The 57,671-nt window shown below is 26.9% G+C and carries 59 protein-coding genes; 34 read left to right on the top strand and 25 right to left on the bottom strand.

Annotation, left to right across the window (positions count from 1 at the left end; all coding sequences use genetic code 11):
- Nucleotides 1–113 precede the first annotated feature (113 nt).
- The 3 genes from Q0H31_RS02245 to Q0H31_RS02255 all read right to left on the bottom strand — a co-directional run bounded on the left by Q0H31_RS02245 (nucleotide 114) and on the right by Q0H31_RS02255 (nucleotide 3,683).
- Nucleotides 114–1,073, bottom strand: coding sequence for a M28 family peptidase (locus tag Q0H31_RS02245; RefSeq protein WP_295295546.1), 960 nt, complete (start codon nucleotides 1,071–1,073; stop codon nucleotides 114–116).
- Between the two features lie 591 nt (nucleotides 1,074–1,664).
- Nucleotides 1,665–2,765 (bottom strand): aspartate-semialdehyde dehydrogenase, encoded by a 1,101-nt coding sequence (locus Q0H31_RS02250; protein ID WP_295295548.1) that lies wholly within the window; start codon nucleotides 2,763–2,765, stop codon nucleotides 1,665–1,667.
- A gap of 114 nt (nucleotides 2,766–2,879) precedes the next feature.
- Nucleotides 2,880–3,683: a M55 family metallopeptidase gene (locus tag Q0H31_RS02255; RefSeq protein WP_295295550.1), complete on the bottom strand. Its 804-nt coding sequence runs from the start codon at nucleotides 3,681–3,683 to the stop codon at nucleotides 2,880–2,882.
- Nucleotides 3,684–4,265: 582 nt separating this feature from the next.
- Between Q0H31_RS02255 and Q0H31_RS02260 the strand changes: the two genes are divergently transcribed.
- From Q0H31_RS02260 to Q0H31_RS02280, 5 genes are all read left to right on the top strand, one after another.
- Entirely contained in the window at nucleotides 4,266–5,573 is a 1,308-nt protein-coding gene (locus tag Q0H31_RS02260; RefSeq protein WP_295295552.1) for a CHAT domain-containing protein, read from the top strand.
- Nucleotides 5,566–6,609 carry an N-acetylmuramoyl-L-alanine amidase gene (locus tag Q0H31_RS02265; protein ID WP_295295553.1) on the top strand — a complete coding sequence of 348 codons (1,044 nt, stop codon included), beginning with the start codon at nucleotides 5,566–5,568 and terminating at the stop codon, nucleotides 6,607–6,609. Before Q0H31_RS02260 ends, Q0H31_RS02265 begins: the two co-directional genes overlap by 8 nt.
- Before the next feature lie 4 nt (nucleotides 6,610–6,613).
- Nucleotides 6,614–7,288: an SAM-dependent methyltransferase gene (locus Q0H31_RS02270; RefSeq protein WP_295295555.1), complete on the top strand. Its 675-nt coding sequence runs from the start codon at nucleotides 6,614–6,616 to the stop codon at nucleotides 7,286–7,288.
- 64 nt (nucleotides 7,289–7,352) lie between these two features.
- A complete protein-coding gene (locus Q0H31_RS02275) occupies nucleotides 7,353–8,492 on the top strand; it encodes an HD domain-containing phosphohydrolase (RefSeq protein WP_295295557.1) in 1,140 nt (379 codons plus the stop codon).
- Between the two features lie 88 nt (nucleotides 8,493–8,580).
- The gene (locus tag Q0H31_RS02280) at nucleotides 8,581–9,489 is read left to right on the top strand and encodes an Rpn family recombination-promoting nuclease/putative transposase (protein WP_295295558.1); all 909 of its coding nucleotides are present in this window, start codon (nucleotides 8,581–8,583) and stop codon (nucleotides 9,487–9,489) included.
- Between the two features lie 20 nt (nucleotides 9,490–9,509).
- Here the strand turns inward: Q0H31_RS02280 and ruvC are convergent, their stop codons facing one another.
- From ruvC to Q0H31_RS02300, 4 genes are all read right to left on the bottom strand, one after another.
- Complete coding sequence (gene ruvC, locus Q0H31_RS02285; protein WP_295295559.1) at nucleotides 9,510–9,983, bottom strand: crossover junction endodeoxyribonuclease RuvC; 474 nt, start codon at nucleotides 9,981–9,983, stop codon at nucleotides 9,510–9,512.
- Nucleotides 9,984–9,998: 15 nt separating this feature from the next.
- Nucleotides 9,999–10,745 (bottom strand): YebC/PmpR family DNA-binding transcriptional regulator, encoded by a 747-nt coding sequence (locus Q0H31_RS02290; RefSeq protein ID WP_295295561.1) that lies wholly within the window; start codon nucleotides 10,743–10,745, stop codon nucleotides 9,999–10,001.
- Nucleotides 10,746–10,893: 148 nt separating this feature from the next.
- Entirely contained in the window at nucleotides 10,894–11,826 is a 933-nt protein-coding gene (locus Q0H31_RS02295) for a hypothetical protein (protein ID WP_278774765.1), read from the bottom strand.
- Between the two features lie 233 nt (nucleotides 11,827–12,059).
- On the bottom strand, nucleotides 12,060–12,896 hold the full coding sequence (locus tag Q0H31_RS02300) for a flagellin (protein ID WP_295295564.1): 837 nt from the start codon (nucleotides 12,894–12,896) through the stop codon (nucleotides 12,060–12,062).
- A 329-nt stretch (nucleotides 12,897–13,225) separates the two neighbouring features.
- On the opposite strand from Q0H31_RS02300, the gene xth reads away from it, so the two are divergent.
- The 5 genes from xth (at nucleotide 13,226) to Q0H31_RS02325 (ending at nucleotide 17,437) form a co-directional block, all read left to right on the top strand.
- Nucleotides 13,226–14,008 carry an exodeoxyribonuclease III gene (gene xth, locus Q0H31_RS02305; protein WP_295295566.1) on the top strand — a complete coding sequence of 261 codons (783 nt, stop codon included), beginning with the start codon at nucleotides 13,226–13,228 and terminating at the stop codon, nucleotides 14,006–14,008.
- A 93-nt stretch (nucleotides 14,009–14,101) separates the two neighbouring features.
- On the top strand, nucleotides 14,102–14,434 hold the full coding sequence (locus tag Q0H31_RS02310) for an STAS domain-containing protein (protein ID WP_295295568.1): 333 nt from the start codon (nucleotides 14,102–14,104) through the stop codon (nucleotides 14,432–14,434).
- A gap of 16 nt (nucleotides 14,435–14,450) precedes the next feature.
- Nucleotides 14,451–14,771 (top strand): YggT family protein, encoded by a 321-nt coding sequence (locus Q0H31_RS02315; protein ID WP_295295570.1) that lies wholly within the window; start codon nucleotides 14,451–14,453, stop codon nucleotides 14,769–14,771.
- Between the two features lie 260 nt (nucleotides 14,772–15,031).
- Nucleotides 15,032–17,152 carry a tetratricopeptide repeat protein gene (locus tag Q0H31_RS02320; protein ID WP_295295572.1) on the top strand — a complete coding sequence of 707 codons (2,121 nt, stop codon included), beginning with the start codon at nucleotides 15,032–15,034 and terminating at the stop codon, nucleotides 17,150–17,152.
- A gap of 78 nt (nucleotides 17,153–17,230) precedes the next feature.
- Complete coding sequence (locus Q0H31_RS02325) at nucleotides 17,231–17,437, top strand: DUF1858 domain-containing protein (RefSeq protein ID WP_013244247.1); 207 nt, start codon at nucleotides 17,231–17,233, stop codon at nucleotides 17,435–17,437.
- 92 nt (nucleotides 17,438–17,529) lie between these two features.
- On the opposite strand, the gene flgN is transcribed toward Q0H31_RS02325, so the two are convergent.
- The 3 genes from flgN to Q0H31_RS02340 form a co-directional block, all read right to left on the bottom strand.
- Nucleotides 17,530–18,039, bottom strand: a complete 510-nt coding sequence (flgN, locus tag Q0H31_RS02330) for a flagellar export chaperone FlgN (protein WP_295295575.1) — start codon at nucleotides 18,037–18,039, stop codon at nucleotides 17,530–17,532.
- A 200-nt stretch (nucleotides 18,040–18,239) separates the two neighbouring features.
- The gene (ruvX, locus tag Q0H31_RS02335; protein WP_295295626.1) at nucleotides 18,240–18,650 is read right to left on the bottom strand and encodes a Holliday junction resolvase RuvX; all 411 of its coding nucleotides are present in this window, start codon (nucleotides 18,648–18,650) and stop codon (nucleotides 18,240–18,242) included.
- 22 nt (nucleotides 18,651–18,672) lie between these two features.
- The gene (locus Q0H31_RS02340) at nucleotides 18,673–19,905 is read right to left on the bottom strand and encodes a peptidase U32 family protein (RefSeq protein ID WP_295295577.1); all 1,233 of its coding nucleotides are present in this window, start codon (nucleotides 19,903–19,905) and stop codon (nucleotides 18,673–18,675) included.
- 227 nt (nucleotides 19,906–20,132) lie between these two features.
- On the opposite strand from Q0H31_RS02340, the gene Q0H31_RS02345 reads away from it, so the two are divergent.
- Entirely contained in the window at nucleotides 20,133–21,401 is a 1,269-nt protein-coding gene (locus Q0H31_RS02345) for a DNA methyltransferase (RefSeq protein ID WP_295295579.1), read from the top strand.
- On the opposite strand, the gene Q0H31_RS02350 is transcribed toward Q0H31_RS02345, so the two are convergent.
- The gene (locus Q0H31_RS02350) at nucleotides 21,398–21,988 is read right to left on the bottom strand and encodes an MjaI family restriction endonuclease (protein ID WP_295295581.1); all 591 of its coding nucleotides are present in this window, start codon (nucleotides 21,986–21,988) and stop codon (nucleotides 21,398–21,400) included. The genes Q0H31_RS02345 and Q0H31_RS02350 overlap by 4 nt on opposite strands.
- A 101-nt stretch (nucleotides 21,989–22,089) precedes the next feature.
- Here Q0H31_RS02350 and Q0H31_RS02355 point away from each other — a divergent pair, with 101 nt between their 5' ends.
- Complete coding sequence (locus tag Q0H31_RS02355; protein ID WP_295295583.1) at nucleotides 22,090–23,757, top strand: SWIM zinc finger family protein; 1,668 nt, start codon at nucleotides 22,090–22,092, stop codon at nucleotides 23,755–23,757.
- A 313-nt stretch (nucleotides 23,758–24,070) separates the two neighbouring features.
- Here Q0H31_RS02355 and Q0H31_RS02360 read toward each other — a convergent pair whose 3' ends face one another.
- Complete coding sequence (locus tag Q0H31_RS02360) at nucleotides 24,071–25,231, bottom strand: peptidase M30, hyicolysin (protein ID WP_295295585.1); 1,161 nt, start codon at nucleotides 25,229–25,231, stop codon at nucleotides 24,071–24,073.
- Nucleotides 25,232–25,701: 470 nt separating this feature from the next.
- Here Q0H31_RS02360 and Q0H31_RS02365 point away from each other — a divergent pair, with 470 nt between their 5' ends.
- Nucleotides 25,702–26,592: a nicotinamidase gene (locus tag Q0H31_RS02365; RefSeq protein WP_295295587.1), complete on the top strand. Its 891-nt coding sequence runs from the start codon at nucleotides 25,702–25,704 to the stop codon at nucleotides 26,590–26,592.
- Between the two features lie 316 nt (nucleotides 26,593–26,908).
- On the opposite strand, the gene Q0H31_RS02370 is transcribed toward Q0H31_RS02365, so the two are convergent.
- On the bottom strand, nucleotides 26,909–27,640 hold the full coding sequence (locus Q0H31_RS02370; protein WP_295295589.1) for an NAD-dependent deacylase: 732 nt from the start codon (nucleotides 27,638–27,640) through the stop codon (nucleotides 26,909–26,911).
- Between the two features lie 273 nt (nucleotides 27,641–27,913).
- Between Q0H31_RS02370 and Q0H31_RS02375 the strand changes: the two genes are divergently transcribed.
- The 10 genes from Q0H31_RS02375 to Q0H31_RS02420 all read left to right on the top strand — a co-directional run bounded on the left by Q0H31_RS02375 (nucleotide 27,914) and on the right by Q0H31_RS02420 (nucleotide 35,749).
- A complete protein-coding gene (locus tag Q0H31_RS02375) occupies nucleotides 27,914–28,561 on the top strand; it encodes a redox-sensing transcriptional repressor Rex (RefSeq protein ID WP_295295591.1) in 648 nt (215 codons plus the stop codon).
- Between the two features lie 13 nt (nucleotides 28,562–28,574).
- On the top strand, nucleotides 28,575–29,282 hold the full coding sequence (locus Q0H31_RS02380) for a phosphatase PAP2 family protein (protein ID WP_295295592.1): 708 nt from the start codon (nucleotides 28,575–28,577) through the stop codon (nucleotides 29,280–29,282).
- 13 nt (nucleotides 29,283–29,295) lie between these two features.
- Nucleotides 29,296–30,456, top strand: a complete 1,161-nt coding sequence (locus tag Q0H31_RS02385) for a hypothetical protein (protein ID WP_295295593.1) — start codon at nucleotides 29,296–29,298, stop codon at nucleotides 30,454–30,456.
- A gap of 94 nt (nucleotides 30,457–30,550) precedes the next feature.
- Nucleotides 30,551–31,405 carry a DMT family transporter gene (locus tag Q0H31_RS02390; protein ID WP_295295594.1) on the top strand — a complete coding sequence of 285 codons (855 nt, stop codon included), beginning with the start codon at nucleotides 30,551–30,553 and terminating at the stop codon, nucleotides 31,403–31,405.
- A 169-nt stretch (nucleotides 31,406–31,574) separates the two neighbouring features.
- Complete coding sequence (locus Q0H31_RS02395) at nucleotides 31,575–31,754, top strand: hypothetical protein (RefSeq protein ID WP_295295595.1); 180 nt, start codon at nucleotides 31,575–31,577, stop codon at nucleotides 31,752–31,754.
- A 20-nt stretch (nucleotides 31,755–31,774) separates the two neighbouring features.
- Nucleotides 31,775–32,050, top strand: coding sequence for a hypothetical protein (locus Q0H31_RS02400; protein WP_295295596.1), 276 nt, complete (start codon nucleotides 31,775–31,777; stop codon nucleotides 32,048–32,050).
- Nucleotides 32,051–32,103: 53 nt separating this feature from the next.
- The gene (locus tag Q0H31_RS02405; RefSeq protein ID WP_295295597.1) at nucleotides 32,104–32,316 is read left to right on the top strand and encodes a hypothetical protein; all 213 of its coding nucleotides are present in this window, start codon (nucleotides 32,104–32,106) and stop codon (nucleotides 32,314–32,316) included.
- Nucleotides 32,317–32,401: 85 nt separating this feature from the next.
- On the top strand, nucleotides 32,402–34,336 hold the full coding sequence (locus Q0H31_RS02410) for an ankyrin repeat domain-containing protein (protein WP_295295598.1): 1,935 nt from the start codon (nucleotides 32,402–32,404) through the stop codon (nucleotides 34,334–34,336).
- Nucleotides 34,337–34,498: 162 nt separating this feature from the next.
- Nucleotides 34,499–35,437, top strand: coding sequence for a UDP-glucuronic acid decarboxylase family protein (locus tag Q0H31_RS02415; RefSeq protein WP_295295599.1), 939 nt, complete (start codon nucleotides 34,499–34,501; stop codon nucleotides 35,435–35,437).
- Nucleotides 35,438–35,506: 69 nt separating this feature from the next.
- The gene (locus Q0H31_RS02420) at nucleotides 35,507–35,749 is read left to right on the top strand and encodes a (2Fe-2S)-binding protein (protein ID WP_295295600.1); all 243 of its coding nucleotides are present in this window, start codon (nucleotides 35,507–35,509) and stop codon (nucleotides 35,747–35,749) included.
- Here the strand turns inward: Q0H31_RS02420 and Q0H31_RS02425 are convergent.
- Nucleotides 35,746–36,936: an MFS transporter gene (locus Q0H31_RS02425; RefSeq protein WP_295295601.1), complete on the bottom strand. Its 1,191-nt coding sequence runs from the start codon at nucleotides 36,934–36,936 to the stop codon at nucleotides 35,746–35,748. The genes Q0H31_RS02420 and Q0H31_RS02425 overlap by 4 nt on opposite strands.
- A 237-nt stretch (nucleotides 36,937–37,173) precedes the next feature.
- Here Q0H31_RS02425 and Q0H31_RS02430 point away from each other — a divergent pair, with 237 nt between their 5' ends.
- The 5 genes from Q0H31_RS02430 (at nucleotide 37,174) to Q0H31_RS02450 (ending at nucleotide 41,088) form a co-directional block, all read left to right on the top strand.
- On the top strand, nucleotides 37,174–37,848 hold the full coding sequence (locus Q0H31_RS02430; protein WP_295295602.1) for a hypothetical protein: 675 nt from the start codon (nucleotides 37,174–37,176) through the stop codon (nucleotides 37,846–37,848).
- Nucleotides 37,849–37,869: 21 nt separating this feature from the next.
- Nucleotides 37,870–38,406, top strand: a complete 537-nt coding sequence (gene rsmD / locus Q0H31_RS02435) for a 16S rRNA (guanine(966)-N(2))-methyltransferase RsmD (RefSeq protein WP_295295603.1) — start codon at nucleotides 37,870–37,872, stop codon at nucleotides 38,404–38,406.
- Nucleotides 38,407–38,457: 51 nt separating this feature from the next.
- Complete coding sequence (locus Q0H31_RS02440; protein WP_295295604.1) at nucleotides 38,458–39,549, top strand: DUF3810 domain-containing protein; 1,092 nt, start codon at nucleotides 38,458–38,460, stop codon at nucleotides 39,547–39,549.
- A gap of 469 nt (nucleotides 39,550–40,018) precedes the next feature.
- Nucleotides 40,019–40,384: a CidA/LrgA family protein gene (locus tag Q0H31_RS02445; protein WP_295295605.1), complete on the top strand. Its 366-nt coding sequence runs from the start codon at nucleotides 40,019–40,021 to the stop codon at nucleotides 40,382–40,384.
- Nucleotides 40,381–41,088, top strand: coding sequence for an LrgB family protein (locus Q0H31_RS02450; protein ID WP_295295606.1), 708 nt, complete (start codon nucleotides 40,381–40,383; stop codon nucleotides 41,086–41,088). The genes Q0H31_RS02445 and Q0H31_RS02450 overlap by 4 nt, the downstream gene beginning before the upstream one ends.
- 333 nt (nucleotides 41,089–41,421) lie before the next feature.
- Here the strand turns inward: Q0H31_RS02450 and Q0H31_RS02455 are convergent, their stop codons facing one another.
- The 7 genes from Q0H31_RS02455 to alaS all read right to left on the bottom strand — a co-directional run bounded on the left by Q0H31_RS02455 (nucleotide 41,422) and on the right by alaS (nucleotide 48,488).
- Entirely contained in the window at nucleotides 41,422–42,267 is an 846-nt protein-coding gene (locus Q0H31_RS02455) for a bifunctional 5,10-methylenetetrahydrofolate dehydrogenase/5,10-methenyltetrahydrofolate cyclohydrolase (RefSeq protein ID WP_295295607.1), read from the bottom strand.
- A 401-nt stretch (nucleotides 42,268–42,668) separates the two neighbouring features.
- Complete coding sequence (locus tag Q0H31_RS02460) at nucleotides 42,669–43,055, bottom strand: Fur family transcriptional regulator (RefSeq protein WP_295295608.1); 387 nt, start codon at nucleotides 43,053–43,055, stop codon at nucleotides 42,669–42,671.
- Nucleotides 43,056–43,150: 95 nt separating this feature from the next.
- Nucleotides 43,151–44,122 (bottom strand): D-alanine--D-alanine ligase, encoded by a 972-nt coding sequence (locus Q0H31_RS02465; protein ID WP_295295609.1) that lies wholly within the window; start codon nucleotides 44,120–44,122, stop codon nucleotides 43,151–43,153.
- A 59-nt stretch (nucleotides 44,123–44,181) separates the two neighbouring features.
- Nucleotides 44,182–44,472 (bottom strand): hypothetical protein, encoded by a 291-nt coding sequence (locus Q0H31_RS02470; RefSeq protein WP_295295610.1) that lies wholly within the window; start codon nucleotides 44,470–44,472, stop codon nucleotides 44,182–44,184.
- On the bottom strand, nucleotides 44,472–45,269 hold the full coding sequence (locus tag Q0H31_RS02475; RefSeq protein WP_367117121.1) for a hypothetical protein: 798 nt from the start codon (nucleotides 45,267–45,269) through the stop codon (nucleotides 44,472–44,474). Before Q0H31_RS02475 ends, Q0H31_RS02470 begins: the two co-directional genes overlap by 1 nt.
- Before the next feature lie 9 nt (nucleotides 45,270–45,278).
- The gene (locus tag Q0H31_RS02480) at nucleotides 45,279–45,893 is read right to left on the bottom strand and encodes a HEAT repeat domain-containing protein (protein ID WP_295295612.1); all 615 of its coding nucleotides are present in this window, start codon (nucleotides 45,891–45,893) and stop codon (nucleotides 45,279–45,281) included.
- A complete protein-coding gene (gene alaS / locus Q0H31_RS02485; protein ID WP_295295613.1) occupies nucleotides 45,894–48,488 on the bottom strand; it encodes an alanine--tRNA ligase in 2,595 nt (864 codons plus the stop codon). It abuts the gene before it with no gap.
- A gap of 254 nt (nucleotides 48,489–48,742) precedes the next feature.
- On the opposite strand from alaS, the gene Q0H31_RS02490 reads away from it, so the two are divergent.
- On the top strand, nucleotides 48,743–49,348 hold the full coding sequence (locus Q0H31_RS02490) for a metal-sensing transcriptional repressor (protein ID WP_295295614.1): 606 nt from the start codon (nucleotides 48,743–48,745) through the stop codon (nucleotides 49,346–49,348).
- An 84-nt stretch (nucleotides 49,349–49,432) separates the two neighbouring features.
- Here the strand turns inward: Q0H31_RS02490 and Q0H31_RS02495 are convergent, their stop codons facing one another.
- The gene (locus Q0H31_RS02495; protein WP_295295615.1) at nucleotides 49,433–50,818 is read right to left on the bottom strand and encodes a cation:dicarboxylase symporter family transporter; all 1,386 of its coding nucleotides are present in this window, start codon (nucleotides 50,816–50,818) and stop codon (nucleotides 49,433–49,435) included.
- 580 nt (nucleotides 50,819–51,398) lie between these two features.
- Between Q0H31_RS02495 and Q0H31_RS02500 the strand changes: the two genes are divergently transcribed.
- The 3 genes from Q0H31_RS02500 (at nucleotide 51,399) to Q0H31_RS02510 (ending at nucleotide 53,803) form a co-directional block, all read left to right on the top strand.
- Nucleotides 51,399–52,004 carry a RecX family transcriptional regulator gene (locus Q0H31_RS02500; protein ID WP_295295616.1) on the top strand — a complete coding sequence of 202 codons (606 nt, stop codon included), beginning with the start codon at nucleotides 51,399–51,401 and terminating at the stop codon, nucleotides 52,002–52,004.
- A 164-nt stretch (nucleotides 52,005–52,168) separates the two neighbouring features.
- On the top strand, nucleotides 52,169–52,990 hold the full coding sequence (locus Q0H31_RS02505) for an ankyrin repeat domain-containing protein (RefSeq protein WP_295295617.1): 822 nt from the start codon (nucleotides 52,169–52,171) through the stop codon (nucleotides 52,988–52,990).
- A 9-nt stretch (nucleotides 52,991–52,999) separates the two neighbouring features.
- A complete protein-coding gene (locus tag Q0H31_RS02510) occupies nucleotides 53,000–53,803 on the top strand; it encodes a PD-(D/E)XK nuclease family protein (protein ID WP_295295618.1) in 804 nt (267 codons plus the stop codon).
- On the opposite strand, the gene Q0H31_RS02515 is transcribed toward Q0H31_RS02510, so the two are convergent.
- The gene (locus Q0H31_RS02515; RefSeq protein WP_295295619.1) at nucleotides 53,800–54,126 is read right to left on the bottom strand and encodes a cupin domain-containing protein; all 327 of its coding nucleotides are present in this window, start codon (nucleotides 54,124–54,126) and stop codon (nucleotides 53,800–53,802) included. The genes Q0H31_RS02510 and Q0H31_RS02515 overlap by 4 nt on opposite strands.
- Before the next feature lie 230 nt (nucleotides 54,127–54,356).
- Here Q0H31_RS02515 and rsmI point away from each other — a divergent pair, with 230 nt between their 5' ends.
- Nucleotides 54,357–55,136, top strand: coding sequence for a 16S rRNA (cytidine(1402)-2'-O)-methyltransferase (rsmI, locus tag Q0H31_RS02520; RefSeq protein ID WP_295295620.1), 780 nt, complete (start codon nucleotides 54,357–54,359; stop codon nucleotides 55,134–55,136).
- A complete protein-coding gene (locus tag Q0H31_RS02525; protein WP_295295621.1) occupies nucleotides 55,126–55,422 on the top strand; it encodes a flagellar biosynthesis anti-sigma factor FlgM in 297 nt (98 codons plus the stop codon). The genes rsmI and Q0H31_RS02525 overlap by 11 nt, the downstream gene beginning before the upstream one ends.
- A gap of 68 nt (nucleotides 55,423–55,490) precedes the next feature.
- Here the strand turns inward: Q0H31_RS02525 and Q0H31_RS02530 are convergent, their stop codons facing one another.
- Both Q0H31_RS02530 and Q0H31_RS02535 read right to left on the bottom strand, forming a co-directional pair.
- Complete coding sequence (locus tag Q0H31_RS02530) at nucleotides 55,491–56,456, bottom strand: LuxR C-terminal-related transcriptional regulator (RefSeq protein WP_295295622.1); 966 nt, start codon at nucleotides 56,454–56,456, stop codon at nucleotides 55,491–55,493.
- Nucleotides 56,453–57,199 (bottom strand): histidine kinase, encoded by a 747-nt coding sequence (locus Q0H31_RS02535; RefSeq protein WP_295295623.1) that lies wholly within the window; start codon nucleotides 57,197–57,199, stop codon nucleotides 56,453–56,455. Before Q0H31_RS02535 ends, Q0H31_RS02530 begins: the two co-directional genes overlap by 4 nt.
- Nucleotides 57,200–57,671: the final 472 nt, after the last annotated feature.

A 57,671-nucleotide genomic window follows, 5' to 3' on the forward strand; every position in this document is an offset into this window, starting at 1 on the left:
TTAATTAAATTATAAGGAATACCTGCTTTTTTTAAACTAAAAAACGTGCAATATGTATGGCTCCTAAACAATTTTTAGAATAATAAAAAATAGAATATATGTGTAAATAAATATTAGTTTGTTTCGCTGATATTCGCTATAGTAAACTCTATAGTCTTTCCTACAGCTTCTAAAGTATTAACATCTATTTTATCTATAGTATCATTTTGAGTATGATGATATTTATAGCTCATATCTATAACATCTATAAAAGGTATGCCATTAAATATAAAAGGAGCGTGGTCATCTATTATGCCGCCATAAAAATCATTTACAAAAAATTTATCATAGCCTAAATATTTAGCATTAGACCATACATTTTTATAAATATCAGAATAATAAGTATAAGCAAAGTTTTCGTATTTAAATAAAGCCTCACTGCTTCCAACCATATCAAGAAGTATTCCAAATTTAATTTTATTTTTATCTACTACATTGTCGTTTACGAATGCTATACTTCCCTGTATCCAATCTGTTTCAATAGGGGAGTTTCCTACAACATCAAATAAATTGCCGTCATCTTCAAGGTCAAACAATACAAAACATATACTATAATCAAGCTCATAATTTTTCAAAGCATTCATAAGCTCAAGCAAAACACCAGAACTGCTTGCTCCGTCATTAGCACCATCTATTGGTTTATTTCTGTTTTCGGGTATAGGGTCTTTTTCTGCAACGCTTCTGCTGTCATAGTGGCTTGCTATTATAATATAGTTATCTGTTTTTCCATTTAAAAATGCATATATGTTCTCGCCCACTCTTCCCTTTATATATGGAGCTTCAAATTTATGACTAAACACTTCATATCCCATATTGGAAATTTCTTTTTTAAAATATTCTCTTACTTTTTTATGTGCTTCACTTCCATAAATACGAGGTCCCAAATCTGTTTGAGCCTTCACATAATCATAAGCCCTTTTAGAGTCAAAATATAATTTAGAGTTTCCAGAAGATAAACTGCTATTTAAAGCATTAAGATTATTGCAGGAAAACAAAAGCATACAAACCAAAACGGCAAAAATATTTTTAATCATAAATTAATCACTTTTAATTTTTTTAATATATTTTAGTCTAATATAAATAAATTAAAAGTCAATGAAATAGCAATAAAAAGAAAGAGGTTTTTTAGTTATATACATATTTAATTTATAAGATTTATTAAATGCAGTTCTTTTGGTTCTTTTATACCAATAAAAGAACTGGGGTGCGGGGCAAAGCCCTGCAAATATTTTAATTTAAACAAATTATTTATTTATATATGTATTTCTTTTATTCAACTTTTTCCCGTAGCAAAAAGTTGCAAAAAGTACAAATATTAAAATTTTATATCTAAAAAATAAATGTATATAATGATACCATACATTTTTGGCTATACTTCATAAAAATGCAGTTCTTTTGCTTCTTTTATACCAATAAAAGAAGTAGGGGTGTGTACCCTAAGGGCATGCTTCGCAGGGGGCAAAGCCACCACAAATAAAAAAAACATATATTACGTTTAGCTAAAGTGCAAGTTAAGAAAATAATACTATTTTATATGTAATATAAATTTTTAAACTAAAACAATATAAATAAAAAAGGCACTCAATATAATTGAATGCCTTATAGTTTTGTACTAAATAATATTATTATTTATCAGCTGTTTTTACCTCTTTTTTTGCTGCTGCTTTTTTTGGCTTGCAAACTCTCTTTTTTGGAGCTTCTTCTTTTTTGCTATTTTTATCCAATAAAGGCAATACCAACTCAGCTATTTGTACAGCATTTGTAGCAGCACCTTTTCTTATTTGGTCTCCCGCACACCAGAAAGTTAAAGAGTTTTTAGCACTGATATCTTCTCTTATTCTTCCAACAAATATATTATCTTGGTCTGTTGTATCTAAAGGCATAGGATATTTAAATTGTGAAGGATTGTCTACCACTTTTACACCTTTAGCTTTTGCTAATAATTCTTTAGCTTTTTTAGATGTTAATTTCTTTTCTGTTTCTATTGTTATAGATTCACTATGGCTTCTTAAAACAGGAACTCTTACACAAGTACAGCTTACTTGTAAATCTGGAGCATGTAATATTTTTCTACCTTCATTAGTCATTTTTAATTCTTCTTTAGTATAGCCTGTTTTGCTGTCGAAAGCATCTATTTGAGGAATTAAGTTAAATAATATTTGATATTTGAAAGCTTTTATACTTAACTTTTTTTGCTCTGCATAATCATAAACCTGCTGCTGAAGCTCTTCCATACCTTCTTTGCCGGCACCAGATACTGCCTGATATGTAGAAGCTATTATTCTTTTAATTTTAGCAAATTTATGTAATGGAGCTAATGCCACCAAAGCAATAATAGTACTGCAATTAGGATTAGCTATAATACCTTTGTGAAGCTTAACATCTTCAGGATTAACTTCTGGAACTACTAAAGGAACATTTTTATCCATTCTAAAAGCACTGCTATTATCAATAACAACGCTTCCAGCTTTTGCAGCCAAAGGGCTTAGCTTTTTACTTTCATCGCTTCCAACAGCAACTAAAGTAATATCCATATCTTTAAAAGAATCTTTACTTGGTTTTTCTATTGTGTATTCTTTATTATTAAAAATAACCTTCTGACCTGCTGTCTTATTGCCTAATAATCTTAATTCATTAACAGGAAATTTTCTCTCTTGCAATATCTTAAGCATCTCTTTACCAACGGCACCTGAAGCACCCAATAAACAAACATTTACTTTTTTCATAAATTAGTCCATATATTAAATTATTTTTTATAGTAATATTATATAATATAATTTTTTAAAAGCAATATTATTATATTCAATTACATAATACTTATTCAATAAAATTAATAAAAATTATAAAACAAACTTCATAGCTCTAAGTATCTCATAATAATCATTACTTTCATAAACTATAGTATTATCATTAACCTTTTTAGCATTAGGATAAAATGACATCTTATAAGCATATCCATGTTCTTTATAAGTTACTTCAAGCTTAAAAGTTTTTGGAAGCTTTAAACATTTAAAATCTTGTGTTAATGCTTCTCTTACTTTTTCTTTAATAGTTTTAATCATAAGATTAGGAGAATAGTTGATAGTAGAATAACCAACACCCTCTTTTACAGGAAGAGTTATTAAACTAGGGTGATTAGGGTCCATATTATTGGCATCATCGCAAAGACCTTTATCTCCAGACAAAAATACTGAAGGTACATTTACATATGCCGCAGCATAACTAAAAAACATAAACTCACTTGCCACAGCATCATTTAATTTTATGCTAAATATTTTTGAATTGCTCATAGTATGAGATAAAGGATTGCTTCCGCTTGTAGCCGGACTATGATAGCCTATAAACATCACAGCATCAAAACTATCATCTATACCCTCAACCATAGAATAAGGGTCTCCGCTCCACTTTCTATGCACTTTCACAATATCAGGCAAAGCAGTTTGGTCTATATTCATAGCCGAGTCATGTGCATCTTTAACAAATATCTCTTTAGCACCAGCTAATATTGCCCCTTCGCAAGCAGCATTAACTTCTTTAGTCATTTGTAATGCATGCTCTTTATAAGTTAATGACCCCATGTCTGTATCCGGCCATTGTGTAGTAGTTGTTACTCCTTCTATATCTGCACTAATAAATACTTTCATTTTTGTTTCCTTAATAAAAATAATTTTGCCTAATATACTATTACATTTTTTATTTTATTCAATATGTTTTTTATATAAGTTTTTGTTTTATGCAAATTTTTCAAACTATGCATCAATGTGTATTACAAACAAAAATATCAATCTTTTGACAGAGTTAAAAATTTCCAAAACATATTGAAGCAATTATTTTTATCAACTTTTTCCCGCGTACGAGCTGTACCACCTTGCCGCACTACTCGCCGTAGTGGCTTACCGCACGGTAATGCTATGCTTTAATTATAACTTCTTAGTCGTGCGGGGGAGTGCCTTTTAATATACAATTAAATTATAAAATTTATAATAAAAAAGTAGTCCTTTTGCTTCTTTGGGTCATACCCACAGGCACTTTCTTCGGTCGCCAAAAGAAGTGGGGGGTGCGTACCCTAAGGGCACGCTTCGCAGGGGGCTAGTCCACGAAAATAATGCAAAAATAAAAACTTATATTTAATTTTTCTACAAAATTAAAATTACATAGCTTTAATTTTATATATCTTTAATGTATAATACAAATATTTTATAGGAATGAATATTAAATAATAATTTATGAGTAATTATATTGTAACGCAAAATAAAAACTTCTTTGACTCTTCAAATTTTGAGTGCATAAAAATAAAAAAATCTCAATTTAAAAAAATAAACAAAAAAGAAAAAATAAATATCTTTTTATACGACAATGAAAAAAATAAATTATACGGCACATACGAAATAGATTTAAATACCAAAACAGAAGAAGATAGTTTTTTGTATTTAAACATAACAGACACCTATAAAAAAAGAAGAGGAATATATTATAATCTTGAAGAAAAATATAATGACTTTTCAATTTATAATATAATAGATGAAAATATTTTTTATAAATTAAAAGAGAGATTAATTTTATTAAACGAAAATCTATCTCAAACATTTTTAAGCTGCACCGTAGAAAAGTATAAAGAAAAACAAAATAAAAAAGAACATGTATTTCATTATAAGGCAATAGAAACTTATCCGTCATTATATATTGCAGAATATAAAAAACCTTTTGATTTTTGTGCATACAACAGCATATATAAAGAATATTTAAGATTATTAAAAAGAGCAAATAGTGAAAATGATAATATAAGCAAATATTTAGAAATTGGAAACTATTTAATGAATATGCTTATACCAGAAAAAGATTTTAGAGAGCATTTATTTGAAGGCTTTAGAATAGTTTATCTAAATCTCGATGAAACAGCTTCTTCAATACCTTGGGATATATTATCATACAACAATAAATTTTTGTCAGAAAAAATAATATTTTCTTATATCAATGCAGTTAATATAATGCCAAAAAAAATTACAAACAGCAAAAAAATCGCCGTAATATCAATACCATATGATGATATAAACGATGAAAAAGAAATTGATTTATTAAAGAGATTATCCGTTAATAACAATCTGAATATTGATGTATATAAAAAAGAACATAATTATTTTGAGTTCGTAAAAGTTTTAGAAAATTATGACATAGTGCATATTATTACGCATGGTCATTCAAATGGTTTATCTTTAAGTAAAGATTATATATTGAATAATATTTCTGCATTAGAAAATCCTCCGAAATTGATTTTTATTAATACATGCAATATGAATGACAGCAATATAGTAAAATCATTTTTATCATGCGGTGTAAACACTGTAGTTTCTGGAATTGGAAGTTTATCCGATAATATATATAATGATTTTGTTATGAGTTTTTATTCAAATTTACTTCATAAGCATTCGAGAATAAACACAGCTCAGGCATTTCATTTTGCACATATAGAGATAAAAGACAATTATAATGGTTTTATGCGTTATAGATTTAATGGAGTAGCTTGTTATGTTTAAAAATATTTTTATACTGCTGATTGTAAGCATAGTTATTTCTTGCTCAAACAATACAGAAGAAATCACTGCCCCTGCTATAAACAAAAGAAAAAAACCGCCAAGAATATCAACACTTTATAAATCCGGCTCATACAATTTAAGAATTAATTATATAATACTCCACTACACTGCATTAGATGATGATATGTCTTTAAAAGTGTTAACAGACCCGGGAGTATCTTCGCATTATTTAATAACAACAAGAGCAAATGAACCTATATATAAACTTGTTGATGATACAAATAGAGCTTGGCATGCAGGAATTACAATGTATCAAAATAGATACAGCATTAATGACAGCTCTGTTGGAATAGAGATTGTAAATTTGGGCTATATATCAAAAGTTACAAATACAGCTCAAGAGCTTTCGAGAATGAGCAGAAGACAGCTTGAAAACTTATTTTTTACTCCATATGATGAATATTTAGAATATGAAGAATCTCAAATAGAAAAAGTGGTATATCTTCTTAATGAGCTAATAGATAAATATGGAATAAGACCATATAATATATTAGGGCATTCAGATATAGCACCATACAGAAAAAAAGACCCCGGACCAAAATTCCCTTGGAAAAGGTTATATGATGAATATAATTTAGGCATATGGTATGATGAAGAAGATTACAGCAACTTTATGATGAGCAATGATTATAGAACTGCTACTGTAATGGATATAAAAAATGAGTTTATAAAATATGGATATACAAGTATGCCAACTAATAATATTTGGGACTTTGAATCAAGAAAAGTGCTGTATGCTTTTCAATGCAGATTTAGAACCAATGATATAGACGGCAACATAGATAAAGAAACCTACAGCATAGCAAGAGCTTTAAACCTAAAAGTAAAAAAACTTAATGAAGCTTATGAACGCTCTAAAGCTAATAACTTCCTTACAAATACATTCTTTACAAATATATTCATAAGCAATAATATAGTAAATAATAATTGGGATTATATGCATACTAATAAAAATATTATAATGAGGAGAAAATAATTTGATGCCTGTAGTTTATATAGCTTCAAGAGATATTGGAAATTACAAAGATAATACTGAGAGGCTTAAAGAAATATTAACAGAAAGCGACATTATATTGGTTGAAAGTTTTAGAGAGGCTACTACGCTTTTTAAAAACCTTAATCTTAATATAGATAAATCAAAATTAATAGAGTTCAGCGAGCATACAAAAAAAGATAAAGATATTGATGATATAATGACAAAAATATTAAATTGTAAAACTGTTTCTCTCATAAGTGATTGCGGCACACCGGCTTTGGAAGACCCTGGAAGAGAGCTTCTTGAATATTGCTACTCTTATAATATAAAAGTAAAGCCCATACCCGGTGTAAGCAGCGTTACAGCGGCTATTATGTGTTTGCCTTTTAATTTTAGAGAGTTTTATTATGCAGGGCTTTTGCCAAGAGATGACAGAGAAAGAGAGAGAAAATTAATAGAATTAAAAAAATTAAATGTTCCTGTTATAGTGTTGGATACTCCTTATAGGCTTTCAAAGGTTCTTAACGCTGTTAAAAAAATATATTCAAAAAATAAAATTGCTGCTTTATGTATGGATTTAACTTTGCCTACAGAAGAGATTATAATAGATGAAATTGGAGTTCTTTGTTCTAAATATAGCGAAAACAAAAAAAGAGAGTTTGTATTAATAATAAAATGATGATTGCATTAAGTAATAGTTAATTCCGAAATATATACAGCTAAAAATGGAGAGAGATATTATTATGTTTAATATACAAGTAACAGAACTTAAAGAAGGAATGAAAATAGCTTCTAATGTATATGACAGCAACGATAATATTATAGTAGATATGGGCTCTATTGTAACAAAAAGCACTATAGAATTATTAAAAAAAAAATCTATCGAAACAGTGTCTGTTGTAGAGTTAATAGAAAATAAATATGAAAACAATTTTGATAATAGCATTAAAAACCAATTAAATAAAAAAGTGATAATAGAAGAAAATGGTAAAAAAATATTAAAAATTGACAGCGAAGAAGCATTAAATATAAATAATATTACAATAGAAAAAACTAAAAATGCTTACAACATAGCAAAAAATAATGGTACTGTTGATTTTATAGAATTAAAAAAAGATGTTGATATTATGCTTAATTCTATATTAGAAAATAAAGAAGCTCATTCATATTTAGCCATATTAAAAAGAAAAGATGAATCCATATATAAGCATGCGGTAGATGTAGCGGTATTATCTGCAATTACAGCAATAGAAATGAATTTAACAAAAGCAGATATATCTAATATAATGCTCGGGGCTTTGCTTCATGATATAGGAAAGATGTTGGTTCAAGAGTATTTGCTGAATAAAAAAAATTTAACTGCAGATGAAATTAATATGTTAAAAAGACATACAACGCATGGATATAAACTTGCTAAAAGAGATAATTTGGAAGATAATATTGCAGATATAATATTAGAGCATCATGAAAAATATGATGGAAGCGGTTATCCCTTTGGTAAGGGAAATAGAGATATAAGCCTCTACAGTAAAGTAGTTTCTATATCTAATAAATTTAATAACCTTGTTGTTAATGGAAATGATGGTTTAATTTGTACAGCAGATAAGGCTATGAAAATTATTATATCACTTTCAAAAAAAGAGTTTGATATGGATATAGTAAAGCATTTTCAAAAGGCTATAGGTTTTTACCCGAATAATACAAAAGTAAAATTATCAAATGGGCAAAATGCAAGAGTAATACAGCAGAATAATAACTTACCTTTAAGACCAATACTCTCTATTGAAAAAAATGAAGACGGAACTGATGCCGGTTATCTTGATATTTTAGACCTATCAAAATCAAATAATATATTTATAAAAGAAGTATTAAACTATGTATAATCATTAATATTTTTATTTAATTTTTTAATTAAATTCTAATGAAAAACTATATTTTGACTTTTAGCTTCTATTTTGCTATAATATATTTATGAATGATTTTAACATCACTGTAGATACATTAAACAAAAAGAATGACTGTTTTGTAAGATATCTTTTTTCAAATCTTGGAAACGAGAAAATAGTATTAAACTTTGTTAATGCTGTGATGGATAATTTGAATTTCAAAACTTTTGAAACTTTAGAGATATTAAACCCATTTAACTTGCAGAAATATCTTAATTCAAAAGAAAGCGTAGTAGATATAAAATGCACGGCAGATACCGGAGAAGTTGTTATAATAGAGATACAATTACAAGGCAATGAAACTTTTATTAAAAGAACATTGTTTTATTGGGCAAGTAATTATAGTTTGAACCTAAATAAAGGCGATGATTATAATAAACTTCTTCCTGTTATAAGTATAAATATTTTAGACTTTGTTTTATTTGACGGCATAGAAGATTGCTACAGTTGTTATATATTAAAAGAATTAAAACACAACAAAATACTTACCGACCATTGTCAATTTCATTTTTTGGAATTGCCGAAATTTAATTATGATAAACAACTAAACAAAGACTTAAATAGTTGGTACAAATTTTTTATTGGAGGCGAGAGAATGTCAAACCTAATAAAAGAAAACACAATATTTGATGAAGTAGATAAGAAATGCAAATCATTTATATCAGAAAATCCATTACTTGATGTATATAAGATAAAGGAAGCAGAAGAATATTTTCAAAGAGAAACACTCCATAGAGAATGGGAGAAAGGAATAGAACAAGGTATAGAGAAAGGTATAGAGAAAGGAATGGAACAAGGTATAGAGAAAGGCAGAGAAGAAGGTAAAAAATATAGTACATTGATAATAGCTAAGTCTATGAAAGAAGATGGGGCAGATTTTAAATTAATATCAAAATATACAGGATTAAACATAGAAGAAATAGAAAACCTTTAATAATATACAAATATAAAAAATTATTTCAAAATTCTGTTTCTTGAAGCATGTGCCAAAGCAATAGCCACGGCGTCGGCAGTATCATCTTGCATTATACTTGAGTCTGTAAAAAGATTAACCATTTTTATAACAGCATCTTTATTAGCATTTCCATTTCCTGTTATTTGTGATTTTATTTCTCTTGGCTTGTATTCTCTAAAATCTATATTATTCAAAGTAAGTGCTAATATTATAACCCCTCTTGCCTCAGCGACTTTTATAGCTGTTTTAGTATTTTTTGAAAAGAAAAGCTCTTCTATTGAAGCATTATCTGGTTTGTATTGTTTAATAAGTGAATCTAATTGAGTATATATATATGAGAGTCTTTGATTATATTTTTCATTTGAGAAAGTTTCGATAAGCCCAGAATTTACTATTTTATACTCGGAGTTTTTAGCCTCTACAAAAGCATAACCGCATCTAGCAAATCCCGGGTCTATACCTAAAGTTATCATTATTTATTAATAATATTATTCTTCTTCTATTAAGTTATCAGTAATTTCTAAGTTAGTAGCTACAGCAGAAACATCATCATGATCTTCAAAAAGAGAAATTATTTTCATAACTTTTTTAGCATCATTTTCAGCTATAGTCATAGTGTTATCAGCCATACGTACAATCTCAGCACTTTCAGGCTCTATACCTTTAGCTTTTAAAGCATCAACTATAGAAGATAAAGCTTCCATAGGTCCAGTAACTGTAAATACCTCATCATCTTGTTCTATATCTTCAGCACCTGCATCAAGCACTATATCCATTAAGCCCTCTTCAGTATTTCCGGCAGCAGGAACCATTACAACAGCTTTTTTCTTAAACTGCCAAGAAACCGCACCGCTCTCAGCTAAGTTTCCGCCGTTTTTGCTAAATATTGATCTTATCTCAGCAGCAGTTCTGTTTTTATTATCTGTAGCAACATCTACTATGATTGCAACGCCGCCTGGAGCATAACCCTCATAAGACATTTCTTCTATATTAGCACCTTCACCAGCACCAGCACCTCTTTTAATGGCTCTGTCTATATTATCATTAGGCATGTTAGTACCTTTAGCTTTAACTATAACCATTCTTAATCTTGCATTTTGGTCTGGGTCTGGGCTTCCGCCTTCTTTTACTGCGATTGTAATTTCTTTTGCTATTTTTGACCAAATCTTACCTTTCTTTGAATCATTTGCGGCTTTTTTATGTTTAATACTAGCCCACTTGGAGTGTCCTGACATATTACACCTCTGTTTTATTAGATTTTTTATTTATAGATTTTATTTAAAATATTACTTGCCTAGATTATATAACAAAAACTAACTATTGTCAAATTTTATTTATTTATTTTAAAAACAAATTAAAGTATTAAATTATATCAAATATGTTTTATACTTCCCTCTTTATATTAGGTGTGTAAATTATTCTTCTGAAATCAGAGTCTTTATTGTCCATATCGCCTAAAAATATTCTTTCATGTTTAGGTAGTTTTTCATAAGCCTCTTTCAATAATTCTCTGTTATAATCTGAAGGATATACAAGATAATTATGGTAGCATTTTATTGCATAATCAAAAGCATTTTCTTTACCTGAAATCTCTTTTATATTTTCTTCTATCTCTTTTAATTTTTCTTTTTTATTTGTGTATTTTAAAGTTGGTTTTAATTTAAGTTTTGCAAGATTTTCTATTATAATAGTATCATCTTCTTTTGGATATAAAACCAGTTCATTTTTATCAAACATATTTTTTATATTATCAAAGTTATATATATTATTGTCATTATATATTGATATTGTTTCATCATCATAAATGGTGTAGTAAGTTAAGAATATTTCTTTGTTAGATGAATAATGAGAAGATTTTCTAAATATAAAATAACTTTTACCATTGGATAAATCATATCCAAATTCCTTTTTCATTTTAAAATCAATTGGAATTGCCAAAAATGATACTTTTAATTTTTCCCATTTTTCTATCTCTCTTTGAGTAGTTTTATAAATATTCTGCATTTCAGGATTCATTTCTTTTAATATGCTTTTAATGTATTTATAATAATCATCTTTATGCATCCACTGAGATTCTAAAATTTCAAAATCACCTATACCACGAATATTTAATTCCTCATTATCTTCTATAAATGATACAACCCATTTTTTCTCTAATGCTTTTTCAAACTGATAAATATCAAATTTATCCCAAGCACTAACTATGCCATCTTCATAAATTGCTAAATTAGAGAGGAAATAAGAACCATTTTTTATAATACCGAAAAAACTTCTCCCTTCAACTCTTTCTTTTCTATACACATTATTTTTATACATATACACACCATTAGAAAGATAAAATAATAACTATAATTTTTTTATACATAAAAACCTCCTAATTTTATTATATAAAAAAATATATTAGTATTATCATAAATAACCTTATATAATTATAGTCTAATAAATAGGAGTTAGTAAATCAAATTTTTATGCAATTTTTTTAAAAAAAAAGCCCATTAGTATAAAAATACCAATGAGCTTTTTACTATATTTGTAATAAGACGACTAAATTATCCTATAATTCTCATTATAGATTGGTTTTTCATATTAGCATTAGCCAACATAGCAGCACCAGTTTGCTGTAAGATTTGTTCACGAGTATAAGCAACCATAGATTGAGCCATATCAGCATCTCTTATAACACTTTCAGAAGCGATAGTGTTTTCAGTAGCTATCATTAAGCTTTTTACCATAGATTCCATTCTGTTTTGAACAGCACCTAATTCAGCTCTTTGAGCAACAACCATTTGTATACCTTCATCTATTCTTCCTAAAGATTGGTTAGCAGTTTCAGCAGAAGAGATAGAAAGAGGAGTATCACCGCCAACTTGTAAGTTAGCAGCAGTCATAGCACCTATATTAACAGAAACTCTTTGATCCATATTAGCACCAATGTGGAAAGTGATAGGAGTTTGACCGTCAGCAGCGAAACGACCAGTTAACATGTTCATTTTGTTGAATTCAGCTTGAGAAGCGATTCTGTCAACTTCAGCTACTAATTGATTAACTTCTACTTGAATTAAAGCTCTGTCGCTGTCAGAATATATACCGTTAGCAGACTGAATAGCTAATTCTCTCATTCTTTGCATAATGTTAGTAGTTTCATTTAAGTAACCTTCAGTAGTTTGAATGAAAGAAATACCATTTTGAGCATTTCTAGTAGCTTGTTGTAAGCCGCGATATTGAGAACGCATTTTTTCAGATACTGCTAAACCAGAAGCATCATCACCTGCAGTATTGATTCTCATACCGCTTGAAAGTTGTTGGATTGTTTTTGTCATTTGATTGCCAGTTAAGTTTAACTGCCTGTTTGCATTTAATGCAGAAACATTATTGTTGATAATCATAGTTACTACCCTCCATGAATAGTCATTAAAAAATTATAATTTCCAAATTTATTATGTTTTAATATATTATTTAGTCATCCCCTACAAAATAATAACATAATATATAGATATATTATAATATTTTTTAAAAAAAAGTAAATACTAATTTTTTCAAAAAAAATTCCGATAGAGAGAATTGCACCTCAAATTAATAAGTTCTTTCTTTAATAATATTTAAAAAACATCAATATTTTTTTATAAAAAAATCAAATTTACACAAACAAAACTTCTAATTTTGACAAATAATGAAATTATTAGTATAATATTTAATAACTTATTAAAGGCAATATATGAGTACACTAAAAATAATTTCTTGGAATGTTAATGGCATAAGAGCAGCATACAAAAAAGGCTTATTAGATTTTATTAAAAAAGAAGATGCTGATATAATATGTTTGCAAGAGACTAAGGCTTTTGAAGAACAGCTTCCTGAAGATTTAAGAAACATAGAAGGATATCAGCTCTTTATTAACCCTGCAGACCCTGAAATAAGAAAAGGCTACAGCGGAGTTGCAATATATAGCAAATTAAAGCCAAATAAAGAAATTAAAAATAAATTTGGTTCTAAATTTACAGACAGAGAAGGAAGAATACTTGCTTTAGAGTTTGATGATTTTACTATATTTAATGTTTATTTTCCTAATGGCGGTAAATCTGAAGAACATTTTAATTATAAACTTTCTTTTTATGATGAAATGACCAAGCATATGATAAAATTAAAAGAGAAGACCAATGTAATATTATGCGGCGATATGAATATTGCTCATGAGGCTATAGACTTGGCTAGACCTAAAGAAAATGAAAAGAGTATTGGGTTTTTGCCTGTAGAACGCGAACGTATAACAAAATTTTTAAATAGCGGTTTTACTGATACTTTTAGAATGTTTGTGAAAGAAAATGGTCATTATAGTTGGTGGGATATGAAGACTCGTTCAAGAGAGAAGAATGTGGGCTGGAGAATAGATTATTTCTTTGTTAATAATGAAATATCAAACAACATTAAAAGGGCTGATATTTTAACTGATGTTCTTGGAAGCGACCATTGCCCTATATTAATTGAATGGGATAGATAATTGTATTTTTTTATTCAAGCTATATAAAACTATAATATTGATTTTTTAATTATATATAATAAAATTAAAAGATGTATATAAGGAGTTAAAAGAATGGTTAGTACTGTTATAGATGGGAAGACTGCTATTATTAATATAGAAAAAAACATCATATCTGAAAATGTTGATATATTAGAAGAAAAGCTCAATTATGTAAAAGATGCCGGAATATTAAATTTCGTATTTGATTTTCATAATATAGATTATATGTGTTCTTCTGCTTTAGGATTAATAGCTTCCGCTTTAAGAGTATCCGGTGAAAATGGCGGAAAGGTGTATTTCTGTTCTTTAAGCAGTAAATTAACAAGCTTATTTGAAGCTACAAGATTTCTCACTATAGTAAATACTGCCAAAGATGTTGACGAGGCTTTAAGCAATATCAAATAAATAACAATGAGGGTTTATGCTAATACAGATTATTAATTTTATATATGTTCTTATAATGCAGGCTTTAAGACTTTATTCATTTATATGGTTTATATGGATTATTATTAGCTGGCTTACGGCTTTTGGTGCTATACATTTAGATTATTATAACCCAATAGTTAATTTCTTTTATAGAATTACTGATGGGGTTATAGATAAAATTTTTGGGAATTTTAGAGACAAGCTTATAATAGGAGTGATAGATTTATCTCCTTTAGTATTTTTGCTTATACTTCAGATGGTTGTACCGCCTCTAATCACTATGCTATATAGATTTATAATTCGTTTATTATACTAATAATTTAGTATACATATAACTTTTTTATTCAACTTTTCCGACGAAAAAAGCAAAAATATTTTAACTTTATTATATATAAAACAATAACTGTTTTTAAGTTAAAAATGCAGTATTTTTATTATTTTATATATACCTATCCTACTGCTCTCAAAGCTGCGGCTAAGACATACAAATAATAAAAACATAAAAACTAAATTTTGACAAAATGCAAAATTTTTTGTATATTTTACTAAGCATTATAAAAAATCGGAACTATTCTTATGGACTTTTTAGAAGATATTAATAAATATATTAATGATGGTGATTATAAAAGAGCCATAGAAGAATTAAATTTATTAATATACGAAAACCCTGATAATGCCAAAGCTTTTTATATGCGTGGTAAGTTTAGATTTATAGATTTACAAAAAAATAAATATGACTATTCAAGTGCAAATCTTTCTTTAATATATTCAAATATAGAGTATGACCTTCTTCATTCTATAGAAATGGACCCTAATATAATTGATGCCTATAGGGGGTTAATGTATTTTAATAGAGATATAGGGAACATAGATAAAGAGAGAGAATATGCACAGATTTTGTTTGAAAAAGATAATAAGTCTTATGATGCCTTGCTTATGCTTGCTAATAGTTATCTAAACAATGGAGAGAATGCTTCTGACTTTCATCAGGCTATTGGTTATTATGATGATTTTATTGATAGAGTTGATATTGAAGAGTCTAAGGTTGCAAGGTTTGAGAGGGGACTTTGCTATTATAATTTAAATATATTAATTAAGGCAGACTATGAAGCTAATGAGCTTATAAAAGATTTTCCTTTTTATGATGATGCTTATTTTCTAAAGGCCATTGCATTGGCTAAACAGGGTGTTGACAGTGAGTTTTATTATGATGCTTTATTATTTTTAAATAGGGCTATAGAGCTTAATAATAAAAATTATAATGCCATTTATGAAAGGGCTGAATGGTATTTCAGTAAAGAAGATTATTTGAATGCTATAGAAAATTACGACATACTGCTTGAAACTGACAATAAATATAAATTGGCTGCTTTGCTTGGAAAAGCTGAGGCTTTGCATGATTATATTGTAAGCGGTAAATGCTATACGGAAAAAAAACATCTTAATGAAGCATTTTCTTTATTAGATAAAATAATAAAAAACTTTTCTTTAGATAAAAAATATATGAGATATAAATATTATAGGGGTAATTTATATGCTTATATTGGAGAGACTGATAAGGCCAAAGATGAATTTGATGATATACTAAAAAACAATGATGACTTTAACGAATGGTTTTATAATGATATGTTAGAGTTCTGTTATTATAATGCCAAAACAGATGATGATTACAAAAAGCTTATTAAGTATTTAAACAAAAATAATAAAACTTTAATATATAAAACATTTTCTTATTATAAACTAAAAAACTATAAAGAATCAGCATTATCTGCAAAAGAAATATTGGATAATTTAAATAATAATATAGAATATTTTAATAATGATGAAGATATCTATCATTTAAGATATATATATGCTTTTTCGCTAATAAAGATAAAATCTCATGATTATGAAACAATAATAGAAAACTTAAAAATATCATTAAACAGCAGCGAACTAAATAAAGCAATAATATACAGAAAAATAGCAAAAGTGATGATATACAACATACCTCAAAAATATTATTATGAAGGCATTAAATATTTAGAAATGGCAATAAATATGAACGACTTTTTTGCCTATTATATATATTCAAAAGAGCTATTTTATGGAAACATTCTAACCCCCTCTCCAGAACTCGCAATAGGAATGGCTAATACTTCTGTTGATTTACACAGCACATTTGAACCGTCTTATATTATTTTGGGAAGAGCATATGAACTAGGAAGAGGAATAGAGAAAAATGAAGATAAAGCTTTTGAAATATATTATAAATCTAATGAAATAGCAAAGATGAATAATTATCATTCATCTTGCTCTAAAGCAGCACTTTCGCATTGTTATTATAATGGCATTGGTGTAAATAAAAATGAAGCTTTGGCATTGGAATTAATAAAAAATGCTGTAGATAATTATAGCGAAAATTGTCATGACTATGTTTTATTATTGTACGCATATTTTGCTCTTACTTGCAAAGAGGGTTTTAGTTTAGAGAAGGCTGCCTCTATTTTTGATGAGGGTATTACATATCATAATAGCCTATCTTTTATTATGACTTTTAAGCGTGTTTATAAAAAACTTGGCAACAGTTCTATGGTAAAAAAACTTGCTGGTATTGAAAAAGAAACTCTAAAAAATACAGGCGAGTTTAATTTAAATTATTTAAGAAAATACATAAAAAACTATAATGAATATTATCCAATAGTATTTAATAGATAATTATCATTTTACTTTTTGACAAAAAATCATATTATATATATTATATAGGAACTAAAAAATTATAAGAGAGGATAAATTATGATAAATAAAACTATGAGTATAGGGGAAATTATACAGATATTTCCAGATTCAGTAGAGATTATGATGAGCTATGGCCTTCATTGTGTAGGATGCCATGTTGCAAGCTGGGAGAGCCTTGAAGAAGGATGCAGAGGTCATGGAATGGACGATGAAAAAATAGATAATTTAGTTAAAGAAATAAATGAAAGATGTTCTAAAAACTAATATTTATTTACTAAAATATTTTAATAAATAAAAAAACAAAAAAGCTTCGTTTAATATACGAAGCTTTTTTATATTATTTCATTTTATATTATTCACACTTGTTTATTTATAAGTACAGATAATCTTTTATTAAGTAAATGTTCTTTTCCTTTGTTGTTGTAGCCTACTTTTTTGCTTTCATTTAATACTTCTTTCATATCTGTAAAAAAGTCTAATGCCTCATCGAACAATTTTGGTGCTAATTTATTTAGATGTTTTAATCTAGCCATCAAAGTTACAAGCTCCAAACGAAGTGAAGATATTTTGGCAGTTTTATTTAGAGGTATTTTTCTTATTATATCAGACAAAGTAGCTGTTTGAGAAAGATGAGGGAATTTATTTAATATTATTAAATCTGTAATATTTTCTCTTAACTTTCTTAATTCATTAGCCTCTTTCATTTTTTCACTCTGATGCTCGCAGTACATATGAACATCTTGAAGCCTTGTATCTATGATAGAGTTTACTTTTCTCTCTTCATCTTCCAATATAACCTTATAGACTTCTATTTCTTTATTAAGAATTATTTCAATTTTTGTAAGTTCTTCATATAAGTTAAACATAAAATACCATCCCTTAATTTATATAATAATTATCGATATTAAAAAAAATTACTTTACATAATTTTTTAAATAAAAATTATATTTTATTACAGGAGACTTTAATTTATATATAAATAATAGTATTTTACATAAAGATGCAGTTATCGGAAAAGCATATAAAAAATCTATAACATTCTTTTACAAAATAAAGCATGTATTTTTCAAATATTCTTATTTAAAATGCTGAGATAGTTTTCTAATATTAAAACTGCCGCAATCAAATCATTAGCCTTTTTTTTAACGTTTTTCTTTTTACCCCTCAAAATAAAATCTGCCTCTTTTGAAGTGCCGTATTCATCTACAAAAACAACATTTACTTTAACGCTTTTTAAGAGAAACTCAGAAAACCTTCTTATCTCAGCACACCATTCACTCTCTTTTCCTTCGTCAGATAAAGGAAGACCAAAAACAACCGTATCAATTTTTTTCTCTTCTATTATATCCATCAAAGCACGTTTTACTTTCCTTGCATTACTTTCTTCTATAAGACTGCATGGGAAAGGAATTTTTATATTCATATCCATAAAAGCAGTGCCTGTTTTTTTACGTCCGAAATCTACAGCTAATATCATCATATATTTCTTTTTTATTCTATTATTCCTCTATAGTAATGATATCATATTTTTTGAAATTATGAACGCTTGATTTTATATAAGCATTATCTACATTTCTAATATTATCAACTTCTACAAACTCATTTTCTTCTGTTTTTATAAATAGTTTAAATCTGTTATCATTATGTTTTAGAAAATCTTTGCCTATATATACTAATTCATCACCATTTTTGATTGTGTTATAAACTGTTATTTTTGCATATTCTTCGCTGTCATCTGCAATCATACCCATAAGCCTTCTGCCTTTAAGATATCCTTTTAATGTTGGCTTTATATTATCACGCCCAAAATAAAAACCTGTATCGCTTTCTCTTCTGCTTATAGTGTCTAACTCTTTTAAATAGCTTGCGATAGGCTCTTTTTTTATAGCCTCTGGGTAAGATTCATAGCCGATTCTTTCAAGCAAATCTAGTAACACCCTATAAACTCTAACAGTATTAGCAACATAATAAACACTCTTCATTCTGCCTTCAATTTTTATAGAATCAATTCCAGCCTTCTGAAGCAAATGCAAATATTCTGCCATTTGTAAATCTCTGCTGCTCAATATTGTAGAATGCTCATCACCCTCTTCTATTTCCATAAACTCGCCCGGTCTTGTTTTCTCTTCTATGTAGGTTTTAAAATTCCACCTGCAAACTTGCGAGCATTCTCCTCCGTTTGCATCTCTGTTATTTAAAAAGTTTGAAAGTAAGCACCTTCCAGAATAAGACATGCATACTGCCCCATGCACAAAACTCTCTAACTCCAAATCAGTGTTATCTCTAATCTCTTTTATCTCGTCTAATGAAAGCTCTCTTGCTAATATTATTCTGCTTGCTCCTAGGCTTTCATATATTTTACAAGAATAGCTGTTTGTAACAGAAGCTTGAGTACTTATATGAATAGCGGCATCTGGCATCACTTCTTTAACTGCAGCCAACACTCCCAAATCTGAAACTATAAATGCATCTATATTTAAACTTGATATCTCTTTTAAATAGTCTTTTAAATTATTTTTATCATATTCATGCAAAAAAGCATTTAATGTAAGATATATTTTTTTGTTTAGGTTTTTAGCAATATCCGAACATTGAGCAAGTTCTTCTATGGTTGTGTTTTTGCTTTGATGTCTTAAATTAAATAAAGCACCTCCTATATAAGCTGCATCAGCTCCATAATGATATGCTACTTCTAATTTTTCTTTATTACCTGCTGGTGCTAGTAGTTCCATTTTTTATATATCTCCATTTATTGTTATATTCTTTTAATTGTTTTATTATTATAAAAAAAATCAATAATTTAATTTCTAATGTTATTAAGCGAAAAAGTTAAATATCAGTATATTTTAATAAGTTAAATATTTCAATAAAAAATGTTATAAATTAATATGTTGACATTATCGTTAAATTATAACATAATAAGACACCATATTTAATTTTTCAAAATGGAAATAATTTCATGATTAGTCATAAAATAGTACTAGGCGACAGCAGATATTTAAACAAAATAAAAGATAAATCTGTACAGTTAATCATTACTTCTCCTCCATATTGGCAATTGAAAGATTACGGTTCTGAAAATCAAATAGGATTTAATGATAGTTATGAAGAATATATTAATAATTTAAATTTAGTTTGGAAAGAGTGCTATAGAGTTTTATCTGACGGATGCAGATTATGTATAAATATAGGAGATCAATTTGCTAGATCCGTATACTACGGCAGATATAAAGTTATACCTATAAGAACAGAAATTATAAGATTTTGTGAAACTTTAGGTATGGATTATATGGGTGCAATAATATGGCAGAAAAATACTACTATGAACACTTCTGGCGGAGGCTCTGTAATGGGGAGTTTTCCTTATCCTAGAAATGGTATATTAAAAATAGATTATGAGTTTATTTTAATATTTAAAAAATTAGGTAATGCCCCAAAACCTACAAAACAGCAAAAAGAAGAATCTATATTAAGTAAAGAAGAATGGAACACATATTTTGCTTCTCATTGGACTTTTGGTGGAGCTAAACAAACTGAACATATAGCCATGTTTCCAGAAGAGCTTCCTAGGAGATTAATAAAGATGTTTTCTTTTGTTAATGAAACAGTATTTGATCCTTTTGCTGGAAGCGGTACTACTTTATTAGCTGCAAAAAATCTTGGAAGAAATTCTATAGGGTACGAAATTAATAAGGATTTTATTCCTATTATAAAAAATAAATTGAATGTAGAACAAAATGATTTAAATAATAAATTTATATTTGATATTGATAATGATTCAAAAAATCTTGAAAAAGATTTACCCTATATATTTCAAGACCCGCATAAAATGAACAAAAAAATAGATATAAAAAAGATGCAGTTTGGTTCAAAGATAGATAATAAAAAAATAGAAGAAGAAAAATTTTTTCAAGTAAAAAAGATAATAAGCCCTAACAAGATTGAAATTGACAACAATATTGTAATTAAACTTATAGGAATTAAGCCTATTGAAAAATTTGAAAAAGAAGCCATGGAATTTTTAGAGAATAAACTAAAAAAAAGAAAAATATTTTTAAAATATGATTCTCTTAAATATGATGATGATAATAATATGCTTTGCTACATATATTTGAAAAATAAAACTTTTATCAACAGACATTTAATAAAAACTGGATATGTTGATGTGGAGAGAGAATATGATTATATATATAAAAAAAGTTTTTTAAGCTTATTAAATATAAATTAATCTTCTATTTCTATATCAAAACTACCTTCAGAAATTTTATTATAATAAATCATTTTTACATTTATTTTTTCGTTTAATCTATTTGTTTTATATGTAATTGGTTTAATAGAATATGCAGTATTTCCAACATAGCCATCTATACCATGAGATTCTTCTTCTTTTGTAGCTAGTCTGCAATCTTTTTTTTTAATTTGTGCCAATTTGTGAATTATTGCTTTTTGTATATATAAGCCATTAAAAGTTTTGTTTATAACTAAATCTTCTGCCCATTTATATACCAATTTTTTATTTATTAATTTAATTGCTTCTTGAAGATTTTTTATATTTTCCATTATTCTTTCTGCTGCATTATCAATTGCATCCGGATAGTTTTCTAAATACCATTTTTTCCAATTCTCGATGTTTATATTTTGATTATTATCCATATACTCTTGAAATATTTCAGACAAAGTTCCTACTACTTTTGGACGTGTACCTTGAGCATTTTGGTTCGCTAAATTCATTAATTGTGTTGTGTATTTTGGAAATTCTATTTTTATAGATGTATTAATTTTTTTTAATTCTTCTTTTGTTAATTCAAATTTCATATATTATAACTCCTATTAATTTACATATCGGATAATTTATATATGCTTTAATCTAAATAATATATTTAAAAATTTTTATTTTATTATATTATAGAACCAATATGAATGATGAGCTATTTCAAAAATTAAAAGAATTAGAAAGATATTGTAAAGAAGACTTTCTTGTATCCCTTACAAATAAAGGAATATACAACAGAGCTTTAAAAGATTTTGAAAAGATTAAAGATGTTATAAATTTAAAATTAGATGATGAGAATATAAAAATCTCTTTTGAAGATGTAGAAGTAATATTTAAAAATGATGAAATAAAAAACTCTCTCTGCTCTTGCCCATCAAAAACTATTTGTAAACATGTAATAATAGCAATACTCTATATAAAAGATTATCTCTCTAAAATAGATTATAGTTCTCAAGAAGAGTCCTTTAACAAAAATAATTTTAACTATATAATAAATACTTCAGTAGATGAATTAAAAAAAATATCAAGCAAAAAAAACTTTGAATATGCATTGGATATTATTAAAAATAATTCAGAAACAAACATAAAAGAAGATAATATATTAGAAATAAAATTAAAAGAAGCTGTAATTTATTTTGAAAAAAATAGCAGCATAGAAAAATCAATCTGCTCTATTTGTAAAGACAATAATTTATGCTATCATAAAATAGCTGCCATATTAAAATACAAAGAGTTTTATAATAATCTTGAAGAGATAAAAGAAGAATACAAAGAAATAGATTATAATTTAATTTCATTTTCAAAAATGTTTGTAGAAGATATTTTTAAGAAAGGAATATACTCCTGCAATGAAAATGATTTTGACAAGGCAGAATATATTGCCACACAATTATTAATAAAAGACATACCATCTCTTTCAAAACTTTTTAGAAGTGCTGCTAATGGAATTGATGCTATGATTAATAAAAAAGCTTATTTTAGTAAATTATTAATGTTTAATACACTTGCAAAAATTTATAATTTAATAAGATATATAGAAGCCTCTGATAATGAAACATTAAATAAACTAATAGGAGAGAAAAAAACCAAATATGTGGAAAATAGATATTCAGAGTTTATTGGAATAGGTGCTTATCCATTTGTTCTTTCAAGCGGATATATGGGCTCTACTTCTTATGTTTATAATTTAAATAATAAAGAAATATATTCTATATCAAATATAATGCCTACTTTTTATGAAAGCAATAATAATTTTAGTATTTATGATAATATAAAATTAAATTATACAAAAAAAAATATTAATAATTTATCAATAGAAGATTTATCAAAAAATAAAAGCGGCATTGAAAATTTTAGAACCAATAATGATAATAAAATTTCATTAAATAAAAATACTAATTTCCAATTAAAAGAGAGAGTGAATTTTAAGTTTATTGATTCTATAAAAAAAGACTTAGAAGATATTTTTATTGAAAGCTATGAGGATATAAAAAATATTAGTTTTGATTATGATTATTTTTTTAATAGAGAAAATTATAAAATCATTATCACAGAGTTTGAAAGAATTGAAAATATAAGTTTTGATAAAATTAATCAGATATTTTATTTTGATATATTAAACAGCAAAAAAGAATCTCTAACGCTTAATATAAAATATAATAATATAAACAAGCATGGAGTAAAGTTTATAAAAAATTATAAGAACTCAAAGATTGACGAAGATAAATTTATAGTGATGAAAAAGAGCAATTTTACAATAAAGCCAATTAGTATAATAAATATTAATGCAGTTATAAACATATATTTTTAATTTGTTTTAATATTATAAGTTTATTAAAAATATTTTTTAAGTTTTTTGTTTGTGGTGGCTTTGCCCCCACACCCCCAGTTCTTTTATTGGTATAAAAGAACCAAAAGAACTGCATTTTTAATCAATAATACTTAAAAATTTTATAATCAATAATATATTACTATATAATATTTAATTATTAAACATATAAATATATAATTACATATGATATTATCAATAATATATTTGCACTTTTTGCAACTTTTTGCTGCGGGAAAAAGTTGAATAAAAAAATAAAAAATTGTATGATAAAATATAATTATCTAAATCTATATCAATAATATGAGTTTAGTATCAAATATCTGTCCTTACCTTTAGCATTAACATCTGGGTTATAAACAACATAAACATTGTTGCCAAGCTCAACATATCTAAGAAGTTTATCATCAGAGAAAAAATCTCCCTGCACATATATTGCAGCCCCCGGAGACATTGGGAAGTTTGCTGATGCTGTTATCACTTTTGGTTTTGTATTTATTATTCCTTTATATCCGTATAAACCGCTTGCTTCATTTTTATAATTAGCCTCAAGCCATGTAGCATATAGTTCGCTCCAATCTTTAAACTGCTTTATGTTTTTATTTGCAGCATATAGAATTGCTTTGTAAGTGTGTTTATATTCTTCTGGTGCGTTTGCTATGTCTTTATATATTTCAAAGCCATTTTTTGAATGTATAGCTAGCCAATACATAAAAAGTGAAACAGTTGCATATTTATGCACAGTGTATCCTCCAGACCAATTAACAAAATAATCTCCTTTGGTTATAAGATACATAGAATCACTGTTATAGTATTGAAGACGATTTTCTGGCAAGTACCCTCTGTATGCTATTACTGCCGCTTCTGATAATGCCTCGTCCACCCACACATCAAAATCTGTTTTTTTGCTTTCTCTCAAATTGCTGTAATGAATTATATGCTGAAGCTCATGAATTATTGTGTTTAATACAGAATCCACATTATCCCAACCGTTTATATAATCTAAAAATATTATGTTTTTGTTTTCGTTTTCTATTTCGCTGTAATTGCCTTCAAATATGGAGTATCCTTGCATATATGGTTTAGCTCCTGTGTGTCCTCCATTTATGTCCATTATGAGAAGTATTAATTTTGTTTTTATATCGCCGTATAAATATTTTTCTAATTCATATGCTTTCATTGTTTGTGATAATATTTCTTTTAATATTTTTTCATCTACTGTAAGTCCATTTTCTAAGTACACATCTATACTTGAAGTTGAATATATATTTTTTGCTTTTATTTGTTCTTTTGAATAATTGTTATTAATATATCTTACTGCATTAAATGTTTTCTCTTTATAATCAGCTTTATATATTTCGTAGGTTTTATTTTGATTTAATATGCTATTGATGTTTGCATTTAGTATTAATGTGTTTAATGATATTAAGATTAATACAAATATTTTTTTCATCATAAGAACACCTCGTATTTTTAACAAGTATTAAAAGTTCTGTTATAATTCTCGGCAAATAAAGTTTTTATCAAAGCATATAAAATGGATTTCTTTCTAATACTAAATTAATGAGTATTGATATTATTTTAATTTACTGTTTGTATAAGTTTTTTTATTCAACTTTTTCCCGTAGCAAAAAGTTGCAAAAAATACAAATGTTTTAACTCTATATATTGGAATATATTAAGTATAAAATAATACTTGTATTTTAGGGTTAAAAAATGCAGCCTTTTTGCTTCTTTGTGGCAACAAAAGAAGTGGGGGCGTGGGGGCAAAGCCACCACAAATAATAAAAAATAAAAATTAAATTTTTGAAAAATATAATTGATAGCCATATACTAAAATAATTAATTATAAAACAAAAATGCTTTACAAAAATTATTATTATATTATCATGTATATAAAATAAGCTTCTATAAGAGGATTTATTTATGGAATACAAACAAATAGTTAACGAAGATTATATAGCTAAAGAAGAAAACCCAATTAAACAAAGCGATATATATAAATTAGCAGAAGAGTTTGCAAGTAGTAGCAATAATAACAAATCAGAAAATAATTATGCAATGCTTATTGTTGATGCTCAGAGAGATTTTGTAGACACAGAAAAAGGTGCATTGCCTGTACGCGGAGCTAAACAAGATATTTCAAGAATAACTAAATTTATTTTTGAAAATATAAACTCAATTTCAGCAATATACACCACAATAGACACTCATAGATATGATGCTATATTTCACCCTTGTTTATGGAAAGATAAAGAAGGTAATGATGTTAAACCTTTTACAGAAATTACAATAGACAAAATAGAAAATAAAGAAGTAATACCTGTTTTTGAAGATATTCAAATTGATTATGTAAGAACATTAAAATCACAATGCAGTCAAAACTTAATTGTCTGGCCTTATCATTGCATATATGCTACAGATGGCTGGCTTATAGAAAAACAATTATCTAATATGCTACTTTTTTATGAGAGAGCAAAAAATACTTCAGTTAATAGAATAGTTAAAGGCACAGATAAGTTCAGCGAAATGTATGGAGCTATAAAACAAGAAGTTGTAAGTAAGTATACTTCTAAAAATTCTCATACTTGGATTTATACAATGAAAGATTATGATAAAATATATATATGCGGAGAGGCAAAAGATTATTGTGTTTATGAGACTGTTAAGCAATTATGTGAAGAGTATGACAGCAGTGTTAGAAGTAAGCTTTATGTGATGATGAATTGCTGCAGTTCAATAGGCGATGAAATAAAATGCAATTTGAAATATAAAGAGTTGTCGAAGAAATACGGCATTAACTTGATAGAGATATAATTATTAGTTTATCAATTTTTTTTATTGTTCTTTTTCCCGCCGCTCGCACCCATACCTAAAGGTACTTCTTTCAGTCGCAGGCACTCCCTTCGGTCGCGGTGCGGAGTTCTTCAAAGTTTAAAAAATGCAAATATTTAAATTTCATATATAATAAAAATATATATAAATAATAAAATATGTTTTGGGTGATATTTCATAAAATGCAGTCTTTTTGCTTCTTTGGGTCACCAAAAGAAGTGGGGTGCGAGGCAAAGCCCTGCAAATAATAAAAATAAAGAAAGTTAAAAATTTTTTGTAGTTATAGTAAAATAAAAAATTATAAATATTTCTCTATTTCTGTAAATGCAACACCTGCTTTCTCTTTAACATAAATATCAACTATTGAATTTGTAAAATTAGAAGGCTCTGGATTAATCTCCATTATTGCTGCACCAGCTCTCTTTGCTATATGAGGAATTTGAGCTGCAGGCATAACTTCTCCGCCTGTTCCTATTATAATAAATAAATCACATTTCTGAGCGTCCTCTATAGAGCTTTGAAAATCGTAAGTAGGTAAAGCCTCTCCAAAAAATACGAAATTTGGTTTTAATATGGCATTACAATTTTCGCAAGTAGGAGGGTCCATTGATAATATTTTTTTATCTATTTTATATTTATTATGACATTTCATACATACAGCATATTGAGCAGTACCGTGAAGTTCATATACAATTTTGCTTCCTGCCTCTTGATGAAGATTATCTATATTTTGTGTGATTACAGAACGCATTATGCCTTTTTTTTCTAATTCTGCTAATACCAAATGAGCCTTATTAGGCTTAACGTTGTCTATAGGCTCATAGAATACTTTTTTTAATGAATGCCATGCTTCTTTAGGGTGTCTTGTAAAATATGAAATTTCAGCAAATTGACTCCCATGTTTTTCCCAAAGCCCATTCTCTCCCCTAAAAGGAGGAACACCGCTTTCTACGCTTATGCCTGCACCGGTGAATGCAACTGCATATTTTGATGCTTTTATTTTGTCTGCTATTTCTTTATAATCTATCATACCTATTATTATATAATAAAAATATATTATTTCTACAATAATCTTTTAATAAATTTAAATATTAATAAAAATAAAAAAATTTCATATTTATATTTTACTTTTTATCTATATTTTATATACTTAAAGATACATATAATATATATATTATATCAAAATAAAATATATAAAAATAATATTATTGCATTGTTAATAATCTAAAATTATTGACAGTAAGCTTTATTATGATATAATATATTAAGTATATGTAATAAAAAATACTGTAGAGGTTTTAAAATGATTAGTAGAACACAAATAATGAGACTATTAAAATATAAAAATGCATTAAGAAGAATGAAGAGTTTTGGTTTTATTAAAGCATATTCTAATAACTTGGGTGATGCAATAGGAATAACCTCTGTTCAGGTGAGAAAAGATTTTTCATTATTTAATATATCAGGCAACAAGAAAGGCGGTTATAATGTTGATGACTTGCTCGACCAAATAGATAATATATTAGGCAAACAAATATCGCATAATATAATATTAATAGGCTACGGAAAAATAGGTAAAGCTTTGGTTAATTATAGAGGTTTTGAAAATGAATCTATAAAAATAGTAGCAGCTTTTGACCATAATCCAGAGAAAATAGACAGAGAGGCTCCTACTCCAATACTTCCTATAGATGAATTGAAAGATTTTATTATTAACAACAAAATAGAGATAGCAATATTAACAGTTCCAGATTTAGAAGCACAAAGAATGTTTGACGTGATATGCAATGCTGGTATTAAAGGTGTATTAAATTTTGCTCCTATAAAATTATTAGAAAGACCAGATTGTATTATTAATGATGTTAATATAGCAGATGAAATAGAATCATTGTTCTATTTTATTAATGATGTTAAATTGCCTTCTCCTAAAAAATCTAAAGAAAAGAAATAAGCTTTTTTAGATTATGGAACAGAAAAATAATAATATAAACAATCAAGATGAAGGTATAAAAAAAGATAATGATGAAGAGCTGCATAAAAAAAGGATTAAAAGAAAAAGATTAAAAAAAATCTTAAAGCGAAGAAGAAAAAGAAAAAGAATAGCATATATTAATGGTCTTCCTCTAATAAAACTATTATCCAAAATAGATGACAAATTATTTTTAAAGATTTTTAAAGATAATAGAAAAGGTCCTTTTAAAAGCTTTATGAAGTTTATGAGCAGGCTTGGAGATGGTTATGTGTGGGCAGGTATTTATCTTATATTCTATATGTTTAGAATAGATTATGCTTTAATATATTTTTCAAGGGCATTAACAGCAGCTATTATATGCATATTTATTTTTTTATACACAAAGAATTTCTTCAGCCGTATACGCCCATATAAGAAACATGGAAAAATTCCTATAATGTATCCTCCAGATAAGCATTCTTTTCCATCTGGGCACACTATGGTAGCTTTTGCAATATCTTTTTCTATGGGAAGTTATAGTTTATATTCATTTTTCTTATTTTACAGCATTGCTTTTTTAATAGCATTCAGCAGAGTTTATGTTGGGCTTCATTATCCTTTCGATGTTATTTCCGGAATAATATCCGGTACTGTTATAGGGGCATGCACTAATTTGCTTTTTTATTATATAACAGGTCTTCCTATGATTGGACATCTTTGATATAATATAGGGCATGAAAATATTTTTTATATTCTTGTTAATAACTGCTATAACATTCGCACAAAACTCTGTAATGGTATTTCAAAATAATAGTGATTATATGCATAGAGCTCTCTATGATTTAATTACCAAAAATATTTTCCTTTATTCTGATTTTAAAATTATAGAGACAAAAGAGAATAACAATTACAGCCAAGTGAAATCTAAAATAAAAGAATTAAGTTCAAAAAATAATTCAGACTTTTCTATTTTGTATAATATAAAAGATTTTGAAGATGGATTTTTACTTAATTATATTATTTATGATAATTCTAATAGATGGTATGAAAATGAATATTATTTTAGAGAAAGTAATATGTTTGAAGCTGTCAATAAAGTTTTAGATGATTTTTATAAAATGAATCATGTAAGCATTTCTAAAGACAATTACATAAAGGAAGATGAGTATATTTCTCTTATAGGCTATTATTCTGATATTGTGTCTAATGATAATATTTACAATTTGTTTTATAATTTTCACAAGGATAATATTTATTTTAATATGGATTATTTGGAGTATTTATTTTCCAATAATGAAAATGAAGATGATTTGATTTCTAATATATTAAAAAACATTGATAAAAAAAATCATTATTATTTTTATGTACTTGGTATTAAATATTATAATAATTATAAAGTAAATGTTATATATGATGATATAGAAAAAAGTATTTTAAATTATGAGGAGGCTATAAAATTAAAACCAAATTCTTATTTATATAACGAGAAACTTGCTAAGGCTTATTTGCTTAAAAATGATTATGAGAATGCTTTAAAATATTATGAGAATGCAATTATTTTAAGTGATAATAACACTGATTTAATAAAAGATGTTTTAAACATATTAAACAGAGATTTTGAGAAAAATGCTAATAAAATAATAGAATATTTTAACAAAATAATCAGTATAGACAATAATGATGATGAGGCAATAGAGGAGCTTGCTAAACTTTATGAATCTATTGGAGATTATAATAATGCTTATCTTTATTATAATAAACTAATGGAAGCAATAAACTATCATCTTTATATTATAAACAATGAGAAGCCTAATGCTTTGCTTTATGATAGATATATGCTTAAAAAAAACAGAACCCAAACAAAAATAAAGTCTATAGAAAATAGAATGAAATGATTGTATTTCATTTTCAGGGACTAGCCGCTATAAATAAAAAACCAAAAAATATTTTACAAATTTAAAATTTTTAATTGATAATTAATGGAAATTTATGAAAAACAAAACTAAATTAGCAATATTTTTAATGATACTTTCTGCTTTATCTTTTAGCTTGATGCAGATGAGCGTAAAAATTTCCGGTAAAAGTATTCCTGTAATGCAGCAGGTTTTCTCACGCAACTTAATAATAATGATAATTAGCTTAATTGTTTTATTAAAAAATAAAGAGAGTTTTTTACCGAATAAAGAAAGCATTATACCTTTAATATTAAGGTCTTTGTTTGGATTTTTTGGAGTTGTGGCATCATTCTACGCTTTTAATAATATGATTTTAGCAGATGCTTCTATACTTCAAAATACTTCTCCTTTTTGGTCAACTTTTTTTGCATTTCTCATAATAAAAGAAAAGATTTTTAAAATACAGTGGCTTGCATTAATTGTAGCGATAATCGGGGCAATGTTTGTTATTAAGCCATCTTTTAATTCTAATATATTTCCTTCTTTAGTAGCATTATCCGGAGCAATGTTTGCAGGATTAGCGTACACTATGATAGGCTATCTTAAAGGCAAAGAAAGAAACTCTATTATAATACTTTATTTCTCTTTTATATCATCTATCCTTTCTTTAATTTTTGCTAAAACTTTTGTAATGCCTAATCTGTATGAGTTTTTAATGCTTATTCTAATAGGTGTATTTGCTGGCTTTGGACAATTCTTTTTAACAGTGTCTTATAAAGAAGCTCCTGTTTCTACTGTAAGTATATTCAATTATACAGGGCTTATATTTTCTTATTTGATAAGCGTTTTATTTTTCAATGAATTAATAGATGTTTATTCTATTGTAGGCATGCTTCTAACAATTTCTGCTGCTTTGATTGTATATTTTTACAAGTTAAAAGTTAAGTAAGTCTGTTAAAATTCGTACAAAATGTAGCGTAATATAGTTTACATTTTATTTACAATATAATATTTTTTGTAAAATTAATTTATAATTCTTTACAAAACAATTAAAATATACTATAATTATAATATAAGGTTAAATAATTCCTTAAATTTACAAAAGAGGGAGATTATTTATGAAAAGTTTAATAATTTTAGCTATGAGTTTTATTGTTGGAGTAAAGGCTTATGGTTTTGATTTAATAGAAGATACTTTTGATTTCATATTTGATGATTTGGCGAAGGTAATTGGGATAATAGTAATAATAGGTATTATATTTTATTTTATAAAGAAGCATTCAAAAAACTCTAATTAATTTTAATATTTGGAGATACAATGAAGAAAATAATAATATTTATAATATCATATAACTTAGCTTATGGTTTTGATTTAATAGAAGATACTTTTGAATTTTTATTTGAAGATGTTGCTCAGATATTTGGAATTATAGCAATGATACTTGTTGCTATGTATTTTATTAAGAGATTTTTAAGAGAAGATTCTAACAGTTCAAAGAGGTTTTCTTATCATAGGGAAGAAGAAGAGAATAATAGAACTGATATAGTAAAAAGAGAAAGAGTTTATGATATTAAAAGAAACAAGGATAATTAAAAAAGTATAATTAAAAAGTTAATCAAAATTTATTAAAAAAGGAGGAAAATTATATGAAATATTTAGTAATATCTTTAGTATCAATATTTTTTATATTTATAATTGTAGGAATGGTTTTTCTTTTTAGAGGAAACACTGGGTATTTCAATTATTATTTATTAGATAATTTAGATGATATAGTAGAGGGTATATTTGAGATTATTGTTTTAGGTATAGTTGCTGTTATAGGCGTAGCATTTTTGAAAAAGATTTGGCATAAATTATAATTAATATATTTGAGGAATATTTTATGCTTGCTATTTATAAATTATTTAATATACTTATATAATAATATTTTCTCGGAGTATAAAGGTGAAGTATATTAAATATTTATTATTGTTATTGGTTTTTAATTTTTCATTGTTTGCTTTAACAGAAGCTGAACAAAGTTTATTTGATGCTGTAAATAAGAAAGATTCTCAAAATGTTTCTGCAATACTAAATAGTTCTCCAGACATTAACATTAATGCTTCTGACATGGAAGGATACACGTCTTTGCATAGGGCTATTGTTAATAATGATTTAAATACCGTAATGGAGCTTTTAAAAAATGAGAATATTGATATTAATTCAAAATTGGGAATAGAAGTTTCAATAGACGGATGGTATTTAGGAGGGGCTACACCTTTAATATTAGCTTCATATTTGGGATATGCTGATATAGTAAATGTGTTAATAGAGAAAGATGTAGATATTAAAGCAAAAGATGATGTTGATGGATGCATGGCTATACATTTAGCTGCTGCTAACGGAAAAGATGAAGTTATTAATATTTTGTTAGACAAAGATGCTTCAAACATAAATGATGTAGACAATAAAGGAAATACTCCATTACATTGGGCTTCTATGAAAGACAAAACTGATACTGTGATACTACTTATTGATAATGGTGCTGATATTGAAGCTAAAGATGTAGATAGTTGGACTGCTTTACATTATGCTGCCGCTTTTGCATCACTTCAAACTGTTGAGGCTTTAGTGAATAATGGTGCAGATAAAAACAGCCTTACAAAAGATGGTAATATTCCTGCAAATTATGCTAAAGATGAAAATATAAAAACTTATTTATCCGGCGGAAAAATAGGAAGAGAAGATACTGAAGTTACAGAAGAAGAAGCAGAAGAAACTGCTGAGAATACAGAAACTTCTGAAACAATTACAGAAGATGAATTAAATACTGAATTAGATACTACTCAAAACGGAAGCATAGTTGCTCCTGCTGCAGTAGATTTAGACCTTAAACAATTAGAGCTTTTAATAGCTGTAAAAAATAATGATATAATCGCTGTTAATGCTCTATTAAAAGAAAATGTTAATCCTAATTTTGCTGATGAAGAAGGTTATTCTCCATTACATAGAGCCGTATTAAATGATAATTTAGATGTAGTTAATGTTTTACTCAGCTATAAAGATATAGATACAGAAATGAAACTTCCTTATGAAGCAAGTGTTGATGATTGGTATTTAGGAGGATCTACTCCGCTGCTTATAGCTTCATATACTGGAAATGCTGATATAGTTAATGCTTTAATAGAGGCTGGAAGCGATATAAGAGCAAAAGATGATATAGACGGTGCTACTACTATACATATAGCCTCTGCAAATGGAAACAATGAAGTTATTAATATTCTTCTAAATGAAGATAATACTTTAATAAATGAATCAGATAGTATGAAAGATACTCCATTACACTGGGCTTCTATAAAAAATCAAACAGATACTGTTTCACTTCTTCTTGCAAACGGTGCTGATACAAAACTTGCAAACTCTGACGGAAATACTGTTTTACATTATGCTGCTATGTATGGAGATGTTAATACTGTTAATGTTTTACTTGAGGCTGATTCTTCTTTGGCAAGCGTAGAAAATAATGAAGGAATCACTCCTATTTATTACGCTATCATTGTAAGCGATAATGATATTTTGTCATCATTAATCAATAATGGTCAGATAGATGTTAATAAAAAAGATTCTTTGGGATATACTCCATTACATTATGCTGCTAACTATGGTAATATGGAAGCTGTTGTATTATTGGTTGAAGAGTTTAATGCTGATAAGACTATAGTAAACGATGATAATTTTACTGCTTCAGATATAGCTGCTAATAATTCTTATTATACTATAGTTGAATATTTAGGCGGCACTGTAAATTATAATAATCAAAATAATATAGAAGATGTTAAGCCAAATATTATACTTCCAGAATATAATAAGAAAAGAGATTTATCTAAAAAGTGGTGGTAAACAATAATTATTAAATAAAATAATAAAGAGGTTTAAAATTAATTTTTAAGCCTCTTTTTTTATTAATTATATTTTATAAATAATATATATTATTTTTTAATCTATTGAAAAATATAAAAATATTATGTATCATATATAAAAATTATTAAGGAAAATAAATATATGAAACGAATAGTTGTGACAGGCGGTGCTGGTTTTTTAGGCTCTCATCTATGCGAAAGATTATTAAAAGAAGGAAATTATGTCATATCTGTTGATAATTTTTATACAGCATCTAAGGAAAATATTAAACATCTATTAGACGACAAAAATTTTGAAAGCATCAGGCATGATATAACAGAACCTATACATATAGAATGTGATGAAATATATAATTTTGCATGTCCTGCTTCCCCAATACATTATCAAAAAAACCCTGTTGCTACTTTTAAAACTAATGTTTTTGGCATACTTAATATGCTTAATTTGGCTAGAAATTGTAATGCCAGAATATTACAAGCTTCAACAAGTGAAGTTTATGGAGACCCTTTAGAGCACCCGCAAAAAGAAAGCTATTGGGGACATGTAAATCCAAATGGTATAAGAAGCTGCTATGATGAAGGAAAAAGAAGTGCTGAAACTTTAATGATGGATTATCATAGACAATACAACACTGATATAAAAATTATAAGAATATTTAACACTTATGGACCTAAAATGAATGAAAATGATGGAAGGGTGGTTTCCAACTTTATTATGCAGGCATTACAAAATTTAGATATTACAGTTTATGGCGATGGAAGCCAAACTAGAAGCTTTTGCTACTGCGATGATTTAATTGACGGTGCTGTAAGAATGATGAATTGCGAAAACTTTATTGGTCCTGTGAATTTAGGCAACCCTTATGAAATGACCGTTTTAGAGTTTGCTGAAAAAATAATAAACATGACTAATTCAAAATCAAAAATAATATTTAAAGAACTTCCTAAAGATGACCCTATAAAAAGACAGCCGAATATTAGTTTAGCCAAAGAAAAACTTAATTGGGAGCCTAATTATAAGCTTGAAGAGGGATTAAAAAAGACTATAGAATATTTTGATAATTATTTGAGAAATAAATAATTACATATATATTCTTGAATTTTATTATAAAAATGTTAAAATAGAAAAAAATGTTTTGGATAAATTATTATGGATTTAAATATAGAAGACTTAAAATGTCAAACCTCTATAAATTATGATAAAATGCTTTGCAATTGCAAAAATGTTTCATATAGACAAGCATATTCAGCAATAGCCGCAGATAAACTCACATCTGTAGAAAGCGTGTCTGAAAAAACTCAAGCAGGTACAGGCTGCGGAGGATGTAAAGAAAAAATAGCTCATCTAATAGAATATGCCAAAAAAAATGAGTATGCTCCTTTAGACTTTTAAACTTTATATTTTTTATCTGCTTCCTCTATTAACCTATTAAACTTTTCTTTGATAAGAGCGGTTCTCTTTCTCTGCCACATCATATATATAGCAATACTATAACATATTAAAGATATTACCATCATAAATAAAAAAGCTATAAAATATGAGAAATTTGAAGCTAAATATCCAACTATAAAAGGTATAACCAAAGCAGCAACACCCGTTAAAGCTTCATTTACAGCCACATTAGCACTATCTCTCTCTTGGTCAGCCAATGCATAGTAAAGCCCAAAGAAATATCCAAATCCGCTCACAAAACCCAAAAATATAAATGATATAAAAAACACCCAAAAATTATTAGAAACTAAAAGCAAAGTCAAAGCAATAGGAGTAAGCAAGCCGACAACAGTAAACACTCTCTTTTTCTCTAATATTCTAAAATAGAATGCAGAAAAAAGTGCACCCAAAGACATAACCCCAGATAATACCCCAACTAAAAATGTAGCCTTAGCATTAGAAAGACCAACCTCTTTTATTCCATAATCTAAAAACATAAATCTTAAAGTGTGAAGCACTAAAGCACCTACAAATATAATAAGCCAGCCTATATAAACTTTATATCTCGGTGCTCTCATAAACGGCTCTTCCCATTTACGTCTTTTAGGTTTGAAATGCAAATGCCTTGATAAATAAAATAATATAAACATCAAAACACTCATGACTATTACAATAAAAAATCCAATACTCGAATTAAAATTGTAAACAGCACCTGTAACTATAGGTCCCACAGATAAGCCTAAAGTCCAAGAAAATATAAAAAGTCCGCCGCTTATTCTAATAGGCAAATCTTTTGATACACTGTCAAGCAATGATTGAAAACATACAAAAAATATAGTAGTATTTGCACCATATAAAAAAGAATATAGAAGAGACAATTCATTATTTAAATATATTATACAAAGTATACTCAACACTGCCTGCATACAAGATTGAATATATAATAATTTTGGATATATCCTTTTTGGTATTTTAAACTTTGAAAAAGTGCTTGCTGAAAACATCATACCCATACCGTAAAAAACGGCTAAAAGAGAAACAAAAAAAGCACTCGCTCCTGCCTCTGATGAATTAATAACTAAAACAGTAGAAAATATACTGGAACATAAATAAACTAAAAAAGGCATTGAATAAACCAATAATATCATTTTATTATTACCTCAATAAAATCATATGAATAATAATAATATATTTTATTTTTAAAAAAGATATAGCAAATTAATATTTTTATTTAATAATATGAAAATTTTTACAAATAATTTTAACTATATGAAATAATTAATGCCATTTTATAATAAATTAAAATAACATTACTATAAAAAATATCTTGATTTTTAATAAATATTGTTTAATATTATTTAATACAAATTATTAAAAGGTATATTATGAAATTTATTTTTTCAAGAACTATAATAGGAATTTTAGTTTTGATTATTGGGGCATATATTTTGCTTCAATATGTGTTTCATATATATATACCAGCATTAGCATATGTACCTGTATTTACAATAATAGTATCAATATTAATTATAGCATGGGGTATAGCAATAATACTTGGAAGAGGTTTTTATGCCTCAAAAACAATAATAGCTCTCACTATCATTGTTACAGGGCTTTATATTTTAATAAGATATGCTCTTAACATAAATATGCCTTTTATATTATACACTCCTATATTTAGAATGATTATAGGAATGATTATTATATTCATTGGAATATATATCATAGTAGGTGTTTATTATGTTGGAGATAAATTGCCTAAACAAAAAACAGAAGATTATAATATTAATTTTAAAAGCTCTACAATAGATTTATCAGACATACAAATCGACAGAAATAAAAATGTTAATGTTAATTGTGCATTTGCTGATACTGTTGTTTTAATTAATCAAAATATACAAATACATATAAAAGCTTCAAGTGCATTTGGAAGTATTTCTATACCTACTGGAGATAGTGTGAGTTTTGGGGAGATGAACTTTGTTATGGGTACTTCTGATAAAATACTTTATTTGAATGTTAATGCTGCTTTTGCTCAGATTAGAGTATTATATATTTGATTTTTTAATGAGGATAAAAAATTGCATATAATATCTGGATACAAAAAAAATAAAAAAATCATTACACCAAAGAGAGATTTTAGACCTACTCAGGGAAAAGTGAGAGAGGCTTTATTTAATATAATAGATGCTAATGATAAAACTTTTTTAGACCTTTGTGCTGGAAGCGGTGCTGTGGGCTTTGAGGCTTTAAGCAGGGGGGCTAAGTTTACTGCTTTTATAGAAATAGACAGAGAGGCTGTTAAAACCATATTTACAAATGCAAAAAACATATTTGAAGAGAATCAATATAAAATAAAAAGAGTATCAGCTGACGACTATGTTAAAAGGACAAATGATACTTTTGATATAATATTCTTTGACCCGCCTTATCATTCAAAAATTTATTATGAAGTATTTTTAAATATATTTGAAAGAAAATTATTAAATGATGATGGATATTTATTTGTGGAGATGGGTCTTGAATATTATAAAAGCTTTTTAGAGAAAGTAAAAGAACATAACTATGAAATAAAAACTTACGGCGAGAGTGTTTTAATAATTTTTAGAAATATATAATTCAATTTTTTTAAGCTTTACAAATAAAATTATTTTGGTTATAATAAAAAAATGAGAAACAAAATAACCTTTCTAATATGTATAATATTTATAGCTGTAGTATTAAAACTCCTCACTTTATCGCCAAAATTTATAGAAAATTTTTATTCAAGAAAAGCTTATAAAGTTATATCTGGAAGTATTGGAAGATTAACATCAAACTTTAGTTTTTCTATTGCTGAAATACTTTTATTTATTTTTATAATATTAATTGTTTTATTCTTTGTTTTCTCTATAAAAAAAATAATCTTTGGACAAGAAAAGCTAAAATTAATATTTAACTTTTTATATGGGGTAGTATGCATTGCAATTATTATATATATAGTTTTTATGTCTGTATGGGGATTAAATTATTATAGATTTCCTCTTATCAATAATTATCAAAAATACTTCTTTGAAAACAACAATATCACAGATGAAGAATCATATAACAAACTATATTCATTAGCAGAGCTATTAATAAAAGATTTAAATGATTTGCAAACAAAAATGAAATATGAATCTTCAATCAATACAAATTATCAAGCTTTAAATAGAATGGTGGAAAGTGAATATAATAAAGTCTTTGAAGAGTTTCCATATTTAGATATGTATTATTCAAGAACAAAGCCAATAAAAATATCAAAACTTTTTTTAAGACTTCAAATAACAGGAATATATTCTCCATTTACTTCGGAAGCTAATGTTAATACTCTTATACCATACACTTCTATTCCATATACAATAGCTCATGAAATGGCACACAAAATAGGAATCGCCTACGAAGATGAAGCTAATTTTATTGCATATTTAGCCTGCTCAAAACATAATGATTTGTTTATACAATATTCAGGAGCCTTTGAAGCACTTTTATATGTGTTATCAGAACTTAACAGAGATGAAAATTATGCCATGCTTATTTCAAACCTCAATGAAAAAACAAAAGAAGAGATAAGATATAATTATGACTTTTGGAATCAATACAGAGGACAGCTCTCTAATATAAGCCATAAAGTAAATGACACATATTTAAAAGCAAACAATCAAATACACGGCATAAAGAGTTATTCGAGAGTAGTAAAACTTTTAATCTATTACAATATGAGCAAAGGTTTTTTACAATGATAGGATACTATAACTAAAAAAGTTTATAAAAATTTATATTTTTTAATTTTAAATATTTGCAGGGCTTTGCCCTTAACGAAGTACACACCGTGCAGCACCCCACTTCTTTTATTGGTATAAAAGAAGCAAAAGAACTACATTTTAACTAAAAATAATATTTTACATTTTTATATATATTTATAAAATATAAAATAAAAACTATTGCACTTTTTGCAACTTTTTGCGGCGGGAAAAAGTTGATAATATTTTATAAAATATAAAAATTGTTTAATCATAATTTTTTATATATGTGAGGATATTGCTTCACAATTATTTTTTCTCCTTAAAAGTAAGTAATTTATCTCTGTAGTATTCATACTGCTTTTACGCAACTCAATCTCAGCGTAAAAATACTCTATTGAAAAACATTTTTTTAGGTATATAATTTATCCCAATAATTTTTTAAAATAATTTATTGGATTCTACTAAAATGAAATTGATTAAACAATTCTCTATAATATTTTTTATTTATTCAATATCATATATCTTAAGCAAATCTCTAAAACTTCCAATACCGGGAAATGTAATAGGAATGCTAATTTTATTCTTACTCTTGGTTTTTGGAATTGTAAAAGAGAGCGATATTGATGAGGCTAGCGATATATTAATAAAAAATATGTCTCTATTATTTGTACCTGCCACTTTAGCTATAGTTGATGAATATAAATATATTAAAGATGAGATAATACCTTTTCTTATAATATGTATATTTTTTGTTATAGTGATAATGGCGGCAACCGGTTTATCTGCTCAGTTTTTTGAAAATATAGTTAATAAAAAAAGGAAAATAAAATGACAGCACTATTTCAAGATAATCCACTAATATCAATAGTAATAACTTTAATAGCATACATCATAGCTTACTATATTTATAATAAAACAAAACTTCCAATATTAACACCATTAGTAACAACTGTAATACTTGTAGGCTTTGCTATTTATTTTATGGGTGTGCCTTATAGTGTTTATAATGAAAGCGGCGGAAAATTTATTAATGCATTAATAGGACCTGCTACTGTTGTATTAGCACTTCCGATATATAGAAACCTTCCAATATTAAAAGCAAATTTATTAGTAATACTTTTAAGCATTGCTATAGGAAGTGCTATTGGAATAGTTGGAATATATATCACTGCAAAAATTATGGGTGTATCAGAAAATATACTTTTATCTCTCCTTCCAAAATCTATAACTACTGCAATAGCTGTTGATGTGGCTGATAGTATTGGAGCTGTAAAATCTATCACTGTGCTTGCTGTTATAGTGTCCGGGGTTGTGGGGGCAATAATAGCTCCTATAGTTTGTAAGATATTTAGAATAAAATCGCCTTTAGCTAAGGGTATTGCAATAGGCACTGCATCGCATGCTGTTGGCACTAGTAAGGCAATAGAGATGGGAGAGACTGAAGGAGCTATGTCTGGTCTTGCTATAGGTATAGCTGGGGCTTTAACGGTTGTATTGCTTCCTATACTATATAAATTGCTTGTTACTATATGGTAAAAATTTTTAATTTTGTTAAAAATATTTTTTAAGTTTTTTATTTGTGGTGGCTTTGCCCCCTGCGAAGCGTGCCCTTAGGGTACACGCCCCCATTTCTTTTGCTACCGAAGGAAGTGCCGGCGACTGAAAGGAGTACCTTTAGGTAAGGCGTGACACAAAGAAGAAAAAGGACTGAATTTTTATGATAAATTTTATAATTTAATCGTATATTAAAAGGCAATCCCCCGCACGACTAAAAAGTTATAATTAAAGCATAGCATTACCGTGCGGAAAGGTGGTACAGCTCGTACGCGGGAAAAAGTTGAATAAAACAAGAACATAAATTAGTTATAATTAATTATTATTATACTTCGTATGCAAATAAAGCAAGTTTGAAAGAAGCATTGTTGTCGTTAAACTTCCAACGCCATTAGGCACAGGTGTTATAGCAGATGCAATATTAACTGCCTCGTCAAACTTTACATCTCCCTTAATAGAACCATCTTCAAGCACATTTATTCCTATATCTATAACAACAGCATTCTCTTTTACATACTCAGCGTCAATAAACTCTGCCTTTCCAATAGACACACATAATATATCAGCATTCTTGCAAACACTTTTTAAATCTTTAGTTTTTGAATGAGCTATTGTAACAGTGGCAGATTTATTTAATAATGATAAAGCAAGCGGCTTTCCAACTATCTCACTCCTTCCAACAACCACAGCATTAGCACCCTCTATTTTTATGTTATAATGTTCAAGTATTGTCATAACGCTTCTTACAGTGCAAGGAATTAATTCATCATTAGAAGTTAAAATCCTGCCAAGATTTAAATTGCTTATTGCATCAATATCTTTTTTTGTAGATATAGTCTCGTAAACAACCTCTCTTCTTATATGCTTAGGCAATGGCATTTGAAGCATTATACCGCTAATATCTTTCTCTTCGTTTAAGTATTCTATTAAAGTGATAAAATCTTTTTCTGTTGTGTTTGTGCCTAACTTATGAAGCTCGCCTATCATTCCAACATTCCCTGCCATTTTCTTTGCATGAGTAAAATACAACTCTGTAGATTTATCATCATCAAAATAAACAAAATCTATTCGAGGTTTTTTAATTAAAAAAGCAACTTTCTCTTTAATTTCTGCTCTTATGCTTTTTGATAATTCTCTTACATCAAGTATATTAGCCGGCATATTAATAATTTCCTTTTTAATGAAAATAATAAATTTATTCTATATTTTTTATAGATAAAAAACAAGTGCATTAATAGTAAATAACTTTTATTAAAAAATTAGTTTTTATTTCTGTTATTTGAATAAATATATTTTAGTATCAATTTAGTATTACTTCTTACTTACAATTTATATTAATATAAAAAATATTTGCAGGGCTTTGCTCCGCACCCCAGTTCTTTTATTGGTATAAAAGAACCAAAAGAACTGCATTTGACTAATAAGTTATAATTAAAGCATAGCATTACCGTGCGGAAAGGTGGTACAGCTCGTACGCGGGAAAAAGTTGAATAAAATAAGAATATACATTATTTCTTTTAGAATGAAAGTATAAAGAAAATACTTATCTTTTTAATAAAAAATTATTCTGACTTGCAAGATTTGCAAACACCTATAAATACAATGTCATGTTTATCTATTTCTACATTATATTTTTTAGAAACAGCATCGTCTAATTCTTTATTATAAGGCAAATTAATATCTATTAATTTTTTGCATTTATCACATTGAAAATGATAATGCTCACCTGTGATATGGTCAAACCTTACAGCATCATCTATTATAGAAATCTTTTGTATCTCATTATTTTCAGAAAGTAAATTAAGGTTTCTATAAACTGTGCCTAAACTAATAGAAGGAAAGTTTGGTTTAATATAATTATAAACCTCTTCTGATGTAGGGTGATTTTTTAATTCCCGTACAGCATTTAATATAACTTGCTTTTGTATTGTGTTTCTAGTGTTGTTCATATTTTACAAACCTCTTATGAAGAAATTATTTATAATTAATAATTAATCTCATTTAGAATGATATACTAATTTTAACTGTTTGTCAATAGATAATTTTATACATTTTTGTAAGCCAAAGAAAGTATATATAAAACAACATCTTCAAAAGGCATATTAATATTTTTTGCCATAGCTGGTATATCAGAAGTATTTGTCATGCCGCCTTGAGTATTTACTTCCATTAAGTTTATAAAACCATCTTCTGCAATTATAGCATCTATTCTGCAAAGCCCCTCACAGCCCAAAACATCATAAGCTTTTTTACAGTTTTCTATTAATTTATTTTCTATTTGTTTATCCAATTTAGCTGGTATCTCCATCTCTGTTTTTCCCGGAGTATATTTAGCATCATAATCATATATTTCATTTTTTGGATTGATTCCAAGTATTGGAAACACATATATATCATCATTATTGCGTACAAGCCCAACAGTTACTTCTTTGCCTTTAATATACGGCTCTAAGAAATAATTATGAGTATCTTTTATGTCTTTAACAATATTTTCAAATTCTGTTTTAGTTTTAATTAAAGAAACTCCAACACTAGAACCGCTGGAAATGGGTTTTAATATTATAGGGAAATCAAAAGAAATATTATTATTTTTTACAGCATCTTCAAGAAGCTGAAAATCAACAGTAGAAATATTTGAAGAAAGCCATATTCTTTTAGTATAAACTTTATTCATACAAAGAGAGCTAACCAAAGTATTTTCACCTGTGTATTTAATATTAAGACAATCCAAAAGACCTTGAATAGTACCATCTTCACCAAAAGTGCCATGCAATATATTATAACAATATTCAACATTTTCTTTTTTTAAAGTTTCCACTAATTCATAATGATCTTTTACATCTATTAATATAGTGCTGTCTTTTAATTCTTTATAAGAGGTTAAAGCCTCAAAAACGTTCTTTCCGCTTCTAAGAGAAACTTCTCTCTCATCGCTAATGCCTCCGTGAAGTACGGCTATTTTTTTTCCTTCAAATTTTTTCAATGTTTCATTTTTTAATTCAGTAGTTAATAGCATATTTAATTTCCTAAAATGTTAATAGAAGTTCTTGATAATAAAAAATCTATATATAATATTTAAATAATATCACATATAGATTGTATAATGCTTACCTTTTTTCTTTCTCTCTCGCTTAAAGGTGCATATTTAGATTTATACATCACATCATTTGCCAAATTGATAAATTGATCTTTAATCATCTCGGCAGCCTCTTTTGGAGTTTTACCAGTGCCCTTAATAGCTAAATCATCATTGCTAATAAGGTATCTATCATTATCAATCTTTGTAATATAACCTTTTAAAGGTCTTTTAAACTTAAACTCATCAATATCACTAAAAGTTAATTCTATTTTTTGTCTGTCTGCCATTATTTAATACCTGCCTTTTTTGCATATTCTTCATTAGTTAAACTAAATGTCTTTTGAGTAAACAAAATATCATTAGTACTAAAAGCATACGGCACTTTATTTTTTAAATTGTATACTCCATTAGATACTGCTTCATTTATTATAATATATAATTCATCAGCATGCTTCTGTTGAAACTTTACAACATCAGCTATTACTATCTGATAATTCATCTGCTTAGTAGGAGAACCAGTATCCCCTATAATATAATAAGAATATCCTTCTAAAGTATCCAACCATAAATTATTGCCATTTAAATCATACATATCAAAGTTTATATCAATACTCTGTGCCCAAAAAGACATTTCAGAATCAGCATACATAACCCCTGATATATTTTTATCTCTAAGTAAAGATATAGTATCATCATCTAATTTATTTGTAGCTATAGTACCAGTAGCAGCCACATAATCAGAACCTAATATATAATGATTTGGAAGCTTAGAAAAATCTAAATTACCTAAAGCCTCTTCTAAAGTTACAAGTTTTATTAACTCACTTTGAGAATTAAAATTGCTTATAAAACTATTTAATACAACATCAGCATATATCTCTGTATTTAAATATTTTAATCTGTCTATATTTGCATTTGTCATACTTTTTGGGAAAGTAAAAGAAGCAACAGCAACTATCCTATTTGTAGATATTATATCATCTACAACAACAACAGAATTACCCATACTTTTGCATGAGAAAATAAAAATATTTATAAAAGAGAAAATCATTAATAAATAAATTATTTTTTTATTAAAAAACATATATTATTTTTATATTCCTTTTTCATTTCTATATTTTAAAACCTGATCTATAGTAGATTTCACCGCATAATCATTATCTGTAGAAGAAAGCAAATTAAGAGAACGATCAACTCTTTCATCTTCATAATCTTTCAAAGCCTCAATAGCAGCCATTCTCACCCATTTATTTTTACTTGATAAACTTCCAAGTATAGAGTTTAAAAGTTCAGGAGCTTTTAAATTACCAGCAACTTTCAAAGCCTCTATTTGTACCTGCAAATCAGTATCAGATATAGCTCTTTTTATACTATCTATTGCTTCAGGAGTTTTAGCTTCCAGCCTGCCTAAACCATGTATAGACAAACAACGCACATTAAAGTCAGGGTCTTCAACACTGGACTTCAAAAAATCACTATAAGCTATTTCAGCTTCAATATTGCCAAGCACCCATATAGCCTCTGCCCTAACCTCTCTCCCGCCATTTTGTGCCGCATTAAGTACCTCTAATAAAACTTTTTCATCATCTTTATTGTTTTGCAATTTCTTTGATGCCCTATTAACATCATCAAGTCTTCTTAAAGTTAAATCTTTCTGAGAACAAGATACAGAAAATAATATTATAATAATAGTTAAAAATTTTTTCATTTATAAACTGCTCTTTATTTTATTAATAGCCTCTTTTGCTTTTTCGATATTTTCTATAGAGCCTTGAGCAAAACTATCTTTTCCTCCGCCTCTGCCGCCTGCAGCTAATATTATATCCTTAATTAAAGAATTAGCCAATATGTTTTTTTCTTTTAAAATATTACCTGTAACCTGAACTATTATAGAATTATTTGTTTTACTTATCATAAAGGCTATAGAATCTTTAACTCTCTCTTTTATAGTATCAGCATAAAGCCTTATGTCTTTTATATCTTCATCAAACTCCAAATTATAAAACTTAATTCCATTTAAATCTTCATAATTATCAATAAACGCTTTAGAAGATGAGCCGGAAGTCTTTAATTGTTTATTTTCTTTTTGTAATTTTTTTATTTCTGCTTGCAAATTTTCTGCTCTAATTGTAAGCTCGTCTGCTTTGTTTGCATTAAGTATATGGCTTAAACTTTTTACTTTATTAAATAAATTTGTAGCCTCTTTAGCAGCATTAAGCCCAGTAATAGCTTCAATTCTTCTCACACCGCTTGCAACAGAACCTTCACTTACTATATGAAAATAACCAACTTCAGATGTATTTGTCAAATGGCTTCCCCCGCAAAGCTCAACAGAAAATCCTTCGCCAATATCAAGTATTCTTACAGTGTCTGGATATTTCTCTCCAAATAATGCCTTAGCTCCAGAAGCTATAGCCTCTTCTTTCGGCATATATTTTATTACTGCAGGCATTGATTTAAATACTATTTCATTAACTTGATTTTCTATGTTTATTAAAGTTTCTTCATTAATAGAATCTGGATGGGTAAAGTCAAATCTCAAATAATCTTCACAAACAAAACTTCCTGCCTGATTAATATGATTTCCAAGTGTAAGCTCCAAAACCTTTTGAAGTATATGTGTTGCAGTATGGTTTTTTCTTATGGCACTTCTTCTATCAAAATTAACTAAAAGTTTTATATCCTCTCCAACTTTTAAAGTTTTATTACCACAATCAACTATATGTATAATAGTGTTTTCCTTTTTTTGTGTATCTAATACTTTTAATTTTTCTCCGCTTGAAATCTCTATAAAACCATTATCTCCAACCTGTCCTCCCATCTCTCCATAAAAAGGCGATGACTCTGTAATTACAACAACATTAGAAGATGATGCACTTTCTTTTTTCTCTCCATTCTCATATAAAGCAACTATTCTTGATTTTACGCCGTTAATCAAATTCTCTCTTTCTTCACCCACATATTTTGTTTCATAATTTTCAACAAAACCAAACTTTGATTTTTTATCTTCACCTGTTCCCCTGCTTCTTTTTTTCTGCTCTTCCATTGCATCTTCAAAGCCTTTCTTATCAACTGTAAAACCATGGTCATTAGCTTCTTCTTCCGTGATGTCAAAAGGAAGCCCATAAGTATCAAAAAGCATAAAGGCATCTTTACCTGATATTACTTTACTTTCCTTGTTTTCTTCCATTACACTGTAAAGCTTATTCATACCGGCAGATACTGTGCTTAAAAATTTATTCTCTTCTTCTAATAATATCTTTTTAATATTTTCTTCTTCTTTTGGAAGATAATCATATATATCTTTATAAACATTTATTACAGCAGAAGTAAGCTCATTTAAGAAAGCTCCTTTATGACCTAAATCATTAGCAGTTTTTAAAGCCCTTCTTAAAAGCCTTCTTAAAACATATCCCCTTCCTTCATTGGATGGTTTACAGCCTTCAGCCAAAACAAATACTAAAGCTCTTAAATGGTCAGCTAATAAATTTATTTTTGTCTTTGTACTTCCTTCATATTTTACATTAAGCTTATTTAAAATAGCATCAACTATAGGCTTCATTACATCAGTTTGATAATTGCTCTCAACCCCTTGCATGATATAGCAAAGTCTCTCAAGCCCCATTCCTGTATCTATACCAACATTTTTAAGAGGAGTCAAATTACCATCAACATCTTGAAAAAACTCATTGAATACTAAATTCCAAAACTCTAAATACCTCTCGCAATCACATCCCACAAAACAATCAGGCTTACCGCATCCTTTCTCCTCACCCATATCAATATAAAGCTCACTGCAAGGTCCGCAAGCCCCAGAATCTCCCGCAGGTCCCCAAAAATTATCCTTCTTTCCAAGCCTCACAATTTTTTCTTTTGGTATTCCTATATGTTCATTCCAAATCTTGAATGCATCATCATCTTTCTCATAAATAGATACATATATTCTCTCAATAGGAAGCTTTATCACCTGCGTAGAAAACTCCCAAGCAAACTCAATAGCCTCTTTTTTGAAATAATCGCCCATAAAACAAAAATTACCAAACATCTCAAAAAATGTATGGTGTCTTGCTGTTTTACCAATATTCTCTAAATCTGATAATCTAAAACATTTCTGTATAGTAGCAACCCTTGAATATGGTGCTTTTTTTATTCCGGCATAGTATGGCTTAAACTGAAGCATACCTGCTGTTGTAAATAATAAACTAGGGTCATCTATTGGTATTAATGATGATGATTTCTCTATGGCATGTTTCTTACTTTTAAAAAACTCTTTGAACTTTTCTCTCAACTCTAAATGCGTCATAATATCTCCTAAATATATCATAACCTAATAAAAAAATTTTAAAAACATTATCGCTTAATAATATAATTAAATCCTTCGTTTTGCAAGCAATAAAATAAATTTCTATAAATAATAAATATAATAATATTGTTTTGAACATATTATAAATTAAAGAATTGCTCCTATTTCATTAAAAATAATTTAAAATATTTTGTAAAAACTAATTTTTGTTATATAATATACACAAATATTATTTAAAACCTCAAGGATTTTATATGACATTAGACAATGGAGTTATTGTATTAACACCTTCAGAATTTGAAAAAAAAATGGAAGAACTAGATAATTTTATAATTTTGGATGTAAGAACTGAATTAGAGCATAATTATGAAGGAATGATAGAAAATTCTTTGTTAGTAGATTTTTTAAGACCAAGGGTATTTAAAAGAGAAATAGAAAAGCTTGACAAAAATCTTACTTATCTAATCTATTGTTCTGTTGGAAAATTAGGCATAGATGCTGCTTCATATATGAAAAAAGTTGGATTTGATAATTTATATGTACTTGAGGGCGGTCTTAAAGCTTGGAATAAATACTGCGGAGACGATACTAAAATTTCTAAGTTCAGCATAGAGGAAATTATAGAAAAAAGAAAAAAGCTCATAATTAGATTAAACAGAATAGAAGGTCAGATAAACGGAATGAGAAAAATGCTCATTAAAGGAGAATATTGCGGAGATATACTTAATCAGGCTTTGGCAGTTAAGTCTGCTATGGCAAGCGTAAATCAAGAGATTATGGAAGTATTTTTAAATACTTGTATGATTTCACCAAAAGAGAAAGAAGACTTCTTTAGATATATGAAAAAATTAATAAAATAAATTTTAAATAAATATTTTTATAATAAAAAAACCCTTCTGACATTTTAATCAGGAGGGCTTTTTTATATTATTTTTTAATACATTTTAAGAATTTTCAGAAGCAGCAGTATTATTAGAATTAAACTTAGCTATATCTACTTCCTTACAAATCTTTCCAGTAGCAGCAGCTGTAATCATACCATCATTAACATTGAGTAAAGTTCTGCCCATATCAATTAAAGGCTCTATTCCTAAAAGTATAGCAACTAATTCAACAGGGAAGTTTAAAGCAGAAAGTGTAATAAGAGCAGCATTAGTAGCACCGCCTCCAACTCCGGCTATACCAAAACTTCCTATAGCTATTATTATTACAACCTTTATTAAAAATACAGGCTCAAATACATTAATACCTAAAGTAGGAGCTATCATAGCAACAACCATAGCAGGATATATTCCAGCACAGCCATTTTGACCTATAGTAACAGCAAGTGAAGCAGATAGGTTAGAAACTCCTTCAGATATACCCATTTTGTTTTTTAAAGTATCAACAGTCATAGGCAAAGTACCAGCACTAGTTCTTGATGAAAAAGCAAAAGCTAATGTAGGCAACGCTTTAGAATAATATTTGAAAGGATTATATCCAAATATCATAAGTATAATACTATGAACTATAAGCATAATAAATATTGCTATATATGAAGCTAATAGGAATTGACCTAATTGTGCAAAAGCTTTTAAATCACTAGTAGCCATAAATTTTGCCATTAAAGCTAATACACCATAAGGAGTTAATCTCATTACTATGCTAACTATTCTCATTACTATCTCATGTAAAGAGAACATTATCTTTCTAAAGAAATCAAAAATTTCAGGCTTTTTCTTTTTGATACCCAAAGCAGCCATTCCAACAAAAGCAGAGAAAAATACAACAGACAAAGTAGGTGATCCGCCTCCGCCTGCTAAAGCACTAAATGGGTTTGTAGGTATAATCTCAAGCAATTGCTGCGGTACAGGTTTAGAATTAAATGCCTCTAATCTGTTTTCATACTTTAAAGCTCCTTGAGAGTAATCGCCAACTATTGCCTGTATCTTTGAAGCGTCTAATCCAAATCCCTTAGAAATTAATATACCAACTAAAGCAGATATAGCTGTTGTTATCATCAAGATTGCTATTATTATCATAGTCATCTTTGCTATATTAGAATCGCCCTTTATATTTAATAATGCCATAGTAATAGAAATAAATATTAAAGGCATAACTAACATTTGTAATAATCTTACATAACCGCTTCCTACAACATTATACCAAATCATAGTATTAGTTATAACATCTGTTTCATATACATTTCTTAAAACAAAACCTAATAATAAACCTAATATCAATGCACTTAATACTCTAACAGTAAAATTTAAATGCTTCTTTTCCATGAAATATAATAGAAATACTATTAATAATAAAACTATTATATTAATGAGTGTATAGACCCACATATAAATTGACTCCTTATGACTTTTATATTAATGCGTAGATTATACTTAAATTTTTAAGTTTGTAAAGACTAATGTTTATTTTTTCACGCACGTTAAATAAATTTAGAAACTTAATTAAAACTGCATTTTAAAATTAATTTATATTTTTTGCTAAACTCACCGTGCGGTATATAATCAAAAAATTTAAAAAATTTTAGGGTGGGGCTAATAATTACTTTTAAAAGCAAAAAAGAAAAATTAAACAAAATAATAGATAAAATAAAAAGATTAAAAGGGTGGGGTATGTAATTTAAATTTTAAAATTTACTAAAAATTCCCCGCCCTTTAAAATTTGATGTTTGTATTTAAAAAATTAATCTTTATTTGTTTTTTTGCTTAATTAGAAATGTTAAAGCCCACCCAAGCTTTTATAAATTTTTTTAACTCTGTTTCACGCACGCTGAGCAAATTCAGAAAGTTAATTAAAACTGCAATCTAAAATTAATTCATATTTTTTGTTTCGCTTACCGTGCGGTTATTAAACTATAATATTGAAAAACTGATATTTTTAATATATATTATATTTATGACTATTCTTAAAATGAAATTAAAAAATGATAAAATCTATATAAAAGTATCCGGCGGCGAATATTTTACTATACCAAAAAATGGTACTTATGAACTTGATATTTATGAAGGTATGGAATTAGAATATGATGAAATACCGCATATAAGAATGAGAGCCTATGAGGCAGCTGCTAAAAAATCTGCTGTTAATGCTCTTAGAAGAGGTTTTTTAAGTGAGGGTATGCTTAGAGATAAGCTTATTAAAAAGGGGCATAAAAAAAGATTTATTAATTATGCTGTAGCTTATTGCAAAGAATATGAACTTATAGACGATAAAAGATTTGCAAAAATTACTGTGAATAGTTTGAAATTGAAAGGCAAAAGTAAAAGATACATTCTTGATGCTCTTAAAAAAGCTAAATTAAAAAACAAAACAATAGAAAGAGTTTCTCATCTAATAACAGAAAAAAATGAAGTAAGATCACTAAAAAATGCTATTAGAAAATATTATAAAATCTATGAAAATAAAGATAAAAGAAATGATTATATTATTAGAACCTTAATGAGAAAGGGTTTTAAATATGATGCTGTAAAAAAACTATTAGATAAATATAAGCCAGATAAAAACAATACTATATAAATTTACAATATATTAGTTTTTCTAAACATAGTCCAATTGTTTTATAATATGCAAATATAAAAGAATTAAATTATTTAAAAGATATTTATATGATATGTTGATAATTATATTAAAATGTACTATAATATAGTTAAATTAACATAATTTTTATTGAGGCTGGCTTGATGAGAAAAATAGCATTATTCATAATTTTATTTAATATTTCACTAATATCTAATGTTTATACTCAAAACAACAATTTAAAATATGATGCAGATGACCGAGGATTATTTAATGCATTAAAATACGGCAAGACTGATATTGCTGTAAATATGATAAAACTTGGAGCAGATGTTAATATAAAAGATGAATATGGTTGGAGTTTGCTGCATAGGGCTGTTGAATATAATAATATGGCAGTAGTTAAGGAATTATTAGAAAGTAAAAAGATAGATATAGAAGTTAAGCTTCCAAAAGACACTATAATAACAAATGATAATGAAAAATGGTATGCAGATGGGGATACTCCGCTTCTTCTTGCTTGTTATTATGGATATAATGAAATAGTTGAAACACTTTTAAACTATGGAGCTAATCTTGAGGCAAAAGATGATATAGATTCTGCTATGGCAATACATATAGCTGCATCAAAAGGACATTCGGATATAATAGAAACAATAATGCAATCGTATTCTGCAAAGAAAATAAATAACCTTGTAGATATAGAAGATGATACAGGAACAACTCCTTTAATGTGGGCATCTATGAATAATCAAATATCTGCAATAAATACATTGTTAAAATATGGTGCCAATATTAATGCTCAAGATTATGATGGGTGGAGTGCTTTACACTTTGCTGCTGCTTCACAGAGTTATAAGGCGGTTGAGATATTATTAAAAAATAATGCCAATGCTAATTTAGAAAATGTAAATGATGATAAACCTGTTGATTTAAGCTCTGATACAGATATAGTTGAATTATTAAATAAATATACAAATAGATAAAACAAAAATATGGAATCAAAAAAACTTCAAAGATTTAGCGAATATAGTATGTCCACATATTTACTTTGTCCGAGAAAGTATAGATACACTTATATAGAAAAGCCTTTTAAAAAATATAAAAGGGGAGTGAATGTGTATTTTATATTTGGTAATGCTATACATTTAGCATGTAAAGAATTTTATCAATTACGTGCTGAAGAGAGAACTTTAGATAGCTTGCACAATATATTTAGAGAGGTTTGGAAAAGAAGCGGCATAAGGTCTTTTTTTAATAGCAGGGAAGAGGAAAAAGAGCTTGGTGAAAAGGGCTTATATATGCTTTCAAATTTTTTTAATTCTTTCGGACAGAAGGTTCCTTATCAAATAGAAAGCTATAAAGAGACAAAAATAAAAGATTATATATTATTTGGCCGTATAGACAGAATAGATTTATCTGCAGATGGTTCTTTACAGATAGTTGATTATAAGACAAACAGATATTATGATTTGGGTGAAGATAACATGGAGAGAGAGAGAAAAACTCTTCAGCTTAAACTTTATGCTTTTATATTAGACTCATTAAATTTTAAGGTAACCAATGGTTCATATTATCATTTTGATGAAGACAAATTTGACACAATAGATTTTACAAAGGAATCTATACAATATATAGGCGAATGGTTTGATGAGATAATAAACGATATAAGATATGATAGAGCATTTGATAAAAGGGTGGGGACACACTGCGAGTATTGCGATTTTAACAAAATTTGCAATGGAGAATATATAGAAGGTTCAACAGATAAGACAGAAGAACTACTAATAAACAATTAAAGAAATATCAACAACAAATTAGAATAAGTTTCTTCAGCTATACTAATCATAGAGTGAATTGAATGAGGTTTTACTTTAATAACATCACCTTCTTCGAGGTCTACGATTTCTTCTTCTACCACATACCTAATTTTACCGCTTAAAACGATTACCATTTCTTCTGAAGGGTGTTCATGGTATGGTATAAGCTGATTAGTTTTTTGTTTAATTGAGTATATGTTATATCCTTTACTGCTTAATATATCTATTAGTTTTTCATCATTTTTTTCGCAATTAAATTCTTTTAGTGTATTAGATTTATAGTAAAATTTCTGCTCTGTCATATTATCATCCTCATGTGCATAAATTTCGGTTAAAACATTTTAAAAATTAGTGATGATTTTAAATGTTTCACATGAAACATATTTACAAAAACGAATTAATAAATATTTATATTGTTTTGATTATATAAACTTTATATGACCAAATTTTTTAATACTAAAAATAAAACAAAATGTTTCATGTGAAACATATAAACTATTGCAAATTATATTTTATAAATTAAAATAAACACATGGAAAATATTAACTTAAACAATAACATAAACATAGAAAAATCTGCTATATATGTGGTGGCTACACCCATAGGAAATATTGAAGATATCACCATAAGAGCTTTGAAAATATTAAATAATGTTGACTTCATTCTTGCAGAAGATACCAGAGTTACACTCAAACTTTTAAATGCATACAATATTAAAAAACCTCTATATTCATATCATAGTCATTCAACAGAAAAAAAAATCAATGAATATATAAATAATATTTTAAATGGAAGCTCTGTTGCTATTGTAAGCGATGCCGGAACTCCCTGTATAAGCGACCCCGGTGTAAGCATCATAAGCAAAGCAATAGAGAATAATATTAAGGTCATTCCAATTGGCGGAATATCTGCTTTTACTGCATTGCTATCCGCTTCCGGTATTTCTGGAAATACTCTATTCGTTGGTTTTCTTTCAAATAAATCTGGTAAAAGAAAAAATCAATTAAAAGAATTATACTCAAATGAAAAAAATATTATAGTATTATATGAATCTGTTCACAGAATAAAAGCATGCATAGAAGATATTGTTAACATATTTGGAGAAAATACTTACGTTGTTATCGGAAGAGAACTTACTAAAAAATTTGAACAAATCATAAGAGACAAAGCTTCTAATATACTTGCTTTTTTTACCAATAATAGTATACTTGATAAAGGAGAATTTTGCATCATTATTGATAATAGAAAACCTAAAGTATGCAAAGCTAATGCCGAAAATATACTATGTAAGGAGTCAGATTATGACAATTGATAAAATAGGCGGCACACAAAATATACAATTTAATTCTAAAGTAAAATATTCAGATGGTCCATCTCAATTAGGTTCAGATAAAATTGAAATATCTAACGAATCTAAAATAGCTTTGCAAAATAAAAAATTAATAGATATCGTTAAACAATCTCCAGAAATTAGAGAAGAAAAAGTTGCTGAGGCTAAAAAAAGATTAGAAATGTATATGAAAGATGGAGCTTTAAGAAAAGAAGTATTAAACTCTTTGGCTAACTCAATTATAGATGCTATGCCTATAGATGAATAATATAAATTAATTGAAAATGATAAATAGCAAGTATTATATAATGCTTGCTATTTTTTATTAAAAATTAATTAATACTTAGAAAATTTATTTACAAGCTCTACTCTGTTTTTTACGCCTGATTTATAATATATATTTGCAACATGATTATTAACTGTGTTTAATGATATATCAAAAATTAAAGATATTTCTTTATTTGTTTTTCCAGAAAGTAAATATGATAATATTTGCTTCTCTCTTTTAGTTAAATTAAAATCGTTATACTCAGATTTTTCTTCCAACTTAATACTATTATCTTTTTTCTCTTCATCATCATTATTAAAACTATTAGAAATTCTCATATTATTAGATTTTATCATACTTATGAAATACCATAATAAATAACCCAACATCACTAAGTTCCACCATGTATAAAATAACATCAAAGTTACATCTATAGAGTTTGTGTTCATAAAATCTTTTCTATAAATAATTAATTGGTAAATCAAAACAGGGTAAATTAATATAGTTATTATTCCTAAAACTTTCACTATAAACTTAATAGTTTTATCTTCTATATTTTTATAATTTAAAAATCCTTTTATAAGCAAATAAAATATAGATATATAAAATATCATACTGGATAAAATATATATATTAAATGATGTAAGTATTCCTACAATGCTTAATACAAAATAAAATACTGATAAAATTAAATATGATATATTAGTTTTTAAACTCCATTTTATTTTTAAAAACCTGTATAAAAATGCAGGTATAAAGTACAGCATTAATGCCATAGCCAAAGTTAATGTAAAGAAATAAAGTATGCTAAAAATATTATTAGAAATAAAAGACGGCAATGTGAGAAGTGTTATTAACCTTATAGTCCTTATAAAAATTAATATGCTGAATGTAAATAAAAATACTATATAATATTTAAGCCACAAAACCCTCTCTATTACATAATAAATAATAGAATAAAATATTGTAGAAAAACCTATTACAAAAGATAATAAGTAAAATATTAAGAGTAAATAATTAAATATATAATTCATAAACCACTTTTTATAGGAAATATAATATTTATTCTTCTTTTACTTCCTATACTGTCAAACCAAATATTTCCGGAATGCTTAGTAATTATATAATAAGCTGTATATAAAAATATATTATTAAAGTGTCTGCCATTATAACTTATTAATGGAGTTTTGAAAAGCTTTCTTTTTATGTCTTCAGGTATATTATTAGAATCAAAGCTAATACTTATAAGAATGTTATCTTTGCTGAAATTTAATAAATTATTCTTATCATTAAAAAATAAAAATCTCTCATCATCATAATTAACAAAACTATAAGATACATCAATAAACCCATTTGGCTTTATTGAATTATAAATAAATAAAAAAACATAATATATAGAATTGGATATTTTGTTTTTATCTATTAATACATTAAAATTACTATTTATCTCTTCTCCCAATCTTATCTTTACCCTTTTTGATATAAATAGACTATAGCAATTATCTATTACATTATTCATCAAAATATTAATATTATCGATATTCCTATTTAATGATAAATTACCCAATGTTATATCATTGAAATCATTAAGTGCTTTCATTGTAATATTTATAAGAAAAGACTGTCTTATAATTGAGTTTTTATCTTCATTTATTTCATCAGTTTTATCTATATTTTCTACATACTTAGATATTGTGAAATTATAGTTTTGTATATCATAAATAATGTTAGATATTAATAACTTTATTTTTTTATTGGTATAAAGAGTTTTTCTCATGTTTTTATTATAACATACAAATTTTAAAAAATCTAATATTGAATTCAAAAAATGAATTTATAATATGAATTTATATTATAAATTTACAATATAAATTTTACTTAAAAATTCATAATATTCATTTAAACTTATCAACATTATAAACAACTTATCAACATATTTAATTATTGAATTCATTAAGTAATTTTTTGAATTTGAATTCAATTTTTAAATAGTTAGATGCTCTTATATATTAATATAATATATTTTTAAATTTTAAAAATTTATTGTTATTATTATAACGTTAATATGTTGATAAGTTTTATATATAAGAAGAAATTAAAAAAATTATTTTATAAGATGTTGATAAGTTATTTATTATAAACAAACTTCAAATTACATAAATTTCATAAATTCAAAAATAAAATTTATAAAAAATTTATTTTAAACTTTCGTTAGTAAGTTGATAATTATTATGCACTTATTAACAGTT

The organism is uncultured Brachyspira sp. (assembly GCF_934747485.1).
In the GTDB taxonomy this organism is placed as follows: Bacteria; Spirochaetota; Brachyspiria; order Brachyspirales; family Brachyspiraceae; genus Brachyspira.

Bases quoted from the DNA above. Each gene is read 5' to 3' on its own strand.
- alaS (WP_295295613.1), bottom strand. From the start codon at position 48,488: ATGACGCATTTAGAGTTGAGAGAAAAGTTCAAAGAGTTTTTTAAAAGT.
- Q0H31_RS02270 (WP_295295555.1), top strand. From the start codon at position 6,614: ATGCCTGTAGTTTATATAGCTTCAAGAGATATTGGAAATTACAAAGAT.
- Q0H31_RS02495 (WP_295295615.1), bottom strand. From the start codon at position 50,818: ATGTGGGTCTATACACTCATTAATATAATAGTTTTATTATTAATAGTA.
- Q0H31_RS02470 (WP_295295610.1), bottom strand. From the start codon at position 44,472: ATGGCAGACAGACAAAAAATAGAATTAACTTTTAGTGATATTGATGAG.
- Q0H31_RS02350 (WP_295295581.1), bottom strand. From the start codon at position 21,988: ATGAAATTTGAATTAACAAAAGAAGAATTAAAAAAAATTAATACATCT.
- Q0H31_RS02385 (WP_295295593.1), top strand. From the start codon at position 29,296: ATGAAAATATTTTTTATATTCTTGTTAATAACTGCTATAACATTCGCA.
- ruvX (WP_295295626.1), bottom strand. From the start codon at position 18,650: ATGATATTAGCTGTAGATTTCGGACGTAAAAAAACAGGCACTGCTTTT.
- rsmI (WP_295295620.1), top strand. From the start codon at position 54,357: ATGGAAAATATTAACTTAAACAATAACATAAACATAGAAAAATCTGCT.
- Q0H31_RS02455 (WP_295295607.1), bottom strand. From the start codon at position 42,267: ATGCCGGCTAATATACTTGATGTAAGAGAATTATCAAAAAGCATAAGA.
- flgN (WP_295295575.1), bottom strand. From the start codon at position 18,039: ATGTTTAACTTATATGAAGAACTTACAAAAATTGAAATAATTCTTAAT.
- Q0H31_RS02310 (WP_295295568.1), top strand. From the start codon at position 14,102: ATGGTTAGTACTGTTATAGATGGGAAGACTGCTATTATTAATATAGAA.
- Q0H31_RS02430 (WP_295295602.1), top strand. From the start codon at position 37,174: ATGAAATTTATTTTTTCAAGAACTATAATAGGAATTTTAGTTTTGATT.
- Q0H31_RS02375 (WP_295295591.1), top strand. From the start codon at position 27,914: ATGATTAGTAGAACACAAATAATGAGACTATTAAAATATAAAAATGCA.
- Q0H31_RS02340 (WP_295295577.1), bottom strand. From the start codon at position 19,905: ATGGAACTACTAGCACCAGCAGGTAATAAAGAAAAATTAGAAGTAGCA.
- Q0H31_RS02360 (WP_295295585.1), bottom strand. From the start codon at position 25,231: ATGATGAAAAAAATATTTGTATTAATCTTAATATCATTAAACACATTA.
- Q0H31_RS02245 (WP_295295546.1), bottom strand. From the start codon at position 1,073: ATGATTAAAAATATTTTTGCCGTTTTGGTTTGTATGCTTTTGTTTTCC.
- Q0H31_RS02300 (WP_295295564.1), bottom strand. From the start codon at position 12,896: ATGATTATCAACAATAATGTTTCTGCATTAAATGCAAACAGGCAGTTA.
- Q0H31_RS02525 (WP_295295621.1), top strand. From the start codon at position 55,126: ATGACAATTGATAAAATAGGCGGCACACAAAATATACAATTTAATTCT.
- Q0H31_RS02325 (WP_013244247.1), top strand. From the start codon at position 17,231: ATGATAAATAAAACTATGAGTATAGGGGAAATTATACAGATATTTCCA.
- Q0H31_RS02415 (WP_295295599.1), top strand. From the start codon at position 34,499: ATGAAACGAATAGTTGTGACAGGCGGTGCTGGTTTTTTAGGCTCTCAT.
- Q0H31_RS02275 (WP_295295557.1), top strand. From the start codon at position 7,353: ATGTTTAATATACAAGTAACAGAACTTAAAGAAGGAATGAAAATAGCT.
- Q0H31_RS02510 (WP_295295618.1), top strand. From the start codon at position 53,000: ATGGAATCAAAAAAACTTCAAAGATTTAGCGAATATAGTATGTCCACA.
- Q0H31_RS02315 (WP_295295570.1), top strand. From the start codon at position 14,451: ATGCTAATACAGATTATTAATTTTATATATGTTCTTATAATGCAGGCT.
- Q0H31_RS02390 (WP_295295594.1), top strand. From the start codon at position 30,551: ATGAAAAACAAAACTAAATTAGCAATATTTTTAATGATACTTTCTGCT.
- Q0H31_RS02355 (WP_295295583.1), top strand. From the start codon at position 22,090: ATGAATGATGAGCTATTTCAAAAATTAAAAGAATTAGAAAGATATTGT.
- Q0H31_RS02365 (WP_295295587.1), top strand. From the start codon at position 25,702: ATGGAATACAAACAAATAGTTAACGAAGATTATATAGCTAAAGAAGAA.
- Q0H31_RS02505 (WP_295295617.1), top strand. From the start codon at position 52,169: ATGAGAAAAATAGCATTATTCATAATTTTATTTAATATTTCACTAATA.
- Q0H31_RS02320 (WP_295295572.1), top strand. From the start codon at position 15,032: ATGGACTTTTTAGAAGATATTAATAAATATATTAATGATGGTGATTAT.
- Q0H31_RS02255 (WP_295295550.1), bottom strand. From the start codon at position 3,683: ATGAAAGTATTTATTAGTGCAGATATAGAAGGAGTAACAACTACTACA.
- xth (WP_295295566.1), top strand. From the start codon at position 13,226: ATGAGTACACTAAAAATAATTTCTTGGAATGTTAATGGCATAAGAGCA.
- Q0H31_RS02290 (WP_295295561.1), bottom strand. From the start codon at position 10,745: ATGTCAGGACACTCCAAGTGGGCTAGTATTAAACATAAAAAAGCCGCA.
- Q0H31_RS02420 (WP_295295600.1), top strand. From the start codon at position 35,507: ATGGATTTAAATATAGAAGACTTAAAATGTCAAACCTCTATAAATTAT.
- Q0H31_RS02260 (WP_295295552.1), top strand. From the start codon at position 4,266: ATGAGTAATTATATTGTAACGCAAAATAAAAACTTCTTTGACTCTTCA.
- Q0H31_RS02440 (WP_295295604.1), top strand. From the start codon at position 38,458: ATGAGAAACAAAATAACCTTTCTAATATGTATAATATTTATAGCTGTA.
- Q0H31_RS02530 (WP_295295622.1), bottom strand. From the start codon at position 56,456: ATGAATTATATATTTAATTATTTACTCTTAATATTTTACTTATTATCT.
- Q0H31_RS02445 (WP_295295605.1), top strand. From the start codon at position 40,019: ATGAAATTGATTAAACAATTCTCTATAATATTTTTTATTTATTCAATA.
- Q0H31_RS02465 (WP_295295609.1), bottom strand. From the start codon at position 44,122: ATGCTATTAACTACTGAATTAAAAAATGAAACATTGAAAAAATTTGAA.
- Q0H31_RS02450 (WP_295295606.1), top strand. From the start codon at position 40,381: ATGACAGCACTATTTCAAGATAATCCACTAATATCAATAGTAATAACT.
- Q0H31_RS02480 (WP_295295612.1), bottom strand. From the start codon at position 45,893: ATGAAAAAATTTTTAACTATTATTATAATATTATTTTCTGTATCTTGT.
- Q0H31_RS02280 (WP_295295558.1), top strand. From the start codon at position 8,581: ATGAATGATTTTAACATCACTGTAGATACATTAAACAAAAAGAATGAC.
- Q0H31_RS02370 (WP_295295589.1), bottom strand. From the start codon at position 27,640: ATGATAGATTATAAAGAAATAGCAGACAAAATAAAAGCATCAAAATAT.
- Q0H31_RS02400 (WP_295295596.1), top strand. From the start codon at position 31,775: ATGAAGAAAATAATAATATTTATAATATCATATAACTTAGCTTATGGT.
- Q0H31_RS02515 (WP_295295619.1), bottom strand. From the start codon at position 54,126: ATGACAGAGCAGAAATTTTACTATAAATCTAATACACTAAAAGAATTT.
- Q0H31_RS02490 (WP_295295614.1), top strand. From the start codon at position 48,743: ATGACATTAGACAATGGAGTTATTGTATTAACACCTTCAGAATTTGAA.
- Q0H31_RS02475 (WP_367117121.1), bottom strand. From the start codon at position 45,269: ATGTTTTTTAATAAAAAAATAATTTATTTATTAATGATTTTCTCTTTT.
- Q0H31_RS02405 (WP_295295597.1), top strand. From the start codon at position 32,104: ATGAAATATTTAGTAATATCTTTAGTATCAATATTTTTTATATTTATA.
- Q0H31_RS02265 (WP_295295553.1), top strand. From the start codon at position 5,566: ATGTTTAAAAATATTTTTATACTGCTGATTGTAAGCATAGTTATTTCT.
- Q0H31_RS02380 (WP_295295592.1), top strand. From the start codon at position 28,575: ATGGAACAGAAAAATAATAATATAAACAATCAAGATGAAGGTATAAAA.
- Q0H31_RS02500 (WP_295295616.1), top strand. From the start codon at position 51,399: ATGAAATTAAAAAATGATAAAATCTATATAAAAGTATCCGGCGGCGAA.
- ruvC (WP_295295559.1), bottom strand. From the start codon at position 9,983: ATGATAACTTTAGGTATAGACCCGGGATTTGCTAGATGCGGTTATGCT.
- Q0H31_RS02535 (WP_295295623.1), bottom strand. From the start codon at position 57,199: ATGAGAAAAACTCTTTATACCAATAAAAAAATAAAGTTATTAATATCT.
- Q0H31_RS02345 (WP_295295579.1), top strand. From the start codon at position 20,133: ATGATTAGTCATAAAATAGTACTAGGCGACAGCAGATATTTAAACAAA.
- Q0H31_RS02295 (WP_278774765.1), bottom strand. From the start codon at position 11,826: ATGTATAAAAATAATGTGTATAGAAAAGAAAGAGTTGAAGGGAGAAGT.
- Q0H31_RS02250 (WP_295295548.1), bottom strand. From the start codon at position 2,765: ATGAAAAAAGTAAATGTTTGTTTATTGGGTGCTTCAGGTGCCGTTGGT.
- Q0H31_RS02460 (WP_295295608.1), bottom strand. From the start codon at position 43,055: ATGAACAACACTAGAAACACAATACAAAAGCAAGTTATATTAAATGCT.
- Q0H31_RS02425 (WP_295295601.1), bottom strand. From the start codon at position 36,936: ATGATATTATTGGTTTATTCAATGCCTTTTTTAGTTTATTTATGTTCC.
- Q0H31_RS02395 (WP_295295595.1), top strand. From the start codon at position 31,575: ATGAAAAGTTTAATAATTTTAGCTATGAGTTTTATTGTTGGAGTAAAG.